At 73.1% G+C, this 48760-nt stretch carries 43 protein-coding genes and 3 pseudogenes (1 of these 46 cut by a window edge); 22 read left to right on the top strand and 24 right to left on the bottom strand.

Going from position 1 to position 48760, the window contains the following annotated elements:
- Nucleotides 1-202: 202 nt before the first annotated feature.
- From BJF86_RS14310 to BJF86_RS18415, 6 genes are all read left to right on the top strand, one after another.
- On the top strand, nucleotides 203-1456 hold the full coding sequence (locus BJF86_RS14310) for an MFS transporter (RefSeq protein WP_075819901.1): 1254 nt from the start codon (nucleotides 203-205) through the stop codon (nucleotides 1454-1456).
- Nucleotides 1457-1514: 58 nt separating this feature from the next.
- Nucleotides 1515-2879, top strand: a complete 1365-nt coding sequence (locus BJF86_RS14305; RefSeq protein ID WP_075819899.1) for a glucose-6-phosphate dehydrogenase — start codon at nucleotides 1515-1517, stop codon at nucleotides 2877-2879.
- Nucleotides 2880-3100: 221 nt separating this feature from the next.
- On the top strand, nucleotides 3101-3865 hold the full coding sequence (locus BJF86_RS19105; protein WP_237768237.1) for a hypothetical protein: 765 nt from the start codon (nucleotides 3101-3103) through the stop codon (nucleotides 3863-3865).
- On the top strand, nucleotides 3835-4689 hold the full coding sequence (locus BJF86_RS19100; protein WP_237768236.1) for a hypothetical protein: 855 nt from the start codon (nucleotides 3835-3837) through the stop codon (nucleotides 4687-4689). The genes BJF86_RS19105 and BJF86_RS19100 overlap by 31 nt, the downstream gene beginning before the upstream one ends.
- Nucleotides 4689-5072: a DUF4188 domain-containing protein gene (locus tag BJF86_RS14295; protein WP_187345628.1), complete on the top strand. Its 384-nt coding sequence runs from the start codon at nucleotides 4689-4691 to the stop codon at nucleotides 5070-5072. The genes BJF86_RS19100 and BJF86_RS14295 overlap by 1 nt, the downstream gene beginning before the upstream one ends.
- Nucleotides 5059-7749: a hypothetical protein gene (locus BJF86_RS18415; RefSeq protein WP_202817359.1), complete on the top strand. Its 2691-nt coding sequence runs from the start codon at nucleotides 5059-5061 to the stop codon at nucleotides 7747-7749. The genes BJF86_RS14295 and BJF86_RS18415 overlap by 14 nt, the downstream gene beginning before the upstream one ends.
- A 306-nt stretch (nucleotides 7750-8055) precedes the next feature.
- Here BJF86_RS18415 and BJF86_RS14285 read toward each other — a convergent pair whose 3' ends face one another.
- On the bottom strand, nucleotides 8056-11355 hold the full coding sequence (locus tag BJF86_RS14285; RefSeq protein ID WP_075819895.1) for an efflux RND transporter permease subunit: 3300 nt from the start codon (nucleotides 11353-11355) through the stop codon (nucleotides 8056-8058).
- Between the two features lie 62 nt (nucleotides 11356-11417).
- Between BJF86_RS14285 and BJF86_RS14280 the strand changes: the two genes are divergently transcribed.
- The 5 genes from BJF86_RS14280 (at nucleotide 11418) to BJF86_RS14265 (ending at nucleotide 14371) form a co-directional block, all read left to right on the top strand.
- On the top strand, nucleotides 11418-11888 hold the full coding sequence (locus BJF86_RS14280; protein WP_075819893.1) for a MarR family winged helix-turn-helix transcriptional regulator: 471 nt from the start codon (nucleotides 11418-11420) through the stop codon (nucleotides 11886-11888).
- Nucleotides 11889-11987: 99 nt separating this feature from the next.
- On the top strand, nucleotides 11988-12329 hold the full coding sequence (locus BJF86_RS18010) for a hypothetical protein (RefSeq protein WP_237768235.1): 342 nt from the start codon (nucleotides 11988-11990) through the stop codon (nucleotides 12327-12329).
- Between the two features lie 61 nt (nucleotides 12330-12390).
- Complete coding sequence (locus BJF86_RS14275; RefSeq protein WP_083653140.1) at nucleotides 12391-12828, top strand: hypothetical protein; 438 nt, start codon at nucleotides 12391-12393, stop codon at nucleotides 12826-12828.
- Nucleotides 12825-13304, top strand: a complete 480-nt coding sequence (locus BJF86_RS14270; protein WP_075819891.1) for a hypothetical protein — start codon at nucleotides 12825-12827, stop codon at nucleotides 13302-13304. The genes BJF86_RS14275 and BJF86_RS14270 overlap by 4 nt, the downstream gene beginning before the upstream one ends.
- Nucleotides 13301-14371 (top strand): lysylphosphatidylglycerol synthase transmembrane domain-containing protein, encoded by a 1071-nt coding sequence (locus BJF86_RS14265; protein ID WP_158068424.1) that lies wholly within the window; start codon nucleotides 13301-13303, stop codon nucleotides 14369-14371. Before BJF86_RS14270 ends, BJF86_RS14265 begins: the two co-directional genes overlap by 4 nt.
- On the opposite strand, the gene BJF86_RS14260 is transcribed toward BJF86_RS14265, so the two are convergent.
- From BJF86_RS14260 to guaB, 8 genes and pseudogenes are all read right to left on the bottom strand, one after another.
- The gene (locus tag BJF86_RS14260; RefSeq protein WP_237768234.1) at nucleotides 14344-15144 is read right to left on the bottom strand and encodes a type 1 glutamine amidotransferase; all 801 of its coding nucleotides are present in this window, start codon (nucleotides 15142-15144) and stop codon (nucleotides 14344-14346) included. The genes BJF86_RS14265 and BJF86_RS14260 overlap by 28 nt on opposite strands.
- Nucleotides 15141-16463: a Mur ligase family protein gene (locus BJF86_RS14255; protein ID WP_075819889.1), complete on the bottom strand. Its 1323-nt coding sequence runs from the start codon at nucleotides 16461-16463 to the stop codon at nucleotides 15141-15143. The genes BJF86_RS14260 and BJF86_RS14255 overlap by 4 nt, the downstream gene beginning before the upstream one ends.
- Nucleotides 16454-18078 (bottom strand): annotated as a pseudogene (gene guaA, locus BJF86_RS14250) (glutamine-hydrolyzing GMP synthase). The gene BJF86_RS14255 and the pseudogene guaA overlap by 10 nt, the downstream one beginning before the upstream one ends.
- Complete coding sequence (locus BJF86_RS14245; RefSeq protein WP_075819887.1) at nucleotides 18075-18410, bottom strand: DUF3817 domain-containing protein; 336 nt, start codon at nucleotides 18408-18410, stop codon at nucleotides 18075-18077. The pseudogene guaA and the gene BJF86_RS14245 overlap by 4 nt, the downstream one beginning before the upstream one ends.
- Nucleotides 18407-19201 (bottom strand): SURF1 family protein, encoded by a 795-nt coding sequence (locus BJF86_RS14240; RefSeq protein ID WP_075819885.1) that lies wholly within the window; start codon nucleotides 19199-19201, stop codon nucleotides 18407-18409. The genes BJF86_RS14245 and BJF86_RS14240 overlap by 4 nt, the downstream gene beginning before the upstream one ends.
- 29 nt (nucleotides 19202-19230) lie before the next feature.
- Nucleotides 19231-20616 carry a YncE family protein gene (locus BJF86_RS14235; RefSeq protein WP_075819883.1) on the bottom strand — a complete coding sequence of 462 codons (1386 nt, stop codon included), beginning with the start codon at nucleotides 20614-20616 and terminating at the stop codon, nucleotides 19231-19233.
- Entirely contained in the window at nucleotides 20603-21724 is a 1122-nt protein-coding gene (locus tag BJF86_RS14230) for a GuaB3 family IMP dehydrogenase-related protein (protein WP_075819882.1), read from the bottom strand. The genes BJF86_RS14235 and BJF86_RS14230 overlap by 14 nt, the downstream gene beginning before the upstream one ends.
- Before the next feature lie 59 nt (nucleotides 21725-21783).
- Nucleotides 21784-23298, bottom strand: a complete 1515-nt coding sequence (gene guaB / locus BJF86_RS14225; RefSeq protein ID WP_075819880.1) for an IMP dehydrogenase — start codon at nucleotides 23296-23298, stop codon at nucleotides 21784-21786.
- Nucleotides 23299-23485: 187 nt separating this feature from the next.
- Here guaB and BJF86_RS14220 point away from each other — a divergent pair, with 187 nt between their 5' ends.
- Complete coding sequence (locus BJF86_RS14220) at nucleotides 23486-23791, top strand: WhiB family transcriptional regulator (protein WP_075812762.1); 306 nt, start codon at nucleotides 23486-23488, stop codon at nucleotides 23789-23791.
- Between the two features lie 115 nt (nucleotides 23792-23906).
- Here BJF86_RS14220 and groL read toward each other — a convergent pair.
- From groL to BJF86_RS19095, 3 genes and pseudogenes are all read right to left on the bottom strand, one after another.
- Nucleotides 23907-25513: pseudogene (gene groL / locus BJF86_RS14215) on the bottom strand (chaperonin GroEL).
- Nucleotides 25514-25617: 104 nt separating this feature from the next.
- Entirely contained in the window at nucleotides 25618-25911 is a 294-nt protein-coding gene (gene groES, locus BJF86_RS14210; protein ID WP_022925012.1) for a co-chaperone GroES, read from the bottom strand.
- A gap of 220 nt (nucleotides 25912-26131) precedes the next feature.
- The gene (locus BJF86_RS19095) at nucleotides 26132-26872 is read right to left on the bottom strand and encodes a phospholipase D-like domain-containing protein (protein WP_237768233.1); all 741 of its coding nucleotides are present in this window, start codon (nucleotides 26870-26872) and stop codon (nucleotides 26132-26134) included.
- A gap of 557 nt (nucleotides 26873-27429) precedes the next feature.
- Between BJF86_RS19095 and BJF86_RS14200 the strand changes: the two genes are divergently transcribed.
- Nucleotides 27430-28680: a THUMP-like domain-containing protein gene (locus BJF86_RS14200; RefSeq protein WP_075819878.1), complete on the top strand. Its 1251-nt coding sequence runs from the start codon at nucleotides 27430-27432 to the stop codon at nucleotides 28678-28680.
- A 7-nt stretch (nucleotides 28681-28687) separates the two neighbouring features.
- On the opposite strand, the gene BJF86_RS14195 is transcribed toward BJF86_RS14200, so the two are convergent.
- The 5 genes from BJF86_RS14195 to tsaB all read right to left on the bottom strand — a co-directional run bounded on the left by BJF86_RS14195 (nucleotide 28688) and on the right by tsaB (nucleotide 32969).
- Entirely contained in the window at nucleotides 28688-29401 is a 714-nt protein-coding gene (locus tag BJF86_RS14195) for a potassium channel family protein (RefSeq protein WP_237768232.1), read from the bottom strand.
- Nucleotides 29394-30722, bottom strand: a complete 1329-nt coding sequence (locus BJF86_RS14190) for a TrkH family potassium uptake protein (RefSeq protein ID WP_075819875.1) — start codon at nucleotides 30720-30722, stop codon at nucleotides 29394-29396. Before BJF86_RS14190 ends, BJF86_RS14195 begins: the two co-directional genes overlap by 8 nt.
- Nucleotides 30723-30800: 78 nt before the next feature.
- Complete coding sequence (tsaD, locus tag BJF86_RS14185; RefSeq protein WP_075819873.1) at nucleotides 30801-31844, bottom strand: tRNA (adenosine(37)-N6)-threonylcarbamoyltransferase complex transferase subunit TsaD; 1044 nt, start codon at nucleotides 31842-31844, stop codon at nucleotides 30801-30803.
- Nucleotides 31837-32304 carry a ribosomal protein S18-alanine N-acetyltransferase gene (gene rimI, locus BJF86_RS14180; RefSeq protein WP_075819871.1) on the bottom strand — a complete coding sequence of 156 codons (468 nt, stop codon included), beginning with the start codon at nucleotides 32302-32304 and terminating at the stop codon, nucleotides 31837-31839. The genes tsaD and rimI overlap by 8 nt, the downstream gene beginning before the upstream one ends.
- The gene (gene tsaB, locus BJF86_RS14175; RefSeq protein WP_075819869.1) at nucleotides 32301-32969 is read right to left on the bottom strand and encodes a tRNA (adenosine(37)-N6)-threonylcarbamoyltransferase complex dimerization subunit type 1 TsaB; all 669 of its coding nucleotides are present in this window, start codon (nucleotides 32967-32969) and stop codon (nucleotides 32301-32303) included. The genes rimI and tsaB overlap by 4 nt, the downstream gene beginning before the upstream one ends.
- A 59-nt stretch (nucleotides 32970-33028) precedes the next feature.
- Between tsaB and sodN the strand changes: the two genes are divergently transcribed.
- Nucleotides 33029-33430 (top strand): superoxide dismutase, Ni, encoded by a 402-nt coding sequence (sodN, locus tag BJF86_RS14170; protein ID WP_022925020.1) that lies wholly within the window; start codon nucleotides 33029-33031, stop codon nucleotides 33428-33430.
- 60 nt (nucleotides 33431-33490) lie between these two features.
- Here the strand turns inward: sodN and BJF86_RS14165 are convergent, their stop codons facing one another.
- Complete coding sequence (locus BJF86_RS14165; protein WP_075819867.1) at nucleotides 33491-34714, bottom strand: HD-GYP domain-containing protein; 1224 nt, start codon at nucleotides 34712-34714, stop codon at nucleotides 33491-33493.
- Nucleotides 34715-34739: 25 nt separating this feature from the next.
- Nucleotides 34740-36020, bottom strand: coding sequence for an HD-GYP domain-containing protein (locus tag BJF86_RS14160; RefSeq protein ID WP_075819865.1), 1281 nt, complete (start codon nucleotides 36018-36020; stop codon nucleotides 34740-34742).
- A gap of 459 nt (nucleotides 36021-36479) precedes the next feature.
- Here BJF86_RS14160 and BJF86_RS19895 point away from each other — a divergent pair, with 459 nt between their 5' ends.
- Entirely contained in the window at nucleotides 36480-36554 is a 75-nt protein-coding gene (locus BJF86_RS19895) for a 50S ribosomal protein bL37 (RefSeq protein ID WP_373288732.1), read from the top strand.
- A gap of 78 nt (nucleotides 36555-36632) precedes the next feature.
- On the opposite strand, the gene rsrA is transcribed toward BJF86_RS19895, so the two are convergent.
- On the bottom strand, nucleotides 36633-36920 hold the full coding sequence (gene rsrA / locus BJF86_RS14155) for a mycothiol system anti-sigma-R factor (protein WP_075819864.1): 288 nt from the start codon (nucleotides 36918-36920) through the stop codon (nucleotides 36633-36635).
- Nucleotides 36920-37579: a sigma-70 family RNA polymerase sigma factor gene (locus BJF86_RS14150; RefSeq protein ID WP_033418868.1), complete on the bottom strand. Its 660-nt coding sequence runs from the start codon at nucleotides 37577-37579 to the stop codon at nucleotides 36920-36922. The genes rsrA and BJF86_RS14150 overlap by 1 nt, the downstream gene beginning before the upstream one ends.
- 176 nt (nucleotides 37580-37755) lie before the next feature.
- On the opposite strand from BJF86_RS14150, the gene BJF86_RS14145 reads away from it, so the two are divergent.
- From BJF86_RS14145 to BJF86_RS17640, 4 genes and pseudogenes are all read left to right on the top strand, one after another.
- The gene (locus BJF86_RS14145) at nucleotides 37756-39000 is read left to right on the top strand and encodes a pyridoxal phosphate-dependent aminotransferase (RefSeq protein WP_075819862.1); all 1245 of its coding nucleotides are present in this window, start codon (nucleotides 37756-37758) and stop codon (nucleotides 38998-39000) included.
- A gap of 13 nt (nucleotides 39001-39013) precedes the next feature.
- A pseudogene (locus BJF86_RS19890) lies at nucleotides 39014-39888 on the top strand (SOS response-associated peptidase).
- A gap of 746 nt (nucleotides 39889-40634) precedes the next feature.
- A complete protein-coding gene (locus BJF86_RS17645; protein ID WP_075819858.1) occupies nucleotides 40635-41117 on the top strand; it encodes a glycosyltransferase in 483 nt (160 codons plus the stop codon).
- On the top strand, nucleotides 41114-42556 hold the full coding sequence (locus tag BJF86_RS17640; protein ID WP_075819856.1) for a glycosyltransferase family 39 protein: 1443 nt from the start codon (nucleotides 41114-41116) through the stop codon (nucleotides 42554-42556). Before BJF86_RS17645 ends, BJF86_RS17640 begins: the two co-directional genes overlap by 4 nt.
- A 15-nt stretch (nucleotides 42557-42571) precedes the next feature.
- On the opposite strand, the gene BJF86_RS14120 is transcribed toward BJF86_RS17640, so the two are convergent.
- Nucleotides 42572-43198 carry a DUF998 domain-containing protein gene (locus tag BJF86_RS14120; RefSeq protein ID WP_075819854.1) on the bottom strand — a complete coding sequence of 209 codons (627 nt, stop codon included), beginning with the start codon at nucleotides 43196-43198 and terminating at the stop codon, nucleotides 42572-42574.
- A gap of 207 nt (nucleotides 43199-43405) precedes the next feature.
- On the opposite strand from BJF86_RS14120, the gene aroA reads away from it, so the two are divergent.
- The 3 genes from aroA to BJF86_RS14105 are packed head-to-tail and all read left to right on the top strand — an operon-like array spanning nucleotide 43406 to nucleotide 46640.
- Nucleotides 43406-44752 carry a 3-phosphoshikimate 1-carboxyvinyltransferase gene (gene aroA, locus BJF86_RS14115; protein ID WP_075819852.1) on the top strand — a complete coding sequence of 449 codons (1347 nt, stop codon included), beginning with the start codon at nucleotides 43406-43408 and terminating at the stop codon, nucleotides 44750-44752.
- Nucleotides 44753-44759: 7 nt separating this feature from the next.
- Nucleotides 44760-45788, top strand: a complete 1029-nt coding sequence (gene rsgA / locus BJF86_RS14110) for a ribosome small subunit-dependent GTPase A (protein ID WP_075819850.1) — start codon at nucleotides 44760-44762, stop codon at nucleotides 45786-45788.
- A gap of 27 nt (nucleotides 45789-45815) precedes the next feature.
- Complete coding sequence (locus BJF86_RS14105; protein WP_075819848.1) at nucleotides 45816-46640, top strand: inositol monophosphatase family protein; 825 nt, start codon at nucleotides 45816-45818, stop codon at nucleotides 46638-46640.
- Here BJF86_RS14105 and BJF86_RS14100 read toward each other — a convergent pair.
- Nucleotides 46631-48004 carry a M16 family metallopeptidase gene (locus tag BJF86_RS14100; RefSeq protein ID WP_075819847.1) on the bottom strand — a complete coding sequence of 458 codons (1374 nt, stop codon included), beginning with the start codon at nucleotides 48002-48004 and terminating at the stop codon, nucleotides 46631-46633. The two genes, BJF86_RS14105 and BJF86_RS14100, sit on opposite strands and share 10 nt — an antisense overlap.
- Nucleotides 48001-48760, bottom strand: the 3' portion of a protein-coding gene (locus BJF86_RS14095; protein ID WP_075819845.1) for a M16 family metallopeptidase. It continues 518 nt past the right edge of the window; the window shows 760 of its 1278 coding nt (coding positions 519-1278); its start codon lies off the right edge, out of view — the gene reads right to left on this strand; it ends in the stop codon at nucleotides 48001-48003. Before BJF86_RS14095 ends, BJF86_RS14100 begins: the two co-directional genes overlap by 4 nt.

Raw genomic sequence — 48760 nt, 5'->3', positions numbered from 1 at the left:
TAGCACTCAACGGGCGACCTACCCGCCGGCCGGGACACGATCTACGCATAGAGGTTCCTTGACGACCTCGGGCTGAGAACGGTGCTCACCGGCCGACGGCTCGGCCACCAGCCTCCCACCCCAGTCCTTCCGGAGGGGTGACTGCACTCCCATTAGGCTGGAGGCCTCCCCACCGTCGTGCTCCTCCGATCAGAGGTTCTCCTTGTCGACCCCGCACACCCCCGTCCGCCCCGGCACCGCCACCGACGGCGCGCCCGACCCCGCCGCCGGGCCGCGCCATACCCTCGCCTTCGCGGCGCTGATCCTGGGTGGTGTCGGCATCGGGGTCGCCGAGTTCGTCACCATGGGCGTGCTGCCGCAGATCGCCACCGGGCTGGACGTGAGCATCCCGACCGCGGGGTATGCCATCTCCGCCTACGCCCTCGGGGTCGTCGTCGGGGCGCCGGTCGCCGCGGTGGGCGCGGCCCGGGCGCCGCGCCGGGCCCTTCTCGTGGGGTTCATGCTGCTCTTCGCGCTCGCGAACGCCGCGGCCGCGCTGGCCCCGTCGCTCGGCACGCTCGTGGTCGCACGCTTCGTGGCCGGGCTGCCGCACGCCGGCTTCTTCGGACTCGCCTCGTTGGTGGCCGTCTCCCTGGCTGGCCCCGGCCGCGGTGGGCGCGCCGTGGGCACGGTCATGCTGGGCATCCCCATCGCGCTGCTCCTGGGGGTGCCGCTCGGCACCTGGGCCGGGCAGGTCTTCGGGTGGCGGGTGAGCTACTGGGCGGTCGCGGTCATCGGGCTGCTCGCGGCGCTGCTGGTGCGGGCCTGGGTCCCGCGCACGCCGCGGGACCGCACGCAGTCGCGGCGCGCCGAGCTGCGGGCCTTCACCAGCACGCAGTTCTGGCTGACCCTGGCGATCGGCGCCATCGGCTTCGGCGGCATGTTCGCCACGTACTCCTACATCGCCCCCACGGTCACCGAGGTCACCGGGCTGGACGAGGGGTGGGTCCCGGTCTTCCTCTTCGTCTACGGCGTGGTGTCGGTCCTCGGCACCTGGCTCGGCGGTCGGCTGGGGGACTGGTCGGTGCTGCGCACCCTGGTCCTCACCGGCGCCGGCTCCGCCCTCTCGCTGCTCGTCTTCTTCTGGAGCTCCGGCGCGACGGTCCCGGCGCTGCTCACCGTGGCGGCCATCGGGCTGACCAGCTCGGCGTGGGTGGTGGGGCTGCAGCTGCGCCTCATGCACGTCGCGGGCTCCGCGCGCACCCTGGGTGCCGCGATGAACCACGCCTCGCTCAACGTCGCGAACGCCCTCGGCGCCTGGGTCGGCGGGCTGGTCATCGCGGCGGGCTACGGCTACCGCGCCCCGGCGCTCGTCGGTGCGGCGCTCTCGCTCGGCGGGTTCGCCGTCCTCGGCGTCTCGCTGCTCGTCCACCGCCGGGACGTCGGACCCCGCGCCCGGGCTGCGGCACGCGGCTGAGCACCGGACCTGCCAGACTGGCGCCGACCCGACATACCCCATGGGAGGGACCGCTCGTATGCCTGATCAGACCACCACCCTGCTCATCCTCGGCGCCTCCGGAGACCTGACCCGCCGGCTGCTTCTCCCCGGTCTCGGCACGCTGCTGCGCGAGGAGCCGGGGCGGACCGTGCGGGTGATGGGGGCGGACCGGGTCGAGCTGAGCCAGGAGGACTGGCAGGCCAAGGTCCGCGACAGCCTGGCCGAGGCCGAGGTGCCGCAGGAGGTGGCCGAGCGGGTCGTCGCCGATTCGACCTATCACCGCACCGACCTGCTCGAGAAGGACCAGCTCCGCGCACTGCTGGAGCAGACCGGCTCCCCGCTGGCGCTCTACTTCGCGCTGCCGCCCGCGGTCACGGTCAAGGTCTGCGTGCTGCTGGAGGAGCTGCGGGTGCCGGAGGGGACCCGGCTCGCGCTGGAGAAGCCCTTCGGCGACAGCCTGGAGTCCGCGCAGGAGCTCAACCGGCAGCTGCTGCGGGTGGTGCCCGAGGGCAGCATCTTCCGGATCGACCACTTCCTCGGCGTCAGCACCATCCTCAACCTCATCGGCCTGCGCTTCGCCAACCGGCTGCTGCAGCCGATCTGGACCGCCGAGCACATCGAGCGGGTCGAGATCTGCTACGACGAGACCCTGGCGCTGGAGGGCCGCGCCGGCTACTACGACCACGCCGGTGCGCTCATGGACATGATCCAGAGCCACCTGCTGGAGATCCTGGCCTTCTTCGCCATGGAGGCCCCGGCGACCATGCAGCCGGAGGAGATCCGCGGGCTCAAGGCGCAGGCGCTGCGGGCCGTCCAGCCGTGGGGGCACGACCCGACGGCCGCATCCCGCCGGGCGCGCTACACCGCCGGTGAGGTCGAGGGCACCCAGGTCCCGGACTACGCCTCCGAGGAGGGCGTCGACCCCGAGCGCGAGACCGAGACCCTGGCCCAGCTCACCGTGCAGCTCGACAACGCCCGCTGGAGCGGGGTGCCCTTCGTGCTGCGCTCGGGCAAGGCGCTCGGGGACAAGGCGAAGCGGGTCGTGGTCGTCTTCCGCGAGCCCGCGCACACCCCCACGGGCCTGAGCCCGGCACCCGGCCCGGACCGGCTGGTGCTGGAGCTCAAGCCCGGCAGCGTCGCGCTGGAGCTGTCGATGAACGCCGAGGGGGACCCCTTCGACCTGGAGCAGAAGGAGCTCGCCGCCGAGCTCGGCAAGTCCCGCATGCTGCCCTACGGCGAGATCCTCGGCGCCATCCTCGACGGCAACCCGTTGCTGACGATCCGCGGCGACGAGGCCGAGGAGCTGTGGCGGATCGTCGAACCCGTCTACGCCGCCTGGCGGGCGGGCGAGGTGCCGTTGGAGGAGTATGCCGCGGGCTCGGACGGCCCCGGCGGCTGGTGATCCTGTGATCCCTCGGTGGGTGCCACCAGCACGGCGACCCGGCACAGCCCCGGTGACGGTACGCGGGCCTCGCCCGACCACATACCTGCTCGATCTCCTCGTCTCGCAGACCCACCATGATGGTCACCTTGGCGCTGCCAGCCCGATGGTGCGCGACGCTCGGTTGGGGTGAGGGGAACCACTCGCGACGTCCGGTGGAGATTCGAGGCTAGAGTCCCTTCATGCGCTGGCGGGACGTGGGGGAGAAGGTCTGGATGAGTCGGCCGCTCACCGCGGCCCGGCGCGGCACCCTGCGCGCGGGGACGCGGGCCCTCACCACCACCTACAGCCTCTACAAGGTGCACCCGGCCACCTGGCGTTTCACCGCGACCCACTACCAGCCGTGGATGGGCGACTTCGCCCGGCTGCACGCGTGGATGACCTGCCAGCTCGGGTCGCTGCACGTGCCGGCATACCGCCAGCACCTGGCCGAGCACGACTGGCGCTTCCGCTGGTGGGATCTCACCAACTACCCGCCGACGGACAAGTCGGGCTACGTCCAGCGGTATGACGAGGCCGCCCGCACGCGCGCCGGTCGCCTGGAGCTGCGGGGGACGCTGGTGGACGAGAGCTCGGGCAGCTCCGGCACCCCCTTCAACTGGGTCCGTGGCCGGGACGAGCTCGCCGACATCCACCGCAACGTCGCCGGCTTCACCGCGTTGATGATGCGGGACGAGGAGCGGCTCTTCGTCCTCAACGCCTACTCCATGGGCGCGTGGGCGACCGGGACCAACACCGGCATCGCGATGGCCAAGATCGCGATGGTGAAGAACACCGGGCCCGACCTGGACAAGATCGTCGACACGCTGCGCCACTTCGGGCCCGGCTTCACCTACCTGGTCGCGGCCTACCCGCCTTCCTCAAGGACCTGCGCGACCGGCTCGACGCCGAGGGCTGGGACTGGCCGGCCTGGCGGATGCACGGCCTGGTCGGCGGGGAGGGCATGACCGAGGCGCTGCGCGACTACTGCGAGGAGCGCTTCCTCACCGTCCGCTCCGGCTACGGCGCGTCCGACCTCACCATCGGCATCGGCGGCGAGACCGACCTCACCGTGTGGCTGCGGCGCGCGCTGCTGCAGGACCACGACCTGCGCGAGGCAGTCCTCGGGCCGGGGGAGTCGCGGACCCCGATGATCTTCCAGTACAACCCGCTGGAGACCTACCTCGAGACCACCGAGGAGGGGCAGCTGCTCTGCACGCTCACCTCGACCGCGGTGCTCTCGCCCAAGCTGCGCTACAACATCGGCGACGAGGCGCGGCTCATGGACTGGCACGACCTGGCCGCGGTGCTGCGCAGCCAGCCGCAGTGGCAGGCCCCGGCCCGGGAGGCCTTCGCCAAGCAGGGGATGAAGCTGCCGCTGCTGCTGCTCTTCGGCCGGGCCGACGCCACGATCTCCTTCATGGGCGCCAACATCTACCCGCAGGACGTCGAGAACGGCCTCTACACCGACCCGCGCCGGGCCGCCCAGATCGGCTCCTTCACGCTGACGCTGGAGGACGTCGAGGGTGACGCGACCCGGCAGCAGCCGACGATCCACCTCGAGCTGCGCGAGGGGGTGGACGTGGACGCGCCGGGCCGGGTGGCGCTGGCCGCGGAGGTCCGCGAGGGCGTCGTCGACTACCTCGCCCGGACGAGCCGCGACTTCGCGCAGTCGCTGGAGGAGAGCGACCGCAGCGACGACATCGAGGTGCGGGTGCACGACGCGGGCACCGGGCCCTTCGCCGACCTCCCGGACAAGCTCAAGCGGGTCTACCTCTCGGGTCCGGCCTGATGGAGCGGGCCGGGGCCGTCTTCGTCGGCGCCACGAGGTATGCCTCCCCACTCGCCTGGGCGCGGCTCACCCCGCGGTGGCGCGCGATGGTGCGACAGATGCGGCGGATGCCCGGCTACGTCCACCACCAGGTCTACTACGACCCGCCCTTCACGCTCGGGACCATCGGCTGGTTCGCGACGCGCGAGGACCTCATGCGCTTCGCCCGCAGCGGAGTCCACCGCGAGCTCATGCAGTGGGTGACCGACGGCACGGAGAACGCCACCGGCGGCTACATCCGGGTCTACGAGCTGCCAGGTGCTCCGGACGGGCGTGCGGACAGCGCGCTCACCGCGACGGCTCCGGCCCCCGACGTCGAGACGGGTGCCGATGCGCACCCGTGACTTCTCCCACGCCCCGCCCGTGGCGCAGGCCTCGGCGATGCTGACGCTCGCCCCAACTTCGGGCCGGGCCTCGCCGCGCTGGCTCGCCGGGGTGGCCCGGGCGGTGCGCCGGGCCGAGGGGCTGGTGCGCCGCGAGTGGCTGCTCGACGGCGCCCGTCCGGCCGGGGTGGTGGCGTGGTTCGCGTCGCCGGAGCAGGCGGCGGCGGCGCGGCATACCGTGGAGCGGGCGGTCGGGAGGTGCGACGTGCAGGAGCACCACGCCCACCCCGACGGCTACAGCAACGGGGTGTGGCGCGCCGAGGACCACCTGATGCGCCACATCGAGCGGTTCACGACGATCGGAGCCGAGAAGGTGGGGCCGACCGTGGTGCGCGCCCGTGACGGCCGGCGACCGGGTCAGCCCCGCACCAGCTCTCTGCCCACGCGCTCGCCCGACGGCCCCCACGCCGCAGCGGAGGGGGAGCCGACGAAGGCCAGAGCTGAGGACCTGCGGGTCGAACCGGTGCGCACCCGCGCAGACCTGCGCGACTTCCTCACGGTGCACCCCTGGGGCACCCGACGGGAGACGCACGGGGTGCCGTTGTGGCACAGCACGATCCGCTCGTGGTTCACCGGCCAGGGGCCGCACCGCGAGTACGGCCCCGTCGAGCTCGTCGTCGTCCGTGACCCGTGGGGCGCGGTGGCCGGCCGCACCACCCTGCACACCGACGCCCGGATGGACGAGAAGCTCGGCGAGCCGACCCTGCTGCTCGGGGCCACCGAGTTCGCCGGCGAGGCGGCGCTGGCCGCCATGGTCCGGTATGCCGAGGCGGTCGCGCGGCAGCGCGGACGCACCCGGCTCCTGGGCCCGGTGTCGCTGCTGCCGAACCAGGTCGGTGGGGTGGTGACCTCCGGCTGGGACGAGCCGGGCTTCCTCGACGGGCCGTGGAGCCCGCCCCACTACCCGAGGGACTGGGAGGCGCTGGGTTTCGAGCGGATCTGGGAGGGGTCGACCTGGGTCTGCCGCGAGCTCGGAGCGCTGGACCCGGCCGAGGTCTTCCCGGTGGATCGGCTCCCCGAGGGCACCGTGCTGCGCCGCGCGGACCGGCGGCGCCTGGCCGAGCAGCTCCCGCTCCTGCGCCAGATGCTCAACGCCTCGTTCGCCGAGCTCGGCTACTACACCCACATCGAGGCCGACGAGCTCGCCGAGGCGACCGACGGGCTGGCGCACCTCCTCGACGAGCGGCTGCTGCTGTGGCTGGAGCAGGACGGGCAGCCGGTCGCCTTCGTGCTCGTCGTGCCCGACCTCACCGCCTTCGTGCGCTCCACCGGCGGCCGTCTCTCGCCGGTGGACATGGCGCGGCTGCTCGTGACCAAGGGTCGCTACCGCCGCGACGCGGTGCTCATCATCAAGGGGACCGTGCCGGGCGCCCGCGGGCAGGGCCTCATGCGGTGGCTGTCCCGCGAGCTGCTGGAAGGGCTGCAGGCCGGAGGGTATGCCTCGCTGCGGGTGACCTTCGTCGAGGACGGCAACGTCGGGTCGCAGGCGCAGTTCCGCGCCATGGGAGGGGCACCGCTGCACGGGACCTGCTTCTACACCCGGGCCGTCGATGCCGCCGCGGGCGAGGACGCCGGAGGGGGAGAGGCCGTGCGGGAGGGGACCCTGCCCGGGGCGCCGGTCGCGCGTGGACGGGCACGGCCCGGGTCACCGGCGGCGCGGCTGCTCGCGCGGTCCGCCGACTGGGGGCGGGCGCCCAGCGCCCACAACACCCAGCCGTGGGACCTGCGGGCGCTCGACGACACCACCCTGCTCCTCGGCTGGCACGCCGATCGCGAGCTGCCCGTCGCGGACGCGAGGCGGCGGGACCTGCTGCTCTCGCTCGGGTCGCTCGCGCTGTCGGTGCGCGTGGTCGCGGCCGACCTCGGGCTCGAGGCGCAGATCGACTGGGGCGTGGACGTGGACGCCAGAGAGGCGGCCACCTTCCGGCTGACCGAGGGGAGCGCCCCGGACACAGGATCGGGCCCACCGTGGTCGCTCGCCGAGCTGCACGCGCGGTCGACCGTGCGCGCGTCCTACGCGGAGCGACCCACCACCGCGCAGGTCACGCAGATCGCCCGGATCGCGGGCCTGCCGGAGGGCACCGGGTTGCTGGCGCTGCCGGACGACCTGGTCGACGACCTCCTTCCCGGTGCGACCGCGCACACCCTCACCGGGCCGCCGGCGCAGGAGCTGGCCGGGTGGCTGCGGCTGAGCGAGCGGCACCCGCGCCACGATCTCGACGGGCTCAGCGCGCTGGCGCTGGGTCTGGGGCGGGCGGAGGCGGCCGGGCTCGGGCTGCTCACCGGTTCACGGGGTCTGCGCTCGGCTCTTGCCAGGACCCGGCTCGACCGGGTGATGGCACGGGTGAGCGAGGCGCGACCCCGCGGCACCGTCCTCGTCCTCTGGGCCGCGCCCCATCTGTCGCTGGACGAGCTCGGGCCGCTGGGTGGTGCGCTGCTGTCGGCCTGGCTGGCGGGAGAACGGGAGGGGTGGTCGGCGCACCCGCTCAGCGAGCTCCTGGACCAGCCGTCGTCGGCACAGGCCGTCGACGCCCACGTCAGCGGCGTGCTCGGCCGTCCCGCCCAGGCCTACGCCGTCTGGCGCTGTGGGCGCCCCGCCGGGTCCTGGGCATACTGCAGCCCGCGCCTCACCGACTGACAGCGCTCGGGCACTCGATACCCGGCGAGGATGCGTGCCGCTGCCAGGTCGAAGACCAGCACGGGACCCGCGAACGCCACCGACGCAGGACCTCCCCCTGCCGCGGGTCGGCGCGCTCCCCTTCGCGATCACGCCGCGCTCGATCTCGGCGATCGTGAACGCCGACACGAACTGATCGCCGAACGGCACCGATGTGGCCCACGCCTCGAGAGCGCGGTCTCTTCCCCGGACCCGCAGCGCGGACACCACGCTGGTGTCCAGCAGGTACCTCACAGGTGCGCCGAGCCAACCGTCAGCCCCAGCCGTTCAGGCGGGCTGCTCGGCCGCCTCGTCGCGCCGCTCGGGCCCGCTCTCCTCATCCTCGCGCCGACCCACCCGGGCGACCCGGGCAGCCCCGCGGCCCACCAGCTCGTAGAGCACCGGCACGAGGATGAGCGTGAGGGCCGTCGAGGAGATGAGGCCCCCGATGACCACGATGGCCAGCGGCTGGGAGATGAAGGCCCCGCCCCCGGTGATCGCGAAGGCCATCGGGGTGAGCGCCAGGATCGTCGCCGCCGCCGTCATGACGATCGGCCGGAACCGGTGCCGGGCCCCCTCCACGACCGCGTCGGTGCGCTCCAGACCACGGGCGCGGTACTGGTTGACGAGGTCGATGAGCACGATCGCGTTGGTCACGACGATGCCGATGAGCATGAGCAGCCCGACCATCGAGGCGATGTCCAGCGGGGTGTCGGTGAGCAGCAGCAGCCCGATCGAGCCGGTCGCCGCGAAGGGCACCGACACGAGCAGGATGAGCGGCTGGACCAGCGAGTTGAAGGTCGCCACCATGACGAGGTAGACGATCGCGATCGCGGCCAGGAGCGCCAGGCCGAGGGCGGCGAAGGCCTCCTCCTGGTCGGCGCTGACCCCGCCGAGCGAGACCTGCACGCCCTCGGGCGTCTCCAGGTCGTCGATCCGCTGCTGCAGGTCGGCCGTGAGCGCACCGAGGTCGTCGGCCGTGGAGCGGCCGCTCACCGTCGCGGCGCGCAGCCCGTCGATGCGGGTGATGCTCACCGCCTCCTCGACCGTCTCCAGCTCGGCCACGTCGCCGAGCGTCACGGCTCCACCGTCGGCCCCGCTGCCGACCTCCAGCTCGCGCAGCGCGTCGAGGTCGTCGACCTGGCCGTCGCTGACCACGACGTCGACCTGGCTGGCGTCGATCTCGACCTGGCCGACGGTCGCCCCGTCGGTCGCGGCCTGGATGACCTGCCCGAGCTGGGCCTCGGCGATACCGGCCTCCGCCGCGGCCGCCCGGTCGACCCGCACCTGCAGCGCAGGGACGGTCTCGGTGAGGTTGTTGCTCACGTCCAGCGCACCGGCGTCGGACATGAGCGCCGTCACCTCGTCCGCGGTCTCCCGGAGGTCCTCGACGTCCTGACCCTGCACCTGCACCTCCAGCCCAGCGGCGGACGGCCCGCCCTGCTGACCGACCTGAGCCGTGAAGGTGGCTCCCTCGGGCAGCTCGACCGCGGTGGTCAGCTCGTCGCCGAAGGCCTCGCCCTCCGCTCCCTCCTCGAGCGTCACCGCGAAGGTCGCGCTGTTGGCCCCGCTGCCGAGGAAGACCGCCTCGATGCCGCCGGGGCTCCCCGCGGTCACCTGCGAGGTCACGACCTCCTCCTGCTCGGCCAGCCACTCCTCCACCTGCGCCGCCTGCGCGTCGGTGTCCTCCAGCGTGGTCCCGGTCGGCATCGTGAGGGTCGCCTGCAGCGTGTTCTCGCCCGTGCTCCCGATGAAGTCGGTCTTGAGCAGGGTCGCGGCATACCCCGTGCCGCCGAGCAGCGCGACGGCGAGCAGCACGGTGAGCCAGGGCCGCCCCAGCGCGGCGCGCAGGACCGGGAGGTAGGCCCGCTGGAGCCGGTCGGGGGAGTCGTCCTCCTCGGTCTGCGGTGCCTCCGGCTCGTGCTTGCCGCCCCCGGTGCGGCGTCCGAGGAACCAGAAGCCGAGGACGGGGATGATCGTCAACGCCACGAGCAGCGAGGCCAGCATGGCCAGCGCCACGGTGACCGCGAACGGGCGGAACAGCTCACCCACCTGCCCGCCGACGAAGCCCAGCGGCAGGAAGACCGCCACGGTGGCGACCGTCGCCGAGGTGATCGCGCCGGCGACCTCGCGCGTGGCCTCGACCACGGCCGTGCGCCGGTCGTCGCCACGGCCGATGTGCCGCTTGATGTTCTCGATGACGACGATCGAGTCGTCCACGACGCGTCCGACCGAGATGGTCAGCGCGCCGAGGGTGAGGATGTTGAGGGTGTAGCCCGCGGCCTGCAGCCCGACCAGGGCGATGAGCAGGGACAGCGGGATCGACACCGCGGTGACGAGCGTGAGCCGCACCGAGAGCAGGAAGACGAGCACGACGAGGATCGCGAAGCCGAGGCCGAGCAGCCCCTCGGTCGCGAGGTCCTCGATGGAGTCCTCGATGAAGGGCGCGCCGTCGTAGATCGTCACCAGCTCGCCCCCACCGAGCGCGGTGCTGATCTCGTCCTGCAACGCCTCGAGCTCGTGGCTGATCTCGACGGCGTTGCCGTCGGGCGTCTTCGTGATCGCGAGGCCGACGCTCGGCTCGCCGTTGGTCCGGGTGTATGCCGTCGCCTCCCGCTCCTCCAGCGTCACGGTGGCCACGTCGCGCAGCCGGGGGATCTCGACCTCGCCGGCCTGCTCGGCGGCGGCTGCCGCCTGCTCGGCCGCTGCGGCCGACGCGGCCGCCTGGGCCGCGAGCTCAGGGTCCTGCGGTGAGGCGGCCGCCGCCTCAGCAGCGTCGTCCGCGGCCTGCTGCGCCTCGTCCGCCTGCTGCTGCGTCTGCGCGGCGGCCTGCTGGGCCGCGGCCGCCTCCTGGCCGAGCATCGGCAGCAGCCCGATCTGCTCGGCCGAGGTCAGCCGGGAGCCGACCTGGACCGGCAGCTCGGTCTCGCCGTCGAGCACCGACCCGCCGGGCAGGACCACCCCGTTGGCCTGCAGCACCTGGGTGACGGTCGAGAGGGTCACGCCCTGCTCCTGCGCCGCCTCCTCGTCGAGGTCGACCGAGACCACCCGGTCGGCGACACCGGAGAGGGTCACCGAGCGCACGCCGTCGATGTCCTCGATGTCGGGGATGACGACCCGCTCCAGCCGGTCGACGAGGTCGCGGGCGTCGTCGCCGCCGCTGGCGGCGAGCTGGATGATCGGGAAGTCGTCGATGTTGCCCGCGAAGATCTGCGGCGTGGCCGAGTCCGGCAGGTCGGGCAGGCTGAGCACGGCCCGCTGCAGGTCCGTCTGCGCCGCGCCGATCTCGGTGCCGTAGTCCAGCTCGACGATCACGGTCGAGAAGCCGTCGGTGCTGGTGGAGGTGACCTCGACGACGTCGTTGAGCCCTTGGGCGGCGGTCTCCACCGGTTCGGTCACCTGCTCCTCGATCACCGACGTGCTCGAGCCCGGTGTGGAGGTGGCCACGACGAGGACGGGGAACTGCAGCGAGGGGAAGAGCTCGCGGGGCAGGCTGCCCGCGGACCACAGCCCGGCCAGGATGCTGAAGACGGTGGCCAGGGCCACCAGCGCCCGGTTGCGGACGCTGAACAGGGTGAGGCGCGACATAGGATGTCTAGCCTAAGGCGAACCATTATCCTCGGCCGAATCGAGAGGGAGCACCGCACGGGATGACGTCCACGCCCGACCCGGGAGAGCGCACGGCGCTGCTGGGCCGCCTCACGGAGGCGGAGACCGAGCTGCACGCGCTCGCGATCCGCTGGCTCGAGCCGCTGCCGCTGCCGGCCGACCTCACGCTGCGCCAGCTGCAGGTGCTCACCCTGGTCCGGCATACCCCGGGCATCACCGGGCAGGACCTGGCCGGCCACCTCGGTGTCACCACCGCGACCACGAGCGGCCTGGTCGACCGGGTCGTCGGCAAGGCCTGGGTGGAGCGCGAGCACGACCCCGCCGACCGGCGCCGGGTGCTGCTGCGGCTCACCGCCGAGGGGGAGGAGCTGCTGGCCGGTCTCGAGGTGCCGACCCGGCTGGGCAGGCAGCTGGTGCTGGACCGGCTCACCGACGCCGAGCTGGCGGACCTGGCCCGGCTCGTGCAGCGGATGCGGGACGTCGCTGTCGCGATCGAGGCCGAGCGCCGCTGAGACGTTCTTGCGCTCCTCTTGCGCCACCGGGCCACCCTGGCGCCGTGCGCGAGCGGGGCACCCGGCCTCGGCGGCACCCCCGTGACGAGGAGCAGGACGATGTGGTCGACGACACGAATGACGGTCCGCGCCGTCGCGACCGTGATGCTGCTGGGCGGCACCCCGCTGATGGCGACGGCGGGCCCGGCGCAGGAGGTCGAGCAGGACCTCGAGTTCTTCTACGGCGACTTCGACGAGGACGTGCTGCTCTTCGCCGGCAGGTCAGCCTACGGTCGTGGGGTCCTCCCCGGCGACGGCCCACGCTGGCACCCCACGCTCGTCCACCCCGCCAGGCCCACCGTCGCCCGGGTCGGCGTGACCACTCGCCGCGCGCGCGCTCATGGACGGCACGGGGGCGTCGAAGGGAAGGTGGTCGAACAAGCCGCTCATCGCCTCCCATAGTAGGCAGCCCGGGCGACATGCCCGGTCCGGTCCTCCACAGCCCGCGGCATACGCTGGTGGCGTGACCCCACCCCTCCCGACCGCCGTCGTGACCGGCGGCGCGGCGACCACCCCGAGCTCGGCCTACCTCGACCCGCCCACCCTCATGCTCCTGCTCGGCGGCCTCGCCATCGCCGTCGCCTGCCTGGTCGCCGGTCTCAACGGACGGCCACCGGGCCGGGTCACGGTGGGCCTGAGCTGGCTCCTGCAGGCTGGTGTCGTGGCCTACTGCGCCACCTACGCCGGGCGGCAGCTCGGTGGAGCCTCGCCGGTCGGACCGTCGTGGGAGCTGTGGGCCTATCTCGTCACGATCCTGCTGCTGCCCGCGCTGGCGCTCGTCTGGGCGCAGCAGGAGCCGAGCCGGTGGAGCACCTTCGTCCTCGCCGTCGCGGCCTTCGTCGTCGCCGTCATGGGGGCCCGCAGCGCGCAGATCTGGTACGGCGTCGGGATGGTCCCGTGAGGCGCCCGACGGCACATCCCGGTGACCGCCGGCACGGACCCGGCCGGGTCATCCTCGCGCTCTACCTCGTCTTCGTCATCGGCACCGTCTCGCGGTCCGCCGCGCAGATCAGCACTCGCTTCGAGGAGGCACCCCTGGCCTACACCCTCTCCGCAATCGCGGCCGTGGTGTATGTCGTCGCGCTCGTCTCGCTGTCGCTGCGCGGCCGCGCGGCGTGGTGGGTCAGCCTGGTGGCGCTGTCGGTGGAGCTGGTCGGTGTGCTGGTCGTCGGCACGTGGAGCTACCTCGCGCCGCAGATGTTCCCGGACGCGACGGTGTGGAGCCACTTCGGCCAGGGCTACCTCTTCATCCCGCTGGTCCTGCCGGTCGCCGGGCTGTGGTGGCTGCTCTCGGACCGGGGCGCCCGCGCCGTGTCGGCCGGGGACGCCGACACCGGTCCTGCCACCATGGGCCGGGTGGACGAGGGGACGGCGTGAGCGGTGCGGACGGCGCACCGGCGCTGCGTCGCCTGACCTGGCGCGACGGGCTCAGCTCGCTCCTGGGGATCGTCGTGGCGACGCTGCTCATCGCCTACGGCCTGCCGCAGTTCCTGGACACCTCGTGGTCGCAGATCGGGACCCAGCTGGGCCGGGTGCGTCCGGGGACCGCCCTGGTCATGGGGCTGCTGCTCCTCGCGGGGCTGTTCAGCTACACCTGGGTGCTCAGCGGCTCGCTCCCGGGGCTGGGCCACGTGCAGGCGCTCAAGGCCAACGCGGTCTCGGCCACGGCCGCCAACCTGCTGCCGCTGGGCGGCGCCGTGGGCATCGCCCTCATGGCCGCGATGTTCCGCTCCTGGGGTTTCGCCCTGCGGGCGATCTCCACGAGCATCCTCGTGACCGGGCTGTGGAACGTCCTGGCCCGCATCGCCCTGCCGGTCGTGGGCGCCCTGGTCCTCGTCGCCGGACCGGTCGACGCCCCCGAGGTCGTCCTCCGCGGCGCCTGGGTGGCCGCGGTCCTCGGGGCGCTCCTCGTGGTCGTGGCCGGGGTGTGGGTGCTGTCGGACACGGTGGCCGACCGACTCGCGGCAGGGGTGCGTCGTCTGCTGGGGATGGTCGGCCGGACCACCGTGCGGGACCAGGCGCCGGACCGGCTGCTCACCGACCAGCGTCACCGGGTGGCCCACGTGGTCCGCACCGGTGGGCTCCCGATGGCCCTGGGAATGACCGGCCAGTTCGTGCTGCTCTTCGGGCTGTACTGGTTCGCCGCGCGGGTCGTCGGGCTCGACCTCCCGCTCGCCGAGCTGGTCTGCGCCTACACCTTCCGCCAGCTCCTCACGGTCGTGGCGGTCACCCCCGGCGGCCTGGGCGTCACCGAGGTGGGCACCGCCGGGATGCTGGTCCTGCTCGGCGGGGACCCGGGAGCGGCGTCGGCGACGGCCCTGCTGTATGCCATCTACGCGCACGTCGTCGTCGTGCCCTTCGGCGTGGCCGCCCTCGTCGCGTGGTGGCTCGGCCATGCGCTGGCCCCCGGCTCCGCTCAGGAGCCGAGCAACCTGCGCACCTGAGCCTCGTGCGCCCGGATGGCGACGGTGTCGTCGATCTCCCCGGGCGACCACTGGCCGGTGGCGCGCCGGGCGGCGATCTCGAGCAGACCGTCCGCGAGGTTCGGGTTGGCCGGCAGGATCGGACCGTGCAGGTAGGAGGCGACGACGTTGCCGACCCGGGCACCCTCGAGGGCGTCCGAGCCGTTGTTGCCCTTGCCGTGCCGCACCCGGCCGAAGGGCCTTTGCCCCTCCCCGAGGACGGTCGAGCCGGAGTGGTTCTCGTAGCCCACGACCGACCCGAAGTCGGTGTCCAGCACGACCGGGCCGATCATCCGAGTGGCGTTGCCGCGGGTGGTGACGTCCAGGATCCCCAGGCCGGGCAGGCGCTGGCCCTCCACGGTGATGAAGGCCTCGCCGAAGAGCTGGTACATCCCGCAGATCATGAGCATCGGCAGCCCGTCGGCCGCGAGCTCCCGCAGCCGGTCGGCGTGCCGCTCCAGATCCTCGGTGACCCGCACCTGCCCGCTGTCCTGGCCACCGCCGCCCAGCAGGATGTCGACCCGCTCCGGCCAGGGGGCGCCGGGGTGGTGGTCGTGGACGACGGGACGGTATCCGTGCCAGCGCAACCGGGCAGCCAGGCACCGGGTGTTGCCCAGGTCGCCGTAGATGCTCATCTCGCGCGGGTAGAGATGCACCACGTGCACCTCGCCCTTGTCCGCCGGCACCTCGGCCAGCGCCGCGACGTCGTCCGGCAGGGCGACCGCCACGCCGCTGCTGTCCTCGGGCCTGGTCATGCCTCCGGATCCTCTCCGAAGCGGGCCAGCCCGAAGCGCTCGGCCAGCCGTCGCCGCAGGTGCATCATGGCGGTGTAGGTGCAGAAGATGCGCATCGGCTCCCCGGCCGCCTCCCGCAGGAAACGGTCCAGCGCGACGTCGAGGTCGGGCTCGACGTCGCCCACGTCCACGCCGTCGTAGCGCAGCCGCAGGGCCATGTCCCAGCCGCGCACCCCGGAGGTCAGCGCCACGCCGCGATCCCGCAGCGACTCGAAGGAGACGTCGTAGAGCCAGGAGACGTCACGCCCGTCGGCGTAGTTGTCGTTGATCGCCACCATCGTCGCGACCGGTTCGGCGCCATAGGTCCCCAGTGCCACGGTGAAGCCGGCCGGGTTCTTGACGAGGACGAGCTCCAGCGGGCTCCCGCCGGCGTCGACGACCTCGCCCCGGCCGAAGGGCGGCGCGACCCGCGCCAGCGCCGCGCCGGCGTCGGTGGCGCGGAAGTCCTCCCCCAGCAGGTGGCGCGCCATGGCCGTCGCGGCCGTGGCGTTGATCATGGCGGCGAGCCCGCGTTGGCGCAGCCGCACCGGCCCGACGTCCTGCCCGCCCGGGAACCTCACCGTGAAGTCCTGCCCGCCCTCGGCGGGCAGCAGCAGCGCCGCGGAGGCCCGCTCCTGCTCACCCAGCACCGCCCCGCCCTCGTCCTCGGGGCGGACGTCGGCCTCCTGCAGCTCGGGCAGCCGGTCGGCGATGCTCGGGTCCACGCCGAACCACCCGACCGCCACCCCGGTTGCGACACGGCTGCGGATGCGGGAGATGAAGGAGTCGTCGGCGTTGAGCACGACACCCTCGGTCGTCTGCTCCGCCAGGGTGGTGAGCAGGCGCGCCGTGTGGTCGATCTCCGCGAACCGGTCGAGCTGGTCGCGGGCCACGTTGAGCAGCAACGCGTGCGTCGGCGGCACCTGCGCGCTGAAGTGCAGCGCGTGCGCCTCGTCCAGCTCGACCACGGCCACGTCCGCTGCGAGCCGGCCCCGCAGCCCGACCTCGCCGAGCATCGAGGAGATGACCCCCCGGGTGAAGTTGGAGCCGGTGGGATTGCTGAAGACGCGCAGCCCGTGCGCCCGCAGCAGCGCCACCAGCATCTTGGTGGTCGTCGTCTTGCCGTTGGTCCCGCTCACCACGACCACGCCGCGTGGCAACGACCCGAGGGTATGCCGGAGCACGGCCGGGTCGATCCGCTCGGTCACCAGCCCGGGCAGCGCGGATCCGCCACCGCGCAACCGGGACAGCACCCGCGCCCCCTTGCCGGCGGCGAGCGCGAGGGTCGTCCTCACTCCCATTCGATCGTCCCCGGAGGCTTGCTGGTCACGTCGAGGGTGACCCGGTTGACCTCCTCGACCTCGTTGGTGATCCGCGAGGAGATGCGCGCCAGGACCTCGTAGGGCAGCCGGGTCCAGTCCGCGGTCATCGCGTCCTCGGAGGAGACCGGGCGCAGCACGACCGGGTGGCCGTAAGTCCGCCCGTCCCCCTGCACGCCGACGGAGCGGACGTCCGCCAGCAGCACGACCGGGCACTGCCAGATGTCCCGGTCCAGCCCGGCGGCGGTGAGCTCCTCCCGGGCGATCGCGTCCGCGCGGCGCAGGACGGCCAGCCGGTCGGCGGTCACCTCGCCGATGATGCGGATGCCCAGGCCCGGGCCGGGGAAGGGCTGGCGCCAGACGATGCCCTTGGGCACGCCGATCTCGAGACCCACCTGCCGCACCTCGTCCTTGAAGAGGGTGCGCAGCGGCTCCACGAGCTGGAACTGCAGGTCGTCCGGGAGCCCGCCCACGTTGTGGTGGCTCTTGATGTTGGCCGCGCCGCTGCCGCCGCCGGACTCCACGACGTCGGGGTAGAGGGTGCCCTGCACCAGCCAGCGGACCGGGTGGTCGACCTCGTCGCCGTCGCCCCCGTCCGACGGGCCTCCGTCCGAGGCGTGCGCGCGCACGACGTCGCGGGCCGCCTGCTCGAAGACCCGGATGAACTCGCGGCCGATGATCTTGCGCTTCTCCTCCGGGTCGGTCACCCCGGCCAGGGCGGCCAGGAAGCGCTCCCGGGCGTCGACGACGACGAGGTCGACCCCCGTCGCCTGCACGAAGTCGGTCTCGACCTGCTCGGCCTCACCCTCTCGCAGGAGTCCGTGGTCGACGAAGACGCAGGTCAGCTGGTCCCCGACGGCGCGCTGCACCAGGGCGGCCGCGACCGAGGAGTCGACGCCACCGGAGAGCCCGCAGATGACCCGGTCCTGACCGATCTGGGCCCGCGCCTGCTCGACCAGGCTCTCGGCGACGTTCTCGCTCGTCCACGACGGGGTGATCCCGGCTCCCGTGGTGAGGAAGTTGACGAGCACCTCCTGGCCGTGGGCGGAGTGGAGGACCTCGGGGTGCCACTGGACGCCGTAGAGCCGGCGCTCGTCGTCCTCGAAGGCCGCCACCGGCGCGCCGGGGGTGCGTGCGGACACGGCGCAGCCTCGGGGGCCTGCGTCACGGCGTCGCCGTGCGACATCCAGACGACCTGCTGCTCGGGCTGCCCGGCGAAGAGCGTGCTCGGCGGACCGGTCACCGTCGCGTCGGTCTGGCCGTACTCCCGGCTCCCGGTGCGTTCGACCGTCCCGCCGAGGGCCCGCACCATCGCCTGGAAGCCGTAGCAGATGCCGAGCACCGGCACCCCTGCGGTGACGACGGCCTCCTCCAGCCCGGGTGCGCCGTCGGCATACACCGAGGCGGGCCCACCGGAGAGGATGATGGCCGCCGGGTCCTTGGCGAGCATCTCCGCGGCGGGCATCGTGTGGGGGACGATCTCGCTGTAGCAGTCCGCCTCGCGGACTCTGCGGGCGATGAGCTGGGCATACTGCGCGCCGAAGTCGACGACCAGCACGGTGTCGCGGCGCACGTCGAGCGAGGGGGCCGAGGTCACGGCGTCACCCTACCGGCGCCCGCACCGGCCTCCTCGATCCGGGCCGCGGCGTCGCTGGCGACGCGGTGCTCCACCCAGAAGGAGAGGAAGGGCACGCACCCGGCGAGCATGACGCCCACCATCCTGCCCAGCCCCCAGCGCAGCTCGAAGCCCAGCAGTGCGGTCGCGACGAGGTAGACCATGTAGAACCAGCCGTGCGGGGAGGGCCACCACCCCAGGAGGTCGTTGTCGAAGCCGTAGCGCAGCACCATGTGGGCGACGAGCAGCAGCAGCCCGACCCCGACCACGAAGGCCATGACACGGAAGAACAGCAGCTTGGCGCGGGGGGTCATCGTCGGGTCTCCTCGGTGACGGGTGCTGGTGCGGAGTGCGGCAGCGACGGAGGCTGCCTCGGTGTCCGGCCACGCCGGGCGGCGTCGTGCAAGAACCGGAGGTACATGAAGATCGCGAAGGCGGCGAAGACGAACCACTGCAGCCCGTAGCCGACGTTGCGCCACACGATGCCGTCCTCGCCGAAGACCGGCGGCGGCACCCGTTGCACGGCGGGGTCGGTGAGCGCGGGCTGCTCCTGCACCATGAAGATGAAGGCGTCGTAGATGGGGGCGTCCCAGTCGTTGGCCAGGTCGGCGGTGTCGATGGAGCCGCGCTGTCCCGCGGGCAGGCCTGAGGGCCCGGGCGACTCCCCCGGCGCCAGCGTGCCGGTCAGGGACACGGTGACGCTGTCGTCGGGCGTGCCGGCGTCCTCGGGCGAGGTCACGAAGCCGCGGACCACCGGGAGCAGCGCCTCCTCCGTGCCGGCGTCGGTCCGCACCGGGGTCACCACCCAGTAGCCGCGCTCCCCCTCCAGCAGCCGGTCCGGGACGAGGAACTGCAGGCCGGAGTCGTAGCGGCCCTCCACCGCGACGGGGCGGCCGGCCCCCTCGGCGGGGAAGGTGGACCGGGGGGCGATGAGCTGCTCGACGGGCACCGTGGGGCGGCTCGCCTGCTCCTGCGAGGACTCGCGCGAGGCCGTGCTCGTGCTCACCCCGAGCTGCCACATCCCGAGCTGGTAGAAGGAGATGACCACGACCACGAGCAGCGCCAGCAGGGCCAGCCAGGCGGGCTTGAGCGCGGTGCGGATCACCGCTCCAGGGTAGGTGCTGCGGCTGGGCGTCAGAGCAGGGTGCTCTGGTCGTCGAAGACGTAGATCGACCCGCCGTAGCAGGCCACCCACACCGTGTTGGTGACCGGGTCGTAGTCGATGCCGATGGGGTTGGCGTCGACCGGGGCGGAGTCGATGACCTCCATGTCGGAGGTACGGACCTTGGCGATGCTGGCCTCGTTGTAGTTGACCACGTAGAGCGCCGTCTCGTCCGGGCTGAGCGCGACGCTGCGCGGCTCCACGCCGGGGTCGACCTGGTCGACGATCTCGTGGGTCGCGGTGTCGATCTTGTAGATCGCGTTGCCGCCGCTCGTCGTGAGGTAGAGCGTGCGCCCCTCGTCGGCGAGGTTGAGGTGACGCGGGCGGGGCGCGGTCTCCATGACGACCTCCGCCTCCCCCGAGGCAAGGTCGACCTTGTAGAGCTGGTCGGCATACATCGCGACGACGTAGGCGGTGGTGTTGTCCGGCATGACGACCACGCCGCGCGGCGCGGCGGCGAGTTCGACGACCCCGGTCTCCTCGCCGCGCTCGGTGTCGACGACGGACAGCGTGGCGTCGCACCAGTTGCTCACCAGCAGCGTCTTCTGGTCCGGGCTGAGGGTGAGGTACTTCGGCACCGCACCCACCTCGAAGACCTGGTCCCAGGCCATCTCCTCGGCGTCGAAGCGGTAGACGAAGGACGCGCCGACGCCGCTGTCGCGGGTGCAGGCGTCGAAACCCTCGACGCCGAAGTTCTCGCCGTACATCGTGTACTGCGAGACGTAGGCATAGCGCCCGTCCGCGGTCCAGGCCGCCTCCACCGGGGATCCCTGGGACAGGCCGGGGTGGCCCTCGATGCCGTAGTCGGCGAGGTCCACCTCGTCGGAGAGCACCTCCACCTGCTCCCGGGTGGTGCTGTCGAAGACGGTGGAGGTGTGGCTGTACATCATGTTGTTGGCGATCATCAGCCCGTGCCCGGAGGCCATGACCGACTTCGGGGTGAGCCCCCCGGTGAGGTAGTCCACCTGCTCCAGGGCGGTCAGGTCGCTGGCGTGCTCGCCCGGGACCGGCTCGCGCTGCCACTCCCCGGGCTCCTGCGCGGCGGTCTCGGCGTCCTCCTGCGCGGAGTCGGCCTCCTGCCCGCCGTCACCCTCACCCTCGCCCTCCCCCTCGGCGTCGTCGGGCGCCTCGGCCTCGGTGGGGCCGGCCTGGCTCGGCGCCGCGCCCTCGCCTCCCGGATCGCCGTCCGCGCCGAGGACCCTGGTGAGCCCCCACCCGCCGACGAGGAGGAGGACGAGCAGCACGGCGAGCACGACCCGCCGGCGGCGCACGTGCTCGGGGGCGTGGCTGATGCTCACCTCCGGAAGGCCCGCGCCGCGCTGCCGGGCCGCGGCGTCGTCGGGCTCACCGCTCGCCATAGGGCGCCACCACGACGTCGACTCGCTGGAACTCCTTGAGGTCGGTATACCCCGTCGTCGCCATCGCCCGGCGCAGGGCCCCGGTGAGGTTGGTCGTCCCGTCGGCCGTCCGCGCCGGCCCGACGAGGACCTCCTCCAACGTCCCCACCGAGCCGACGTGCACCTTCTCCCCGCGCGGCAGCTCGGGGTGGTGGGCCTCGCTGCCCCAGTGGTAGCCGGCGCCGGGCGCCTCCTGGGCCCGCGCAAGCGCCGCTCCGAGCATCACGGCGTCGGCGCCGCAGGCCACGGCCTTGACGATCTCGCCGGACTCGCTGGTGCCGCCGTCGGAGATGACGTGGACGTAGCGCCCACCGGACTCGTCGAGGTAGTCCCGCCGCGCGGCGGCGACGTCGGCGATCGCGGTGGCGGCGGGGGTGTGGATCCCCAGCGCCGTGCGGGTGCGGTGGGTGGATCCCCCGCCGAACCCGACCAGCACCCCTGCCGCGCCGGTGCGCATGAGGTGCAGGGCCGCGGTGTAGGTGCCAGCGCCGCCCACGACGACCGGCACGTCGAGCTCGTAGATGAAGCGCTTGAGGTTGAGCGGCTCGGCCTGGCTGGAGACGTGCTCGGCGGACACGGTCGTGCCGCGGATGACGAAGAGGTCGACACCGGCGTCCACGACCGCCTTCCAGAACTGCTGGGTCCGCTGCGGCGAGAGCGAGCCGGCCACGGTGACCCCCGACTCCCTGATCTGCCGCAGCCGCTCGGTGATGAGCTCGGGTCGGATGGGCGCGGCGTAGAGCTCGCGCATCCGTGAGGTGGCGTCCTCGCCCTCGAGCCGGGCGATCTCACCGAGCGCGTCGGTGGGGTCCTCGTAGCGGGTCCACAGCCCCTCGAGGTCGAGCACGCCCAGACCCCCGAGCCGGCCGATCGCGATCGCCGTGTCCGGGGAGACCACCGAGTCCATCGGGGCCGCGAGGATGGGCAGCTCGAAGTGGTAGGCGTCGATCTGCCAGGTGATCGAGACGTCCTCGGGGTCCCGGGTGCGGCGGGACGGGACGACGGCGACGTCGTCGAAGGAGTAGGCCCGGCGGCCCCGTTTTCCGCGTCCGATCTCGATCTCAGTCACCGGCTCAGGCTACCGTCCGACCCGCTGCCGACCGTCCTGCGCCACGCACCGCGCGGGGGTCAGCCGTAGTTGGGCGCCTGGGCCGTCATCTCGATGTCGTGCGGGTGCGACTCCTGCAGGCTGGCCTGGGTGATCCGGACGAACCTCCCCCTGGCCTGCAGCTCCGGGACGGTGCGCGCGCCCACGTAGAACATCGCCTGGCGCAGCCCGCCCGCCATCTGGTGGACCACGGCGCTGGCGGCCCCCCGGTAGGCGACCTTGCCCTCCACGCCCTCGGGGACGAGCTGGTCGTCGCTGGCCACCTCGGCCTGGAAGTAGCGGTCCTTGGAGAAGGACTTCTTGCCGCGCGAGCTCATGGCCCCGAGCGAGCCCATCCCGCGGTAGCTCTTGAACTGCTTGCCGTTGACGAAGATCAGCTCCCCCGGGCTCTCCTCGCAGCCCGCCAGCATCGACCCCATCATGACCGCCTCGGCGCCGGCCACCAGGGCCTTGGCGATGTCGCCGGAGTACTTCATGCCACCGTCCGCGACGACCGGGACCCCGGCCTCACGGCATACCTGGGCCGCCTCGTGCACCGCCGAGAGCTGCGGGACACCGACCCCTGTGACCACCCGGGTGGTGCAGATGGCGCCGGGACCCACCCCCACCTTGACCGCGTCCGCCCCGGCCTCGACGAAGGCCCGGGCGCCCGCGGCGGTCGCGACGTTGCCGCCGACGACCTGCACGTGCCGGGTCGCGGGATCGCTCTTGAGCCGGGCGACCATGTCCAGGAGCATCCGCACGTGGCCGTGCGCGGTGTCGGCCACCAGCACGTCGGCGCCGGCCTCCACCAGCGTCGTGGCGCGCTCCCAGGCGTCGCCGAAGTAGCCGATCGCCGCGCCCACGAGCAGCCGCCCGTCCGCGTCCTTTGAGGCGTGCGGGTACTGCTCGCTCTTGACGAAGTCCTTGACGGTGATGAGACCGGACAGCCGTCCCTCCTCGTCGACCAGCGGCAGCCGCTCCCGCTTGTGCGCCCGGAGGACCGCGGTCGCCTCCTCGCGGGAGACGTCGGCCGGTGCGGTGACCAGCGGCATGGGCGTCATGACGTCACGCACCAGGGTGCTGTCCCACTCCGCGACCGGCGTGAAGCGCAGGTCGCGGTTGGTGCAGATGCCGAGCAGGTGTCCGCCCCCGTCGACGACGGGGAGCCCGGACACGCGGTACTGCCCGCAGAGCTGGTCCAGCTCCCCCAGCGTGGCGTCCGGCCCGATGGTGACCGGGTTGGTGATGCGTCCGGTCTGGGTCCGCTTCACCAGGTCCACCTGGAGCGCCTGGTCCTCGATCGCGAGGTTGCGGTGCAGGATCCCGATCCCGCCCTGCCGGGCCATCGCGATGGCCATCCGCGCCTCGGTGACGGTGTCCATCGCCGCCGAGACGAGCGGCACCCGCAGGGAGATCTCCCGGGTGAGCCTGCTCGTGGTGTCGATCTGGTCCGGGGCCATGTCCGTCTCCCCCGGCAGCAGGAGCACGTCGTCGTAGGTGAGGCCGAGCCGCGAGAAGGGGTCGGAGGAGCCGGGAAGGTCACCGGAGGTCATGGCCCAAGTCTAGGGGCCGCCCCCGAGCAGGCCCGGTACCGGTCACCCGGCCCTATGCCCGCCGCGCCGCACCACGTACAGTGACATGACGACGAGGCACTCGTCGCGCTCGGAACCTCTCTGCTGACGGCCCCGATGGGGGCGGGCGCCAGGCAGGAGCCGGGTCAGCCCCCGAGAGGAGGATCCCGTGGTCGAGATCGCTCATCAGCCCGGTCCGGTAGCGGACCTGTGGGAGTGGCAGTTCGAGGGAGCCTGCCGCACGACCAGTCCTGAAGTCTTCTTCCACCCGGAGGGTGAGCGGGGTCCCGCCCGCCGTCGCCGGGACGAACGCGCCAAGCAGGTCTGCGCCAGCTGCCCCGTCCTGGAGCAGTGCCGCACCCACGCCCTCGCCGTCAGGGAGCCGTACGGCGTCTGGGGAGGGATGACCGAGGAGGAACGGGCCGAGCACTACGAGCGGGTCGAGGCGGCCCGCCCCCACCAGAAGACCCGCTGACGACGTCCTGCAGCACCGGCACCACCGACACGACGAGGCCCCGCCCGGATGATCCGGGCGGGGCCTCGTCTCGCGTGGCGGCGGTCAGCCGGGTCGTCCGACCGGCCGCACGGCATCAGTGGCCGTGGCCGTGCCCGCCCTCGTCCTCGTCGTCCTCGGGCTTGTCCACCACGAGGGTGTCCGTGGTGAGCACCATCGAGGCGATGGAGGCCGCGTTGCGCAGCGCCGAGCGGGTGACCTTCACCGGGTCGATGACCCCGGCGGAGAACAGGTCGCCGTACTCGCCGGTGGCGGCGTTGAGGCCCTGCCCGGCGGTCATCTCGCCGACCTTCGTCGTGGCGACGTAGCCCTGCAGGCCCGCGTTCTCCGCGATCCAGCGCAGCGGCTCGGCGGCGGACTTGCGGACGATGGCCGCACCGACCGCCTCGTCGGCGGACAGGTCGAGCTCGTCCGCGGCCGGGGCGGCGTGCACCAGGGCCGAGCCGCCACCGGCGACGATGCCCTCCTCGATGGCCGCGCGCGTCGCCGAGACGGCGTCCTCGATGCGGTGCTTCTTCTCCTTCAGCTCCACCTCGGTGTGCGCGCCGACCTTGATGACGCAGACGCCACCGGCCAGCTTGGCGATCCGCTCCTGGAGCTTCTCGCGGTCCCAGTCGGAGTCGGTCGACGCCGCCTCCGCCTGGAGCTGGGCGACGCGGTCGCTGACCGCCTGGGCGTCGCCGCTGCCCTCGACGATGGTGGTGGTGTCCTTGGTGGCCACGACGCGGCGGGCGGTGCCGAGCACCTCCAGGCCGACCGAGTCCAGCGACAGCCCGACCTCCTCGGCGACGACCTGGCCGCCGGTGAGGATGGCCATGTCCTGCAGCATCGCCTTGCGGCGGTCGCCGAAGCCCGGTGCCTTGACGGCGACCGCGTTGAAGGTGCCGCGCACCTTGTTGACGACGAGCGTCGACAGCGCCTCGGCCTCGACGTCCTCGGCGATGATCATCAGCGGCTTGCTCTCGCCGACGACCTTCTCCAGCAGCGGCAGCAGGTCGGAGACCTTGGAGATCTTGCCCTGCACCAGCAGCACGTAGGCGTCCTCGAGGACGGCCTCCATGCGCTCGCTGTCGGTGACGAAGTAGGGCGAGAGGTAGCCCTTGTCGAACTGCATGCCCTCGGTGAACTCCAGCTCCATCGCGGTGGTGGAGGACTCCTCCACCGTGATGACGCCGTCCTTGCCCACCTTGTCGAAGGCGTCGGCGATGAGCTCGCCGATCTGCGGGTCCTGGGCGGACAGCCCGCCACCTGGGCGATCTCGTCACGGCCCTCGAGCTCGCGGGCGGTCTCCAGCAGGCGGTCGTTGATCGCGGTCACCGCGGCGTCGATGCCGCGCTTGAGCGCGGACGGCGCGGCGCCGGCGGCGACGTTGCGCAGGCCCTCCTTGACCATGGCCTGAGCGAGCACGGTCGCGGTGGTCGTGCCGTCACCGGCGATGTCGTTGGTCTTGGTCGCGACCTCCTTGGCGAGCTGGGCCCCGAGGTTCTCGTAGGGGTCCTCCAGCTCGACCTCGCGGGCGATGGTCACGCCGTCGTTGGTGATGGTCGGCGCGCCCCACTTCTTGTCGAGGACGACGTTGCGGCCCTTGGGGCCGAGCGTCACCTTGACGGCGTTGGCGAGGGCGTCGACGCCCCGCTCCAGCGCCTTGCGGGCGTCGTCGTTGAACTGCAGCTGCTTCGCCATGGGCGAGCGCTCCTTTCAGGTATGCGGTCTGCGGCCGGGTGCGAGCCGCCCCGGCCACCCCGAGGGGGCGGCCGGGGCGGCGCGTGGGTGGATCGAGGGGTCGATCAGCCCACGATCGCGAGGACGTCGCGCGCGGACAGGATGAGGAACTCCTCGCCGGAGTACTTCACCTCGGTGCCGCCGTACTTGCTGTAGATGACCCGGTCGCCGACGTTGACGTCCATGGGGACGCGGTTGCCGTTGTCGTCGACGCGGCCCGGGCCGACCGCCAGGACCTCGCCCTCCTGGGGCTTCTCCTTGGCGGTGTCCGGGATGACGAGGCCGGAGGCCGTGGTCTGCTCGGCCTCGACGGCCTTGACGACGATGCGGTCCTCGAGCGGCTTGATGGAAACCGACACGGTTACCTTCCTTCTCCTTCGGTGTCCGGCGCTGCGCGCCGGCCAGGTGGTCGCTGCTGGGTGGTGCTCACTCCACCGCGACCGCCCACCGCCGTCGCGGGGGTCGGTCGGCGCTCGCGGCTGGCACTGACGTGCCGAGAGTGCTAGGACGAATCTAGGCACGCGGTTAGCACTCGGTCAAGCCGAGTGCCAGGCTGCGGCGAGCCGGCCGGCGCGCGACCTACAGCATCACCTGCAGCGGCTGGAGGATCCGTTCCACCAGCCGGCTCCCTCGGCCCCGTCGCTCCCACTCCTCCAGCGTGAGCTCGTGGCAGTGCTCCAGGTCGGCCCGGAAGATGTCCTCCATGTGGGCGGCCTGCTCCTCGTCCACGATCTCCAGGTTGATCTCGTAGTTGCCCTGCATCGAGAGCCGGTCCACGTTGGCCGTCCCGATGGTCGCCCACCGACCGTCCACGGTCATCGTCTTCGCGTGCACCATGACGTCGTGGTAGAGGTGCAGCCGCACCCCGCCCTCGAGCAGTTTCTCGTAGTACGACTGCGCCACGATGTCGGCGAGCACGTGGTTGGACGCCTCCGGCATGACCACGCGGACGTCCACGCCCCGCGCCGCCGCGGTCAGCAGCCCGTGCAGGATCTCCCGGTCCGGGATGAAGTAGCCCTGGGTGATCCAGATGCGGTGGACCGCCCGGTCGATGGCCTCGAGGTAGAGCGCCCGCACCGGGTAGACGACCCGGCTGGGCTCGTTGCGGGCGGCCCGGATGTTGGCGATCCACTGCAGCGTGCCGCTGTCGGGGAGCGTCGGCCGCCGCCTGCCCTTGTGCCGGTTCCAGAAGTCCGTGAAGGCGTTGGTGAGCTCCCACACGCTCTCCCCCTCGACCCGCACGTGGGTGTCCCGCCAGCTCGTGGCATACAGCGCGCCGATGTTGTAGCCGCCGACGAACCCGATCCGGCCGTCGACCACGAGGATCTTGCGGTGGTCCCGGCCCGAGGCCCGGACGCGACGATGGGCAGGGCCGTGCGGAGCACCGGGAAGCGCAGCATGTGCACGCCCTCCGGGAAGTCGAGGAACTCGCGCGGCACGACCAGGTTGGCGAAGCCGTCGAAGACCAGGCACACCAGCACGCCCCGGTCGGCGGCCCGCACCACGGCATCCTTGAAGGCCCGCCCGACCCGGTCGCCCTTCCAGATGTAGGACGCGAGGTAGACGAAGTCCTCCGCCTCGTCGATCGCGGCGATCATGTCGTCGTAGAGGTACTGGCCGTAGGTGTAGGTGGTGACGCGCGAGCCGCGGACCGTCGTCGACACCGGGTCGCGGACCGGGGCGTCCCGGTCGACGTGGTCGCGGCGCTTGCGCACCGCGTCGACGGCGACGACACCCGCGGCCAGCGTCAGCTGCCCCGCGAGCCCGGTCGCCGCGGCGCCCAGCGCCATCCGGCGGCCGCGGCGCAGCAGACGGCTCACCTTGCGGCTGAAGACACGGGGCATGGCCACAATCTACGGGCAGGCCACAATGGGCGCATGAGCGCCGATCCAGCCGTCGAGCTCATGGCGCGGCTGGCCGGCGGCCCTGGGGCCGAGCTGCTAGCCTCCCTCCCTCCCTACGACGAGTCCGACGCGCTGCCGCTCATGAGCAGGTTGCGCGCGCAGGGGCACGACGCGGACCTGGTGTCGGCCGCGCTCACCCAGGCCCGGCTGCGGGCGAGCGGGCGGGCCCGGCTGGGGAGCGGGGTCGACGACCTGCTGCTGACCCAGGACGGCCTGGAGCAGGCCACCCGCCCCCAGGTGGCGGCCCGGCGGGCCGAGCTCATGGTGCGCGCCGGGGTACGCCACGTGCTGGACCTCGGGTGCGGGCTCGGGCTCGACGCCATGGCCTTCGCCCGGGCCGGGCTCGCGGTGACGGCGGTGGAGAGGGACGCCGTCGTGGCGGCCGCCGCCCGAGCCAACCTCGCCCCGTGGCCGGACGCGCGGGTGGTCACCGGTGACGCGCTCGCGCTGCCTGTCGGGCCGGACGACGGCGCGTTCCTCGACCCGGCCCGACGCACCCCCGGGGTCGCCGACGTCCACGGCCGGACCCGCCGGGTGCGGGGGCTCGACCAGCTGTCCCCCTCCTTCGAGCAGGTCCGGGACGTCGCCGCGCGCGCCCGGGCGACCGTCGCCAAGCTCGGCCCGTCCTTAGACCCCGGCGACGTCCCGTCCGGCGCGGGCGCAGAGTGGGTGTCGCTGGACGGGGACCTGCTCGAGTGCGCCCTGTGGTGGGGCGCCGGGCCACGCGGCCGCCACGCGGTCGTGGGCCGCAGCGCGGGTGGGCCGGACGGGATCGTCACCTGGCACGAGGTCGCCGACCTCGGCCCCACCGCGCCCCTCCCCCGGGTGGAGGACCTGGGGGGCCACCTGGCCGAGGTCGACGACGCGGTTGCCGCGGCCGGCCTCACCGGCTCCCTCGCGAGCGTGGTCGACGGTCGCCAGACGGCGCCCGGGACCGGCTACCTCACCGCCAGGGAGCCCGTCCCCCACCCCGCGCTGCGGTGGTATGCCGTGCGCGAGGTCCTGCCGCTGCGCGCCGAGACGGTGCGGTCCTGGCTGCGGCAGCACCGCCAGCCGGCCGGCCCGGTCACCCTGAAGAAGCGGGGGGTGCGGGTCGACCCCGACGCGTTCCGCCGGGAGCTGCGGCTCCCGCGCCGGGCCCACGGCTCCGAGGAGGTCGTCCTCGTGCTGACGACGGTGGCGGACTCCCCACGGGCCCTCGTCGTGGACCGGCTGCAGGTCTGACCCGGCGTCAGCGCTCGAGCACCGACCGTCGGTGCGGGGTCCGCGGCAGGGCGATGAAGCGCTCCACGTCGCTGATGCGACCCGAGACGACCAGCTCGTCACCCTCCTCGACCACGGTCTCGGGCACGGCATACGTGAACTCCTCGCCCTGCCGTTTGCGCCCGACGACGGTGATCGTGTGACGGGTGCGGACCCCGGAGTCCGCGAGGGTCCGTCCCCACGTTTCCGCCGGGGCAGTGCAGCGGGCGATGGCGAACTGGTCCTCGAACTCGAGGTAGTCCGCCACCCCGTCGGTCACCATGTGGGCCACCCGCTGTCCCATGACGTACTCGGGGTAGATGACGTGGTGCGCACCGATGCTGGCCAGGATCGTGCCGTGCTTGCGGGTGATCGCCTTGGCGTAGATGCGCTCCACCCCCGCCTCGTGCAGGGTGATGACCGACAGCACGCTGGCCTCGATGTCGGACCCGATCGCGACGACCGCGCGGCTGACCGAGCCGATGCCGAGCTGGCGCATGGCCTCCCCGTCGGTGGCGTCGGCGACCACCGTGTGCGTGAGGTCGTCGGCGTACTTCTGCACGCGCCGCTCGTCGGTGTCGATCGCCATGACCTCGACGCCCTGCCGGACCAGCGACTCGCAGACCGCCGTCCCGAACCGGCCGAGGCCGACGACGAGCACCGTGTAGGCGCCGCTGTCCGCGGGCCGCCTTCTCCTAGCCAACAATGGGTCTCTCCTCCGGGAGTCGGTAGTGGCGGTGGCGGGTGTTGAGCGCCAGGGCGGCGGCCACCGTGATCGGCCCGAGCCGGCCGAGGAACATCAGGACCATGAGGACGAGCTGGGCCGAGGGGGGCAGGCTGGCGGTGATGCCGGTGGACAGCCCCACCGTCGCGAAGGCCGAGACGACCTCGAAGCCGAGGTCGAGCGGGGGGAGGTCGGTGAGGATCATCAGGGTGATGGTGCTGGTGATGACGAGGCCCACCGCGAGCAGGGCGACCGACAGCGCCTGCCGCACGACCGGCATCCCGACCCGGCGGCGCCCGATGACGACCTCGGGCTCGCCGCGCACCTCGGACCAGATGACCGCGGCCAGCAGCAGGAAGGTGGTGACCTTGATGCCGCCCGCCGTCCCCGCGCTCCCGCCACCGACGAACATCAGCGCCATGGTGATCGCCTCGGTCTCGTCCGTGATCATCCCGTAGTCGACCGAGTTGAAGCCGGCGGTCCGCGGGAACAGCCCTCCCCCGAGCGCCCCCACCAGCTGCCCGCCCGGCGAGAGGTCCGCGATCGTGCCCCCGGGCTGGGCCTCGAACACCCAGAACGTGGCCACCCCCAGGACCATCAGCGTGAGCGAGCCCCACACGGTGAGCCGCGTGTGGATGGTCCAGGTCCCCGGCCTGCGGCCGCGGAGCAGCTCGCGCAGCACGGGGAAGCCCAGGCCGCCGAGCACCAGCGCCAGGCACACGGGGCCGATGATCCACAGGTCGCCCACGAAACCCATGAGGCTGTCCTGGTACAGCGCGAAGCCGGCGTTGTTGAAGGCGGAGACGGCGTGGAAGAGCCCGTGCCACAGCGCGGTGGGCCAGTCGTAGCCGTACCCCAGGTGGAAGCGCAGCGTGAGCATCAGCCAGGTCACCGCCTCGATGGCCAGCATGAGCTGCAGCATGCGGCGCAGGATCCCGCGGACGTCCCCGAGGGAGCGGCTGCGGGTGTCCACCTGGGCCGCCAGGGACGTGCTCAGCCGCAGCTTGCGACGGACGACCAGGGCGATGAGGGTGGCCAGCGTCATCACCCCGAAGCCGCCGATCTGGATGAGCAGCAGCAGGACGGTCTGGCCGAAGGGCGACCAGTAGCTGGCCGTGTCGACGGTGATGAGGCCGGTCACGCAGGTGGCCGACACGGTGGTGAAGGCGGCGACCATGAGATCGGCCTCGGCTCCCGGTCCACGCGAGACGGGGAGCATGAGCAGCGTCGTCCCGGCGAGCACGACGATGACGAAACCGAGGGTCACCGAGCGGGCCGGGTGCGCCCAGAAAGCTCGCACGAGGGTCCATGGTGCGCCTCGCCACCACGAGGAGCAAGTCGCCCGCGCCGGGCCGGGCCGGAGGAGACCCCGGCTCGCTCAGGACCGGACCTGCTCGACCTGTTGGGAGGAGTCGGCCGGCAGGTCGAGCCGGGAGGCCGGGCGCCCCTTGATCACCATCTGGGCGCCGAGCGCGGCGACCATCGCGCCGTTGTCGGTGCACAGGCCCGGACGGGGCACGCGCAACCGGATGCCCGCAGCGTCGCACCGCTCCTGCGCGAGGGCCCGGAGCCGGCTGTTCGCCGCCACCCCTCCGCCGATGAGCAGGTCCTCGACGCCGTGCTCGGCGCAGGCGAGGACCGCCTTGCGGGTCAGGACGTCGACGACCGCCTCCTGGAAGCTCGCCGCGACGTCCGCGACGGGGACCGGCTCACCGGCGTCCGCGCGGGCCTGGACCCAGCGGGCGACCGCGGTCTTGAGACCCGAGAAGGAGTAGTCGAAACGGTGCCGCTGCATGTCCCGCCCGGACGTCAGACCGCGGGGGAAGTCGATCGCCACCTGGTCGCCCTCGCGGGCGACCCGGTCGATGTGCGGTCCACCGGGGAAGGGCAGGCCGAGCACGCGGGCGACCTTGTCGAAGGCCTCCCCGGCCGCGTCGTCGATGGTCGCCCCCAACGACCTGATGTCGTGGGTGACGTCCGGCACGAGCAGCAGGTTCGAGTGCCCCCCGCTGACGAGCAGGCCCATGGTGGGCTCTGGCAGCGGGCCGTGCTCCACCACGTCGACGGCGACGTGGGCCGCCAGGTGGTTGACGCCGTAGAGCGGCACGCCGAGACCGAGCGCCAGCGCCTTCGCCGCGGCCACCCCGACGAGCAGGGCACCCGCGAGCCCCGGACCGGCGGTCACCGACACGGCATCCACGTCGTCCAGGCTCACCCCGGCCTCGCGGCAGGCACGCTCCACCGTCGGCACCATGGCCTCCAGGTGCGCCCGGCTCGCGACCTCGGGGACGACGCCGCCGAACCTGGCGTGCTGGTCCACGCTGCTGGCGATCGCGTCGAAGAGCAGCGTGCGACCGCGCACGAGGCCCACACCCGTCTCGTCACAGCTGGTCTCGATGCCCAGCACGAGCGGCTCAGACATCGCTCGACAGCTCCTTCCGCAGCACGAGCGCGTCCTCGCCCGAGCGGTAGTACCCGGCCCGGGACCGGACCTCGTCATAACCGTGCGCGGCGTAGAGCCCGCGCGCTGCCTCGTTGCCGCTGCGGACCTCGAGCATCATGCTCCCGGCCCCCGCCGACCGGGCCCGGTCGTGCAGGGACTCCAGCAAGATGCCACCGATCCCCCGTCCCTGCGACCCCGGGGCGACGGCGAGCGTCATGACGTCCGCCACGTCGCCGGCGAGGTCCAGGCCGGCATACCCGAGCAGCCGTCCCGAGCCCTGCTCGCACGCCACGAGATAGCACCGCCGCGGGCGACCGGCCAGCTCGGCCCACAGCGCTGCCTCGGACCACGGCTCCTCGGGGAAGAGCTGCCGCTCCAAGTCGACCAGGGCCGGGATGTCGCGCCAGGTGGCCGGGCGCAGCACTGCCTGGCCGCTCATCGGGCCGACTCGACGGCGTCGGGTCGTCGCAGGTAGAGCGGCTCGGGGGGAAGAAGTCCGCTCCCGGCGTCCGGGTGGTCGCCGGCCCGCAGCCGCACCGCGAGCTCGGCCAGGGCAGCGGGGCGGGCATCGGTGGCCCCTGCGAGCACGCGCCCGGTCAGTGCCTCCGGGTAGAGCGAGGCACCCCGCCCCGCGACCGGCAGCTCGCGCAGCCGACCGGGAAGATCGGCCGCCGCCGCGACGCCGGGGCCCGCGAGGCGCCGGGCGCCGCCGGACCCGATCAGGTAGTGCGCCCAGTAGACCTCTCTGCGCCGCGCATCGGTGGCGACGAGGATCTCACCCTCGTGGGCACCCACGACCTGGTGCGCCACTGCGTCGAGCGAGCAGACGCCCTGCGGCTCCGGGAGACCGAGGCTGTGCGCGAGGGTCAGCGCCGTGACGACACCGACGCGCAGTCCGGTGAACGGCCCCGGGCCGACCCCGCACACCACGGCGATCACGTCCGTGACAGGTACCCCCGCCTGGTCGAGCGCACCCTCGATCGCCGGGGCGAGCAGCTCACCGTGCCGCCGGGAGTCCTCGTGCACGACCTCCCCCCGCACCTGGCTCCCGTCGTGCAGGGCGGCGCCCACGGTCCCGGTGGCGGTGTCGATCGCGAGCAGCACGCGCTCAGGCTAACGTGAGGGGTGTTGGAGCCCCTCCCGACCACTGCAAAGGATGACTGATGTTCACCAGGTTCTTCGCCCCCACGATCGAGGTCAGCGCGCACTGCGACCTGCCATGCGGCGTCTACGACCCCGCCCAGGCCCGGATCGAGGCCGAGTCGGTCAAGAAGATCTGCGAGAAGGTCGCGGACAACGACGACGCCGACTTCCGTATGCGCGCCATGATCATCAAGGAGCAGCGCTCGGAGCTGGTCAAGCACCACCTGTGGGTGCTGTGGACCGACTACTTCAAGCCGCCGCACTTCGAGCAGTTCCCGGAGCTGCACGTGCTGGTCAACGAGGCCACCAAGCTGGCCGGGGCCTCCGGCACCAAGGGCAGCTTCGACGTCGCCACGGCCGACGAGCTGCTCGGCAAGATCGACCGCATCGCGGAGATCTACGCCGAGACCAAGAAGGGCTGAGTCCCCGCACGACGACACGAACCGCCCGCGACGCCACGGCGTCGCGGGCGGTTCGTGCTCTCAGTCCTGGAGCGAGGCCGCCTGCCCCGTCGACAGCACGCCCCGCCGGTCCAGCTGGCGGATGAGCGCGGCGACGACACCCGGGTCGTACTCGTGGGGGGTGGCGCGCAGGATGCGCTCCAACGCCTGCACCGGCCCTGCGCCACCCGCGAGGCGGGTGGCCCTCCCCGTGAGGTCGTCGTAGGCCGAGGCCACCCGCACGATGCTGGACGTCAGGGAGACGTCGCCGCGCTCGACCGCCCGGTGGTGCGGCAGCCCGACATCGGCGACGAGCGTCGCCAACCGGGACAGCTCGGCGGTGCGGGCCAGGATCGAGGAGCCGGTCGCGGCGATGAGCCGCTGGTCCCGCCCCGACACCTCCACGGTCGCGCCGTCGGGGACCGGGCGCGCCAGGCCGACCTGGCCGATGTCGTGCAGCAGCGCCGCGGCCTCGACGTCCGGCAGGTCGGCGGGCTCGACGCCGAGGTCCCGGGCGATCGGCACCGCGAGAGCAGCGACCCGGGCTCCGTGGCCCGCCGCCGCGAAGCCCGCCTCCTCGGGGAGCCGGGCGAGGGCGAAGATCGTCTGGCGCTGCGCCTGGCGGATGTGCCGCTGCCGTGCCACGGCCGGCTGCAGCACGAGCAGCGGGACGAGGAAGAGCACCAGGCTGGCCGGACCGAGCTCGGTGAGGGCCAGCGACATGACCACGGCGGTGGAGGCTGCGGCGAGCGAGACCGGTCCCTGCCGCCCCAGCTCGGAGACCAGGGGCTGCCAGAGGGAGACACGACCACGGACCGCGGTCCGGACAGCCCGGACCACGACCGGGGTGCCCACGGCCACCACCGCCGCGACGAGGAGGGTGAGGGCGAAGAGCACCGTGTCGCCCTCCGGGTACGCGATGCGTTCGAGGAGGGTCGACCCCGTCGGTAGCGGAAGACGCACCAGCACCCCGGCGACCGCCACGGCGGTGCCCAGGTGGAGCAGGTCCTGCGGGAACAGCGCGACCCGGCGGCGCCACAGGGCCACGACGAGGACCGCAGCAGCCGCCAGCAGCAGGGGTCCGAGCAGACCGACGAGCCCTCCGAGACCACCGGTGAGGGGCCAGGCCGTGGACAGGGCCAGGGCCATGGCGCAGGCCTGGGTGAGTGGTCCCTCTCGGACGGGCGTCGGCGACGCCTGTCGCCAGGCCTCGGCCAACACCATCGCGAGGAAGCCGACGAGGGCCAGCGACCACGTGAGCGTCACCAGCGTTCCTCCACCTCGTGCGGGCTCACGGAGCACCTGCGCCTTCCGGCTGCCAATCGGCGAAGAGATCGCTGACCAGCGGGTCATCGTGATCGGGAAGACGTCCCTGACCCCTGGCGAGGTTGGCTCGGCGGTCGCGGCCCAGGCTCGCACCGCCCTGCCGGCCCAGCGCAGCGACCAAGGCCTCCACCACGCGCGGGTCCAGGTGGCTGCCGGCGCGACGCCGCAGCTGCTCGGCGACGACCATCGGTTCGGCTGACCCGTCGTCCGTGGCCGCCAGCCGGGCATCGAAGGCGTCCGCGACGGCGATGATCCGCGCGGCCAGCGGGATCTCCTCCCCCTGCAGGCCCGCAGGGTAGCCCTTGCCGTCCCAGCGCTCGTGGTGGTGCGCGATCGCGGGCAGCGAGTCGTCGAGGAAGTCCAGCCCGGCCAGCACGTTGAGCCCGGCGAGCGGGTGTGCGCTGAGCGCGGTGAGGTAGGCGATCTCGTCATCGGGGTCGTGCGGCAGCTCGGCGCGGACCACCATCATCCCGATGTCGTGGAGCAGCGCGGCATAGCGCAGCTCCTCGGCGGCCTCCCCGGAGAGCCCGAGCTGGGCCCCGAGTGCGTCGGCGACATCGGCCACCCGCGCACTGTGACCGACCGACGCGGGATCGGCCTGCTCGAGCGCCGCGACGAAGGTGGTGACCGTCTGCTGATGCTCGCGCCGCGCGAGGGCGTCACGGCCGATCGTCCAGTGCGCCACCAGCAGCGGCCCGAGGACGAAGAGCGCGGAGGCGGCGCCGAGACCGACCGGACCCCACAGCACGACGAAGAGGAACGCCGTGACGGCATGAGCGAGATACCCCCAGCCCAGACTTCGAAGGACTGCTCGCGCAACGGTCAGGACGCGAGTGCCCCGCACGGCGAACGACATCGCTCCGATGCACAGCGAGTTGACCACGGCCATGGCCGCGTAGGCCATCGCCAGCGGTCCGCCGACCCGGACCAGGAGGCCAAGCGGTCCGAAGTCGACATTCCCGACGAATACGCCCCCTAGCAGGCCGTAGAAGGCACCGCCGGTAGCGCCCATGGCGGCGGTCATACTCACGTTGAACAACCGTGTTCGCAGCGTGCGAGCCCCCGGATCGGCCAGATAGGCCAGAGCACCGACAACTGCCGCCCCGAAGGCACCAGCGAGCGGGATGGTCGCCGCGAGCACCACCGTCGCCACGGAGACACCCCAGTGAGGTCCGAGCCCGCGTTCTCGGATGACGACGCCCACCATGGCCAACCCGATGAGGATGATCAGGCTGCCGGTCCCCACCGCACTGTCCGAGCCAGGTTGTCGTTGTGCCAGACCCCCGAGTACCACAGCTGTGAGGGCCAGACCGACGATGAGGAGCCAGACGCGCACGCCAGAGGGGCGCGGATCTTCTCGATCCACGCCCCTCGTCGACTTGCGAGTCGTCAGTCCTCCCAGGACACGACGTCGATGAAGCCGAAGAACGCGTCGAGGGCGCCGGAGCTGAAGACGTCGGCGATGAGGTGCAGCACGATGGTGTCCTTCCGTTGAGTGCTCCTGACAGGGCTGGAGCAGATAACCGGTTGACCTACCGGTCTATCCACAAGAGTGCCACAACCGACTGGGAGAGCGCGCTCCTCGACGCCAAGATCTGTCAAACCTTGAACAAGTCTTTACCCAGAGCGTGACCATGGTCACAACACAGGGTGCGGCTGCACGCTGTGGGAAGATGATGACGACCCACCGACGTCAGGAGGACCCATGAGCAAGCGCGCCAGGAAGCGTCGCGACCGCAAGAAGAAGGCGGCCAACCACGGCCGCAAGCCCAACGCCTGAGCGCCGGGCACGAGAAAGGCCGACCAGGACGTCCTGGTCGGCCCTTCTTTGCGTCCGGTACGGACGCTGGTCGACGCCCTAGCCCTCGGACCGGTGCACCACGGTCACGCTGGTGCTGGTGATCCTGGTGAGGATCTGCGCCCGCAGCGCCTCCGGGGCCGACTGGCGCACGCAGGCACGCCGGACCAGCGCCTTCAGCAGCAGCTCCCGGTCGTACTCCGCCAGGCAGGAGCCGCACTCGTCCAGGTGCTCGCGGATGCGCTCGCGGTCGACGGGGCCGGTCTCGTTGTCCACGAACTCGAACAGCCGCAGGAGCACGCCGGCGCAGTCGGTCGCCGTCGGGGAGTCCTCGTGCCGCTCCGCCATCACGATCCCTCCTCGGTCCGGACGATGCCGCGCTCGACGGCGTAGTCGGTCAGCAGGTCCCGCAGCTGCTTGCGTCCGCGGTGCAACCGGGACATGACCGTGCCGATGGGCGTGTCCATGATCTCCGCGATCTCCTTGTAGGCGAAGCCCTCCACGTCCGCGAGGTAGACCGCCATCCGGAAGTCCTCGCCGATGCTCGCCAGCGCGCGCGTCACGTCGCTGTCCGGCAGGTGGTCCAGCGCCTCGGCCTCGGCGGACCGGAGCCCGGTCGAGCTGTGCGAGGCGGCCCGCGCCAGCTGGTAGTCCTCCACGTCGGCGGCGTCCGACTCCAGCGGCTGCCGCTGCTTCTTGCGGTAGCTGTTGATGTAGGAGTTGGTGAGGATGCGGTACATCCAGGCCCGCAGGTTCGTGCCGGGGCGGTACTGGTGGAAGGCCGCGAAAGCCTTCGCGTAGGTCTCCTGCACCAGGTCCTCGGCGTCCGTCGGGTTGCGGGTGGTCCGCAGCGCGGCGCTGTACATCTGGTCGAGCAGCGGCATCGCCTCCCGCTCGAAACGTGCGGCCCGCTCCGCCGGGGTCTCGGTGGCGACATCGACGGTGGCGTCCGCCTCCGCCTGCTCCTCGGCGTCGACCTGGTCGAGCGCCGGCTGATCGGTAGTCATCACCGTCCAGCCTAGCCCGTGGCCGCGGTCGACGGCGAAGGCTCCGGCCACCTCCCCGGGTGCGGCGACTGACGTGAGCACGGTATGCCCTCCTTCGACGATGCTGGTCGGTGCGGTCAACACGCGGGGCGACGGTCGGCATTCCCACCCCGTCGTCCGGATGGGAGCATGAGGCGGTGACCACGACCTCGCGCGCGCACCGGCTCCGTCCGCTGACCCAGCCGGCCAAGCTGCAGAACGTCCTCTACGAGATCCGGGGACCGGTGGCCGCCCGGGCCGCCGCGCTGGAGGCCGAGGGCCACCGGATCCTCAAGCTCAACATCGGCAACCCGGCACCGTTCGGCTTCGAGGCGCCCGACATCATCCTGCAGGACATGATCGCGGCGCTGCCCACGGCGCAGGGGTACTCCGAGTCCAAGGGAATCCTGTCGGCCCGTCGCGCCGTCGTCTCGCGCTACCAGGACGAGCCCGGCTTCCCCGACCTGGACGTGGACCGGGTCTACCTCGGCAACGGGGTGTCCGAGCTCATCATGATGACTCTCAACGCCTTGCTCGACACCGGAGACGAGGTGCTGGTCCCGGCGCCCGACTACCCCCTGTGGACCGCTGCGACCAGCCTGGCGGGGGGCATACCCCGGCACTACCTGTGCGACGAGGACGACGGATGGAACCCGCAGGTGGAGGACATCCGGGCCAAGATCACGCCACGGACCAAGGCCATCGTGGTCATCAACCCCAACAACCCCACCGGGGCCGTCTACTCGCGCGAGGTGCTGGAGCAGATCGTCGAGCTGGCGCGGGAGCACTCGCTGCTGCTCCTCGCGGACGAGATCTACGACCGCATCGTCTACGACGACGCGCAGCACGTGTCCGTGGCCTCGCTCGCCCCCGACCTGCTCTGCCTGACCTTCAACGGGCTGTCCAAGACCTACCGGGTGGCCGGCTACCGGGCGGGCTGGGTGGCCATCACCGGCCCGACCTCCCACGCCCGGGGCTTCCTCGAGGGCATCGAGCTGCTCGCCTCGACGCGCCTGTGCCCCAACGTGCCGGCTCAGCACGCCATCCAGGTGGCGGTCTCCGGGCACCAGAGCATCGAGGACCTGATCCGCCCGGGGGGCCGGCTCGCCGAGCAGCGGGACATCGCGGTCTCGATGCTCCGCGCGATGGACGGCGTGAGCTGCGTCGAGCCCCGCGGGGCCCTCTACGTCTTCCCACGGCTGGACCCCGAGGTGCACGAGATCCACGACGACGTGCAGCTCTGCCTCGACCTGCTTGAGCGCGAGAAGATCCTCGTCGTCCACGGGACCGGCTTCAACTGGCCCACCCCGGACCACCTACGCGTGGTCACGCTGCCCTGGGGCGCCGACCTGCGGTCCGCGCTGGAGCGGATGGGCAACTTCCTCGCGGGCTACCGGCAGTGAGCGGGTCCGCCTGATGTGCGGCCGGTATGCCGCGAGCGCGCACCCGGGCGAGCTCATCGAGGCCTACGACGTCGAGCTCGACGCCACGGCGGAGCGGAGTGCCAGTGTGCTGAAGAACGCGCAGCAACCACCGCCCGGAGAGCCCGACTACAACATGGCGCCGAGCAAGCAGGCCCCCGTCGTGCTGACCCGCAGGCCGCGGGGCGGCTCCGGTGAGGACGAGCAGGTCGAGAACTCCGGCCAGGGAGCGGCGACGGCTCCCGTCCGGCAGCTGCGACTGCTCACCTGGGGGCTGGTCCCCTCCTGGGCCAAGGACCCCTCGATCGGCTCGCGCATGATCAACGCCCGGCAGGAGACGCTGCTGGACAAACCCGCCTTCTCCCGGTCGGCACTGCGGCGTCGATGCCTCGTGCCGATCAGCGGTGGTACGAGTGGCAGGTCAGCCCGGTCGCCACCGACGCCAGGGGCAAGCCGCGCAAGCAACCCTTCTACGTCACCCGGGCCGACGACGTGCCGCTGGCCCTCGCCGGTGTCTACGAGTTCTGGCGGGACCCCACCACGAGCGAGGACGACCCGCTCGGGTGGGTCGTGTCGTATGCCGTCGTGACCACCAGCGCGGAGCCCGGCCTGGACCGCATCCACGACCGACAGCCGCTCGCGCTGGAGCCGGCGCAGTGGGAGGACTGGTTGGACCCCGGACTGACCGAGGCGGGCGAGGTGAGATCCATCATCGACGCGGCGCACGTCCCCGGTCGGTTCCAGACCTGGCCCGTCGGCCGCTCTGTCGGCAGCCCCCGGAGCTCGGGCCCGCAGCTCCTCGAGCCGGTGCCGGCCGAGGCGCTCGTGGGGGTCGTCGACCCCGTCACCGGAGAGGTGCTCGGCGGGTGAGCCCGCGGTGAAGGTCGTGGTGGCTGCCATCGGCAGCCGGGGTGACGTGCTGCCCTTCACCCACCTCGCGGGGCGCTTCGCCGACGCCGGTCACGAGGTCACCCTCGTCACGCACGCGACGCTGGTCGGCGCCGGGCACCCAGGGCTGAGGGTGGCGGACGTGTCGAGCGACCCCGAGGAGCTGCTCGCCGGGCCGGCCGCCCGAGCCGTACGTCGTGGGAGCCCGCGGCAGCTCAGCCGCACCCGGCAGCTGTTCGCCGACTTCATCGACTCCGCCCGCCAGCCCTCGCTCGAGGCCCTGGACCGGGCGGACGTCCTGGTGGCGTCCACCTTCGCCATCGCCGCGGTCCACGAGGCCCTGGACCGGTCCGTGCCGGTGGTGCGGGCCCACATGTGGCCGGAGCACGCGGACCTGCGGGGGGTCATGCCCCTGCTGCCGTACTCGTGGTGGTTGCCGGCACCGGCCCGGGTCCTCGCCCGACGTGCCCTGCGTAGGGTGGAGCCCTACCTGGGCGGTGTCGACGGGGGGTGGCGGCGCGGGCGGCTGCACCTCGTCGCGCGACACCCGGTGAGCCTGACGACCTCCACGCTCGGCTCGCTCTACGCCTACAGCCCCGAGCTCGTCGCCGACGAGCCGACGGACGGCACGGTGACCGGGTGGTGGACGGGGAGCGGGCCCGACCGTCCGCTGACCCCGCGGGTGGCTCAGGCGCTGGACCACGGCGGGGACTGGATCTACGTCGGCTTTGGGTCGATGCACCAGCGCGACCCGGGCGCTGCTGCGCCGGGTGGACGCGGTGTGCGCCCGGCTCGGCGTGCGGGCGGTCGTGCAGGTGCCGGGTGCCCCGGCGGTGGACCTGCCGCACCTTCTGGCCGTCACGGACGAGCCGCACGACGAGCTGTTCCGCCGGGTGCACGCGGTCGTGCACCACGGCGGGGCGGGGACGACCGGGGCGGCGGTCCGGGCGGGTGCCCCGTCGGTCGTCGTCCCACACTTCGCCGACCAGTTCTACTGGGGCAGCCGTCTGCACCTGCTGGGGGTGGCACCCCGCCCGGTCCCCCGGGCCCTGGCGACGACCGGGGCGCTGGCGCGGGCGGTCGAGGCCGCCCTGGACGCACCCGTCCGCCGGCAGGCCCGCGAGCTGGCGGCGCGTGTACGCGGCCAGGACGGGTGCGGGGTCGCCGTCCGGCAGGTCGAGGAGTGGCTGGCCCACGCGGAGAGCAGGTGAGGCCCGCCCTCCCCGCGGCCTCCGACCCCGGCCCGCTGCGGGTCGCCGCGCCCCCGATGGCCCTCGTCGCGCTGGTGCTGCTCCTCGTCGCCCCGCGCTACGGGCCGCACTGGGACGAGCTCTACTTCGGCATGCTGCCTCCCCGGTGGTGGTACGTCGACCAGCCGCCGCTGACGGTGTGGCTCACCTGGCTGCTGGGCCGGGTGAGCGACGACCTGTGGGTGCAGCGCCTGCCGGGGGTCGTGGCGGCCGTCGCCGGCGCTTTCGTGGCGACCCTGTTCCCGCGAGCCCTCGGTGCCCCGACGTCGGCGCAGCGGCTGGCCGGGTGGGCGCACGCGTTCACCGTCTACCCGCTCATCATGGGCCACCTGTTCACCACCGCGACGCTGGACCTGCTGGCCTGGCAGGTGGTGGTCCTCCTCGTCCTCCGGGCCTGCCTGGGTCACCCGCACGCTCTCCTGTGGGCCGGCACGGTCGCGGGTCTGGCCTGCTGGAACAAGCTGCTGGTGGTCGTCCTCGCGGCGGCCCTGCTCGTCAGCCTGCTGCTGACCCGGCCTTCCCTGCTGCGGACCCGGGACGCCCTGCTGGGCTCGTCGGTCTTCGTCCTCCTCGGCGCGCCCCAGGTGCTCCTGCAGCTCGTCCACGGGCTGCCGATGGCCGAGGTCTCCGGCGGCCTCGTGGACGAGCAGGGCGACCTCGTGCGGCTCGTGCTGCTGCCGGCGCTGGCGCTGTTCGCCGGGCCACCGCTGCTACGCGTCTGGCTGAGCGGGTTCCTCACGCCCTGGAGACGCCCCGACCGCCCCGCCCGCTTCCTGCTGCCGACCTTCGTGCTCGTCCTCCTGTGGACCTTCGCCAACCCCTCGCAGCCGTACTACCCGGTGGGCGTCTTGCTGCCGGCCCTCGCGGTGGGGTGGGCCACCCCGGCGGTGGCAGACCGGTGGAGCCGCGCGAGGAGCCGGACGGTCGTCGCCGCGAACGGCGTGGTGGCGTGCCTGCTCTGCCTGCCGGTCCTGCCGCCCACCGAGACGTGGGTGTCCGCCGTGTCCCGGCTCAACCCGACCATCCGCGACCAGGTCGGCTGGCCCGGCTACGCTCAGCAGATCAGCGACCTGCGCCGACCCGGCGAGGCCGTCGTCACCGACACCTACGCCCTGGCCGGCGCCGTGCACCGCTACGGGAGCTCGGCCGACCGGGCCGCGGTGCACTCGGGGCACAACGCGCTCTGGGACCTGGGGCCGCCCGAGGGGGACGAGGTCCTGCTGGTCGGCGAGGACGCCGTCGCCCGACGGGGGGACTTCGGCCGCTGCGGGGCGGCGACGGAGCTCGACACCGGCCCGGTGGTGCATCCCCGGCTCGAGCACGTGCCCGTCCTGCACTGCGTGGACCCGGTCGCCGACTGGGCGACGCTGTGGCCACGGTTCCGCCGCCTGGGCGGATGACCGGGTCCCCCCGCGTCAGGGGGACCGGACGGCCAGCACACGCACGGACTCGACCACCAGGGTCAGCACCAGGCTGCCCACGATGATGATCTGCCCGGTGCCCTCCTGGACCAGGGCGGGCGGCACCTGGTTCTCCGCGCAGAACACGAGCGCCACCACGGCCAGCGTGCCCCGGACCGCTCGACCGCTCTCGAGCCACCGTGTCTCCGGGCGCACCGCCGAGAGCAGGAGACCGGCTGCCGGGACCACGAAGGCCATGACGACCCCGGCCAGGTGGACGGCACCGGTGTCACCGGCGGGGAAGACAGCGGCGACCACGAGGCCCAGCCCCATGACCACGACGCTGCCCGCGAGCAGGCGGCCCCAGCGCGGGGTCAGCGCCAGCGCGGCGCCCGCGAGCAGCACCCCGGTCGACGCCAGGCCGACGTTGAAGGCGGCCGACCCCGGCGAGCAGATCCACCGTCCACCCCGAGGACGGCACGCACCGTCCCCCAGGTCGCTGAACATGTTCACCGTCCACACGAAGGTCGTCCCGGTGGTCCGCAGGGCGACGACCACGGTGATGACGAAGAGGACGATGGCGACCAGCACACCCGCCGCACCCAGGACGGGCCATCGGGGCGAGACCGGGGGGCGGGTCATGTCGGGAGGTCCTCCGGCCTCGGCGGCCAGCGTCTGCAACGGTCGTGGCGGCCGGTCGGGGACGGGCCGCGCCCCCTCCCTGCGACCAGGGGCAGCCGGGCCGCCACCGACCGGTCGAAGTGGGAACGGTAGCACCGCGGGCCGTCCGGACCGCGGGGAGGCGCTAGGTTGGGCCCGGACCGAGACCGAGACGAGGAGGCGACCGCGATGAGCGCTGTGCCGACCTGGGCCGCCCCCCACGTCCAGGGCGCCCTCGACGCCCGGGTCCGCGTGCCCGGCAGCAAGTCCCTCACCAACCGGTGGCTGGTGCTGGCGCTGCTGGCCGACGGCCCCAGCACGCTGCGGCACCCTTTGCACTCCGACGACAGCCGGCGGATGGTCGACGCCTTGCGCGCCCTCGGGGCGGGGGTGGACGACGACGACCCGGCCGCCTGGGTGGTCCGACCGCCGTGGGGCGGACCGCGCGGCGACGTGGACATCGACTGCGGTCAGGCCGGCACCGTGATGCGCTTCGTGCCACCGGTCGCCGCGCTGGCGGACGGGCCGGTGCGCTTCGACGGGCACCACTCGGCGCGTGCCCGCCCGGTGGGGCCGGTCCTCGACGGGTTGCGGGCGCTCGGTGCCGAGATCAAGGAGGAGGGCCACGGCACCCTGCCCTTCGTCGTCAGGGGCGGCCCGTCCGACGAGTCGGCGTCCTCCGTGGGCGGCGGTGGGGCCGCGCCCCCCGTCGTGCGCATCGACGCCTCGGCCAGCTCACAGTTCGTCTCGGCGCTGCTCCTGGCAGGAGCGGCGTACCCGCGTGGTCTGCGGCTGGAGCACACCGGGACGACGCTGCCCAGCCTCCCCCACGTCGAGATGACGCTCGACACCCTGGCCACGGTCGGGGTCGAGGTGGAGCGCACCAGCCCGACCAGCTGGCTGGTCCACCCGGGGGAGGTCCGGGCGGTCGACATCACCGTGGAGCCCGACCTCTCCTCCGCCGCACCCTTCCTGGCCCTGGCCGCCGCGACCGGCGGGAGGGTCCTGGTGGCGGACTGGCCCGCTGCCACGACCCAGCCCGGAGAGCGGATGCGCGACGTGCTCGCCGCGATGGGGGCGGCCACCGAGCTCACCGCCGAGGGGCTGTTAGCGACCGGTGCAGCGGGCGGACGCCTGGCGGGGGTCGACCTCGACCTCTCCGAGGTGGGTGAGCTGACGCCGGTCGTGGCCGCCCTCTGTGCGCTCGCGGACTCCCCCAGCACGCTGCGCGGGATCGGGCACCTGAGGGGGCACGAGACCGACCGCCTCGCCGCGCTCGTGGCCGAGCTGACCCGCCTGGGGGCGCGGGCCCGCGAGCTGCCCGACGGCCTGACCATCGAGCCGGGGCCACTCACCGGGTGCCGGGTCCGGACCTACCACGACCACCGGATGGCGATGTTCGGTGCTGTCGTGGGTGCGGTCGTCCCCCAGGTCGAGGTCGAGGACGTCGCCACCGCCGGCAAGACCTTCCCCGGCTTCGACCGGGCGTGGGAGCAGGCCGTGCGCTCCGTGCGCCCGCAGAGCCGGGCCGGGTGAGGCCAGCATGAGCGGACGGTACGACCACCTGGACGAGTCCGACGTCCGCGTCCGCCCCTCGCGCAAGGGATCCCGCCCACGCACCAAGGACCGGCCGGCCCACGAGGACGCCGTTGTGGGGGTCGTCACCACCGTCGACCGGGGGCGCTACACCACCCGCGTCCAGGACCGCACCGTCGTCGCCATGCGCGCTCGCGAGCTCGGCCGCAGCCGCATCGTCGTCGGTGACCGGGTGGGCATGGTCGGGGACACCACCGGCCGACCGGACACGCTGGCCCGGATCGTGCGGGTCGAGGACCGGAGCACCGTGCTCCGCCGGAGCAGCGACGACACGGACGCGGTGGAGCGGGTCATCGTCGCCAACGCCGACCAGCTCGTCATCGTCACCGCCCTGGCCGATCCGGCGCCCCGCGAGCGCATGGTCGACCGCTGCCTGGTCGCGGCCTACGACGCCGGGCTCGATCCGCTGCTGCTCCTCACCAAGGCCGACCTGGCGGACCCGGCCGACTTCCTGCGCCACTACACCGCGCTCGACGTGCCCTCGGTGGTGACCGGCAGCTCCGGCACGGGCGAGGTTCGTGCCCTCGAGCCGGATGCTGTGAGCCGCGTCCGGTCACTCCTCCAGGACCGCACGAGCGTCCTCGTGGGTCACTCGGGCGTGGGCAAGTCCACGCTCGTCAACGCGTTGGTGCCGGACGCCCTGCGCGCGACGGGCGAGGTCAACGCTGTCACCGGCCGCGGTCGGCATACCTCGACCTCGGCGATCGCCCTGGAGCTGCCGGGGGGCGGCTGGGTCGTGGACACCCCCGGGGTCCGATCCTTCGGGCTGGGACACGTCGACCCGGGCACCTTCGTCGAGCATTTCGACGACCTCGCCGGAGGGACCGCCGGGTGCCCGCGCGGGTGCAGCCACGACGAACCGGACTGCGCTCTCGACGCGTGGGTGGACGAGGGCCACGCCGGCCCGGCGGGGGCCGCGCGCCTGGAGTCGCTGCGACGGCTGCTGCGCAGCCGCGGCGGCGATGAGCACGGCTGAGCGCTGACCAGCGGCTACCGTGAGCGGGTGCCTGGATACGACGACGACCTGAGACTCGCCCACGTCCTCGCCGACGCGGTGGAGCGCACCTCGCTCGACCTCTTCGGCTCGTGGGAGGACGAGGTCGAGGTCGGCCCGGACGGATCGCTGCGCACACCGGCCGCGGCTCGCCTGGAGGAGCTGCTGCGGCACCAGCTGCAGCGCACGCGGCCGCGGGACCGGGTGGAGGGCCGCATGCTCGAGGCGACCGGTCACGGTGCGCGCCGTTGGGTGATCGACCCGATCGACGGCGCCGCCAACTACGTCCGGGGCGTGCCGGTGTGGGCCACGCTCATCAGCCTGGTGGTGGAGGACCAGCCGGTGCTCGGCCTGGTGGCCGCACCGATGCTCTCCCGACGGTGGTGGGCCGGCGTCGGGTCCGGCGCCTGGACCGGCCGCACGCTGGCGCGGGCCCGGCGCATCGCCGTCTCCGACACCCGCTTGCTGGGTCACGCCTCGCTGTCCGCGGACGACGTCGCCGGCTGGGTCCACGGGCCGCACGGACCTGGCTTCGCGGCCCTGACCGACCGGGTGTGGCGCACCCGCGCCTTCGGGGACTTCTGGAGCCACGCCCTGGTCGCCGAGGGCGCGGCGGACGTCGCGCTCGCGGCCTGGGCCGACCCGGTGCAGCTCGCGACGCTCGCCCCGCTGCTGCGCGAGGCCGGCGGGACGGTGACCGACCCGGAGGGCGCCCCCGCAGCCCTCCCGCTCGGGCCAGGCAGCACCGGTCACCCCGTCGTCGCCTCGAACGGGCACCTCCACGAGGAGGTCCTCACCACGCTGTCCGTCGGCGCAGAGCCGGCTCAGGGATGAGGGGCCGGGCCGCCGGCCACCTGGACGTCGGCGAGCCCTGAGCGGGCGACGCCCTCGAGGGCGACCGGGTCACCCACCACGACGACGGTCCAGCCCGGGCCGGTGCGCACCGCGTCCCAGGCGCCCGCCGCCCGCTCGACGGTGAGCGCCGCGAGGTCGGTCAGGGTCTGCGTCACGACAGCGGGCTCGAGGCCGTCGTGCAGCAACGAGACCAGCTCGTCGGCGACCGTGTCCGCGGTGAGGTAGCGGGAGGGCGCGGTCATCGCCAGGTAGTCGGCCGCCTCCCGCACCTCGCGCCCGGTCAGCTCGGCGCCCGGCACCGCCAGGATGCGCAGGGTCTCCTCCAGGGCCGGCAGCGTGGCATCAGCTCGCACCGACCCGCCCACCATGCACTGACCGCCCTGCCGACGGGGACGGAACCCCAGCCGCATGCCGTAGGTGTAGCCGCGCTCCTCCCGCAGCACCCGGTCCAGGCGGGCGTGCGGTGCCCCGCCGAAGAGCATCCCGAGGGCCTGGTAGGTTCCCCAGCCGTGCTCCGTCCGACGGTCCGGCCCGGGGCGGCCGAGCATCAGTTCGGTCTGCGCCGCGCCGGGGCGGGGCACCAGCACCAGCCGCTCGGCGTCCGGGGCGCGACGTGACGCCCCGCCGACGGCGGCCGGCACGGCGGTGCTGCGCCAGGAGCCGAAGGTGCTCGAGAGCAGGCCGGCGGCATCCGGGACGTCCGACAGGTCCCCGGCCAGCACGAGGGTGCCTCCCACCGGGGACAGACCCGCGTGGCGGTCTGCGAGCACGTCCGACGTCAGGGTGCCGACGGTGCTCGCCGAGCCACCCAGCGGCAGGTGCGCCCGGCCCTGAGGGTCGAAGTAGGCCGTGCGGAACTCGTGGCCGGCGCACCCGGTGGGGTCCGCCAGCTCGTGGGCGAGGTCGGTGAGTCGGTGCCGGACCAGTCGGGACACCTCGGGAGCGGGGAAGGTCGGCTCGGTCAGGCACTCCAGCAGCAGCTCGATCGCGGCGGGCAGATGCCGGGCCGTGACCTCCAGCCCCAGGTGCACGCCCCGCTCCCCCGCGCCCGCTCCCAGGGCGATGCCGTGCCGCTCGGCGACCTCCGCGAGCTCGGTGGCGCTGTGCTTGGTCGTCCCCTCGTCCAGACAGCGCGCCATGAGCAGCGTCGAGCCCTCGGTGCCCGGCGTCTCGTCGGCGACCGGGGCCGGCAGGGCGAGCCGCAGCGAGAGGACGTGCTGGCCCGGGAGGTCGACCAGCAGGATCCGCAGCCCGTTCGGGGCCACGGTGCTCTCCGCCTCGGGGAAGGCCCACGGGCGAGGTGGTCCCACCGGCGGACGTCGCCGGACGCGCGCGACCGTCATACCTCGGGCTCCCAGCGGTAGACCAGGGTCGCGAGGGCCGACGGGACGAGATGGCGCGCGGCCGCGTCCCGGATCTCGTCGGCCCCGACCGCCAGGACCTCGTCCAGATGACGGGTGACCTGGGCCGGGTCCGCGAAGAGCAGGGTGGCACGGCTGAGCAGGTCGGCGCGTTCGTCGTAGCCCGCGAGAGCCTCTGACCAGGAGCGCTCGCTGTCCGCCCGCGACGCCTCCAGCTCCACCGGCCGAGGCCCGTCCGCGGCGAACTCCTCGAGGATCTGTGCGATCTCCTGCTCGACCTCGCGGGGATCCGTCCCCTCCGTCACGTCGGCGACGATCAGACCCACCGACGTGCCGTCGCGCAGGCCGAGCACGGACGCCGAGGCACCGCTGGCGCTCTCCGCGCCGCGCAGCAGCCGCTCGTGCACCCGCGAGATGCCGAGCGAGGCGATCGTGTCCAGCGCGAGCGCGCACGGGAGGAAGCCCGGGTCGGTCGCAGCGGGCAGTCGGGCGGCGATGTAGAGGCGCTCGGACGGTGCCTGCGGGTCGGTCACGACGCGGCGCACCGGCTGCTCCAGCGCGGGCAGCGCCGCGGTGGGCGCAGGACGGGCCGTCGTGCCGTCGGTCAGGTGGCCGAAGTAGCGCTCGACGAGCTCGAAGCCCTCGTCCGGCCCGATATCGCCGACCAGGGTGAGGACGCTGGTCCGCGGCCCGTAGTGCGAGCGGTAGAAGTCGTGGGCGTCCTGCAGGGTCGCGGCG

Source organism: Serinicoccus sp. CNJ-927, from assembly GCF_001942435.1.
Classification (GTDB): domain Bacteria; phylum Actinomycetota; class Actinomycetes; order Actinomycetales; family Dermatophilaceae; genus Ornithinicoccus; species Ornithinicoccus marinus.
This window is presented reverse-complemented; position numbering and strand designations above follow the sequence as displayed.

Excerpts from the sequence above, each read along its gene's own strand:
- BJF86_RS14305 (WP_075819899.1), top strand. The coding sequence starts at position 1,515 with ATGCCTGATCAGACCACCACCCTGCTCATCCTCGGCGCCTCCGGAGAC.
- aroA (WP_075819852.1), top strand. The coding sequence starts at position 43,406 with ATGAGCGCTGTGCCGACCTGGGCCGCCCCCCACGTCCAGGGCGCCCTC.
- BJF86_RS14280 (WP_075819893.1), top strand. The coding sequence starts at position 11,418 with ATGACGTCCACGCCCGACCCGGGAGAGCGCACGGCGCTGCTGGGCCGC.
- BJF86_RS14120 (WP_075819854.1), bottom strand. The coding sequence starts at position 43,198 with ATGACCCGCCCCCCGGTCTCGCCCCGATGGCCCGTCCTGGGTGCGGCG.
- BJF86_RS14200 (WP_075819878.1), top strand. The coding sequence starts at position 27,430 with ATGAGCGCCGATCCAGCCGTCGAGCTCATGGCGCGGCTGGCCGGCGGC.
- sodN (WP_022925020.1), top strand. The coding sequence starts at position 33,029 with ATGTTCACCAGGTTCTTCGCCCCCACGATCGAGGTCAGCGCGCACTGC.
- BJF86_RS19105 (WP_237768237.1), top strand. The coding sequence starts at position 3,101 with ATGCGCTGGCGGGACGTGGGGGAGAAGGTCTGGATGAGTCGGCCGCTC.
- BJF86_RS14235 (WP_075819883.1), bottom strand. The coding sequence starts at position 20,616 with ATGGCGAGCGGTGAGCCCGACGACGCCGCGGCCCGGCAGCGCGGCGCG.
- rsgA (WP_075819850.1), top strand. The coding sequence starts at position 44,760 with ATGAGCGGACGGTACGACCACCTGGACGAGTCCGACGTCCGCGTCCGC.
- BJF86_RS14150 (WP_033418868.1), bottom strand. The coding sequence starts at position 37,579 with ATGACTACCGATCAGCCGGCGCTCGACCAGGTCGACGCCGAGGAGCAG.
- BJF86_RS14285 (WP_075819895.1), bottom strand. The coding sequence starts at position 11,355 with ATGTCGCGCCTCACCCTGTTCAGCGTCCGCAACCGGGCGCTGGTGGCC.
- rsrA (WP_075819864.1), bottom strand. The coding sequence starts at position 36,920 with ATGGCGGAGCGGCACGAGGACTCCCCGACGGCGACCGACTGCGCCGGC.
- guaB (WP_075819880.1), bottom strand. The coding sequence starts at position 23,298 with ATGACCTCCGGTGACCTTCCCGGCTCCTCCGACCCCTTCTCGCGGCTC.
- BJF86_RS14295 (WP_187345628.1), top strand. The coding sequence starts at position 4,689 with ATGGAGCGGGCCGGGGCCGTCTTCGTCGGCGCCACGAGGTATGCCTCC.
- tsaD (WP_075819873.1), bottom strand. The coding sequence starts at position 31,844 with ATGTCTGAGCCGCTCGTGCTGGGCATCGAGACCAGCTGTGACGAGACG.
- BJF86_RS18010 (WP_237768235.1), top strand. The coding sequence starts at position 11,988 with ATGTGGTCGACGACACGAATGACGGTCCGCGCCGTCGCGACCGTGATG.
- BJF86_RS19100 (WP_237768236.1), top strand. The coding sequence starts at position 3,835 with ATGCACGGCCTGGTCGGCGGGGAGGGCATGACCGAGGCGCTGCGCGAC.
- BJF86_RS18415 (WP_202817359.1), top strand. The coding sequence starts at position 5,059 with ATGCGCACCCGTGACTTCTCCCACGCCCCGCCCGTGGCGCAGGCCTCG.
- BJF86_RS14100 (WP_075819847.1), bottom strand. The coding sequence starts at position 48,004 with ATGACGGTCGCGCGCGTCCGGCGACGTCCGCCGGTGGGACCACCTCGC.
- BJF86_RS14260 (WP_237768234.1), bottom strand. The coding sequence starts at position 15,144 with ATGACCAGGCCCGAGGACAGCAGCGGCGTGGCGGTCGCCCTGCCGGAC.
- rimI (WP_075819871.1), bottom strand. The coding sequence starts at position 32,304 with ATGAGCGGCCAGGCAGTGCTGCGCCCGGCCACCTGGCGCGACATCCCG.
- BJF86_RS14255 (WP_075819889.1), bottom strand. The coding sequence starts at position 16,463 with ATGGGAGTGAGGACGACCCTCGCGCTCGCCGCCGGCAAGGGGGCGCGG.
- BJF86_RS14245 (WP_075819887.1), bottom strand. The coding sequence starts at position 18,410 with ATGACCCCCCGCGCCAAGCTGCTGTTCTTCCGTGTCATGGCCTTCGTG.